Source organism: Niveispirillum sp. SYP-B3756 (assembly GCF_009495745.1).
GTDB lineage: Bacteria > Pseudomonadota > Alphaproteobacteria > Azospirillales > Azospirillaceae > Niveispirillum.
In genome coordinates, this window is sequence record NZ_WIDQ01000002.1 from 630,509 (window position 1) to 688,179 (window position 57,671).

The 57,671-nt window shown below is 64.4% G+C and carries 44 protein-coding genes (2 of these 44 running past the window's edge); 15 read left to right on the forward strand and 29 right to left on the reverse strand.

The features are described 5' to 3' along the window. Nucleotides 1–542, reverse strand: the 5' portion of a protein-coding gene (locus GE253_RS06680; protein ID WP_153203333.1) for a hypothetical protein. 259 nt of this gene lie to the left of the window's left edge; the window shows 542 of its 801 coding nt (coding positions 1–542); the start codon lies at nucleotides 540–542; its stop codon lies beyond the left edge, outside the window. 141 nt (nucleotides 543–683) lie between these two features. Between GE253_RS06680 and GE253_RS06685 the strand changes: the two genes are divergently transcribed. The 3 genes from GE253_RS06685 to GE253_RS06695 all read left to right on the forward strand — a co-directional run bounded on the left by GE253_RS06685 (nucleotide 684) and on the right by GE253_RS06695 (nucleotide 3,752). Then, nucleotides 684–2,189, forward strand: coding sequence for an aldehyde dehydrogenase family protein (locus GE253_RS06685; protein WP_153203334.1), 1,506 nt, complete (start codon nucleotides 684–686; stop codon nucleotides 2,187–2,189). A gap of 74 nt (nucleotides 2,190–2,263) precedes the next feature. Then, on the forward strand, nucleotides 2,264–3,298 hold the full coding sequence (locus GE253_RS06690; protein ID WP_153203335.1) for a YCF48-related protein: 1,035 nt from the start codon (nucleotides 2,264–2,266) through the stop codon (nucleotides 3,296–3,298). Then, the gene (locus GE253_RS06695) at nucleotides 3,288–3,752 is read left to right on the forward strand and encodes a VOC family protein (RefSeq protein ID WP_153203336.1); all 465 of its coding nucleotides are present in this window, start codon (nucleotides 3,288–3,290) and stop codon (nucleotides 3,750–3,752) included. Before GE253_RS06690 ends, GE253_RS06695 begins: the two co-directional genes overlap by 11 nt. 204 nt (nucleotides 3,753–3,956) lie before the next feature. Here GE253_RS06695 and GE253_RS06700 read toward each other — a convergent pair whose 3' ends face one another. After that, nucleotides 3,957–5,252, reverse strand: coding sequence for a PQQ-dependent sugar dehydrogenase (locus tag GE253_RS06700; protein WP_153203337.1), 1,296 nt, complete (start codon nucleotides 5,250–5,252; stop codon nucleotides 3,957–3,959). Between the two features lie 60 nt (nucleotides 5,253–5,312). Beyond that, complete coding sequence (locus tag GE253_RS06705; protein ID WP_173012532.1) at nucleotides 5,313–7,505, reverse strand: TonB-dependent receptor; 2,193 nt, start codon at nucleotides 7,503–7,505, stop codon at nucleotides 5,313–5,315. 828 nt (nucleotides 7,506–8,333) lie between these two features. On the opposite strand from GE253_RS06705, the gene GE253_RS06710 reads away from it, so the two are divergent. After that, complete coding sequence (locus GE253_RS06710) at nucleotides 8,334–10,895, forward strand: cation:proton antiporter (protein ID WP_153203339.1); 2,562 nt, start codon at nucleotides 8,334–8,336, stop codon at nucleotides 10,893–10,895. Nucleotides 10,896–11,037: 142 nt separating this feature from the next. On the opposite strand, the gene GE253_RS06715 is transcribed toward GE253_RS06710, so the two are convergent. The 6 genes from GE253_RS06715 to GE253_RS06740 form a co-directional block, all read right to left on the reverse strand. Then, a complete protein-coding gene (locus GE253_RS06715; RefSeq protein ID WP_153203340.1) occupies nucleotides 11,038–11,925 on the reverse strand; it encodes an SMP-30/gluconolactonase/LRE family protein in 888 nt (295 codons plus the stop codon). Continuing rightward, nucleotides 11,922–12,704: an SDR family oxidoreductase gene (locus GE253_RS06720; protein ID WP_153203341.1), complete on the reverse strand. Its 783-nt coding sequence runs from the start codon at nucleotides 12,702–12,704 to the stop codon at nucleotides 11,922–11,924. The genes GE253_RS06715 and GE253_RS06720 overlap by 4 nt, the downstream gene beginning before the upstream one ends. A gap of 58 nt (nucleotides 12,705–12,762) precedes the next feature. Next, the gene (locus tag GE253_RS06725) at nucleotides 12,763–13,917 is read right to left on the reverse strand and encodes a fumarylacetoacetate hydrolase family protein (protein WP_153203342.1); all 1,155 of its coding nucleotides are present in this window, start codon (nucleotides 13,915–13,917) and stop codon (nucleotides 12,763–12,765) included. Nucleotides 13,918–14,143: 226 nt separating this feature from the next. Beyond that, the gene (locus GE253_RS06730) at nucleotides 14,144–17,038 is read right to left on the reverse strand and encodes a response regulator (protein WP_153203343.1); all 2,895 of its coding nucleotides are present in this window, start codon (nucleotides 17,036–17,038) and stop codon (nucleotides 14,144–14,146) included. 159 nt (nucleotides 17,039–17,197) lie between these two features. Beyond that, entirely contained in the window at nucleotides 17,198–19,201 is a 2,004-nt protein-coding gene (locus tag GE253_RS06735) for a TonB-dependent copper receptor (RefSeq protein WP_153203344.1), read from the reverse strand. 242 nt (nucleotides 19,202–19,443) lie between these two features. Then, the gene (locus tag GE253_RS06740) at nucleotides 19,444–19,839 is read right to left on the reverse strand and encodes a DUF2946 family protein (RefSeq protein ID WP_153203345.1); all 396 of its coding nucleotides are present in this window, start codon (nucleotides 19,837–19,839) and stop codon (nucleotides 19,444–19,446) included. Between the two features lie 211 nt (nucleotides 19,840–20,050). Between GE253_RS06740 and GE253_RS06745 the strand changes: the two genes are divergently transcribed. Both GE253_RS06745 and GE253_RS06750 read left to right on the forward strand, forming a co-directional pair. After that, nucleotides 20,051–21,133 carry a LacI family DNA-binding transcriptional regulator gene (locus GE253_RS06745; RefSeq protein ID WP_153203346.1) on the forward strand — a complete coding sequence of 361 codons (1,083 nt, stop codon included), beginning with the start codon at nucleotides 20,051–20,053 and terminating at the stop codon, nucleotides 21,131–21,133. A gap of 161 nt (nucleotides 21,134–21,294) precedes the next feature. Next, complete coding sequence (locus GE253_RS06750) at nucleotides 21,295–22,737, forward strand: sugar porter family MFS transporter (RefSeq protein WP_153203347.1); 1,443 nt, start codon at nucleotides 21,295–21,297, stop codon at nucleotides 22,735–22,737. A gap of 93 nt (nucleotides 22,738–22,830) precedes the next feature. On the opposite strand, the gene GE253_RS06755 is transcribed toward GE253_RS06750, so the two are convergent. Both GE253_RS06755 and GE253_RS06760 read right to left on the reverse strand, forming a co-directional pair. Then, a complete protein-coding gene (locus GE253_RS06755) occupies nucleotides 22,831–23,928 on the reverse strand; it encodes an alpha-hydroxy acid oxidase (RefSeq protein ID WP_153203348.1) in 1,098 nt (365 codons plus the stop codon). A gap of 161 nt (nucleotides 23,929–24,089) precedes the next feature. Beyond that, a complete protein-coding gene (locus GE253_RS06760; RefSeq protein WP_211101367.1) occupies nucleotides 24,090–25,697 on the reverse strand; it encodes an FAD-binding oxidoreductase in 1,608 nt (535 codons plus the stop codon). A gap of 129 nt (nucleotides 25,698–25,826) precedes the next feature. Here GE253_RS06760 and GE253_RS06765 point away from each other — a divergent pair, with 129 nt between their 5' ends. The 4 genes from GE253_RS06765 to GE253_RS06780 are packed head-to-tail and all read left to right on the forward strand — an operon-like array spanning nucleotide 25,827 to nucleotide 29,997. Beyond that, nucleotides 25,827–27,509, forward strand: a complete 1,683-nt coding sequence (locus tag GE253_RS06765) for an alpha/beta hydrolase (protein ID WP_153203349.1) — start codon at nucleotides 25,827–25,829, stop codon at nucleotides 27,507–27,509. 6 nt (nucleotides 27,510–27,515) lie between these two features. Continuing rightward, on the forward strand, nucleotides 27,516–28,430 hold the full coding sequence (locus GE253_RS06770) for a VOC family protein (protein WP_153203350.1): 915 nt from the start codon (nucleotides 27,516–27,518) through the stop codon (nucleotides 28,428–28,430). After that, the gene (locus tag GE253_RS06775; protein ID WP_153203351.1) at nucleotides 28,430–29,665 is read left to right on the forward strand and encodes an MFS transporter; all 1,236 of its coding nucleotides are present in this window, start codon (nucleotides 28,430–28,432) and stop codon (nucleotides 29,663–29,665) included. Before GE253_RS06770 ends, GE253_RS06775 begins: the two co-directional genes overlap by 1 nt. A 23-nt stretch (nucleotides 29,666–29,688) precedes the next feature. Then, on the forward strand, nucleotides 29,689–29,997 hold the full coding sequence (locus tag GE253_RS06780) for an REDY-like protein HapK (protein WP_153203352.1): 309 nt from the start codon (nucleotides 29,689–29,691) through the stop codon (nucleotides 29,995–29,997). A 53-nt stretch (nucleotides 29,998–30,050) separates the two neighbouring features. On the opposite strand, the gene GE253_RS06785 is transcribed toward GE253_RS06780, so the two are convergent. Beyond that, on the reverse strand, nucleotides 30,051–31,418 hold the full coding sequence (locus GE253_RS06785; protein WP_211101368.1) for an MmgE/PrpD family protein: 1,368 nt from the start codon (nucleotides 31,416–31,418) through the stop codon (nucleotides 30,051–30,053). A gap of 103 nt (nucleotides 31,419–31,521) precedes the next feature. Between GE253_RS06785 and GE253_RS06790 the strand changes: the two genes are divergently transcribed. Continuing rightward, entirely contained in the window at nucleotides 31,522–32,916 is a 1,395-nt protein-coding gene (locus GE253_RS06790; RefSeq protein ID WP_153203354.1) for an FAD-dependent oxidoreductase, read from the forward strand. Between the two features lie 276 nt (nucleotides 32,917–33,192). Next, the gene (locus tag GE253_RS06795) at nucleotides 33,193–34,041 is read left to right on the forward strand and encodes an SDR family NAD(P)-dependent oxidoreductase (protein ID WP_153203355.1); all 849 of its coding nucleotides are present in this window, start codon (nucleotides 33,193–33,195) and stop codon (nucleotides 34,039–34,041) included. Nucleotides 34,042–34,077: 36 nt separating this feature from the next. On the opposite strand, the gene GE253_RS06800 is transcribed toward GE253_RS06795, so the two are convergent. The 9 genes from GE253_RS06800 to GE253_RS06840 form a co-directional block, all read right to left on the reverse strand. Further along, nucleotides 34,078–34,875: a GntR family transcriptional regulator gene (locus GE253_RS06800; protein ID WP_089289979.1), complete on the reverse strand. Its 798-nt coding sequence runs from the start codon at nucleotides 34,873–34,875 to the stop codon at nucleotides 34,078–34,080. Nucleotides 34,876–34,966: 91 nt separating this feature from the next. Beyond that, nucleotides 34,967–35,881 carry a polysaccharide deacetylase family protein gene (locus GE253_RS06805; RefSeq protein WP_153203356.1) on the reverse strand — a complete coding sequence of 305 codons (915 nt, stop codon included), beginning with the start codon at nucleotides 35,879–35,881 and terminating at the stop codon, nucleotides 34,967–34,969. After that, nucleotides 35,878–36,834 carry a polysaccharide deacetylase family protein gene (locus GE253_RS06810; RefSeq protein ID WP_153203357.1) on the reverse strand — a complete coding sequence of 319 codons (957 nt, stop codon included), beginning with the start codon at nucleotides 36,832–36,834 and terminating at the stop codon, nucleotides 35,878–35,880. The genes GE253_RS06805 and GE253_RS06810 overlap by 4 nt, the downstream gene beginning before the upstream one ends. 58 nt (nucleotides 36,835–36,892) lie before the next feature. Further along, entirely contained in the window at nucleotides 36,893–37,585 is a 693-nt protein-coding gene (locus GE253_RS06815; RefSeq protein WP_247878504.1) for an isochorismatase family protein, read from the reverse strand. Nucleotides 37,586–37,715: 130 nt separating this feature from the next. Continuing rightward, nucleotides 37,716–39,080, reverse strand: a complete 1,365-nt coding sequence (locus tag GE253_RS06820; RefSeq protein WP_153203358.1) for a PepSY domain-containing protein — start codon at nucleotides 39,078–39,080, stop codon at nucleotides 37,716–37,718. A 4-nt stretch (nucleotides 39,081–39,084) separates the two neighbouring features. After that, nucleotides 39,085–41,391: a TonB-dependent receptor gene (locus GE253_RS06825; RefSeq protein WP_211101369.1), complete on the reverse strand. Its 2,307-nt coding sequence runs from the start codon at nucleotides 41,389–41,391 to the stop codon at nucleotides 39,085–39,087. A gap of 95 nt (nucleotides 41,392–41,486) precedes the next feature. Next, complete coding sequence (locus GE253_RS06830) at nucleotides 41,487–41,858, reverse strand: DUF2946 family protein (protein ID WP_173012533.1); 372 nt, start codon at nucleotides 41,856–41,858, stop codon at nucleotides 41,487–41,489. Between the two features lie 182 nt (nucleotides 41,859–42,040). Further along, nucleotides 42,041–44,338 carry a TonB-dependent receptor gene (locus tag GE253_RS06835; RefSeq protein WP_173012534.1) on the reverse strand — a complete coding sequence of 766 codons (2,298 nt, stop codon included), beginning with the start codon at nucleotides 44,336–44,338 and terminating at the stop codon, nucleotides 42,041–42,043. Nucleotides 44,339–44,517: 179 nt separating this feature from the next. Beyond that, nucleotides 44,518–45,015, reverse strand: coding sequence for a VOC family protein (locus tag GE253_RS06840; protein ID WP_153203361.1), 498 nt, complete (start codon nucleotides 45,013–45,015; stop codon nucleotides 44,518–44,520). 175 nt (nucleotides 45,016–45,190) lie between these two features. Between GE253_RS06840 and GE253_RS06845 the strand changes: the two genes are divergently transcribed. The 3 genes from GE253_RS06845 (at nucleotide 45,191) to GE253_RS06855 (ending at nucleotide 48,249) form a co-directional block, all read left to right on the forward strand. Further along, entirely contained in the window at nucleotides 45,191–46,771 is a 1,581-nt protein-coding gene (locus tag GE253_RS06845) for an alpha/beta hydrolase (protein WP_153203362.1), read from the forward strand. A 63-nt stretch (nucleotides 46,772–46,834) separates the two neighbouring features. Further along, the gene (locus GE253_RS06850; RefSeq protein ID WP_153203363.1) at nucleotides 46,835–47,494 is read left to right on the forward strand and encodes a hypothetical protein; all 660 of its coding nucleotides are present in this window, start codon (nucleotides 46,835–46,837) and stop codon (nucleotides 47,492–47,494) included. A gap of 32 nt (nucleotides 47,495–47,526) precedes the next feature. Continuing rightward, nucleotides 47,527–48,249: a hypothetical protein gene (locus GE253_RS06855; RefSeq protein WP_153203364.1), complete on the forward strand. Its 723-nt coding sequence runs from the start codon at nucleotides 47,527–47,529 to the stop codon at nucleotides 48,247–48,249. A gap of 405 nt (nucleotides 48,250–48,654) precedes the next feature. Here the strand turns inward: GE253_RS06855 and GE253_RS06860 are convergent, their stop codons facing one another. From GE253_RS06860 to GE253_RS06895, 8 genes are all read right to left on the reverse strand, one after another. Next, nucleotides 48,655–49,590: an AraC family transcriptional regulator gene (locus GE253_RS06860; protein WP_247878505.1), complete on the reverse strand. Its 936-nt coding sequence runs from the start codon at nucleotides 49,588–49,590 to the stop codon at nucleotides 48,655–48,657. A gap of 73 nt (nucleotides 49,591–49,663) precedes the next feature. Next, entirely contained in the window at nucleotides 49,664–50,392 is a 729-nt protein-coding gene (locus GE253_RS06865; protein WP_153203365.1) for a VOC family protein, read from the reverse strand. Continuing rightward, a complete protein-coding gene (locus tag GE253_RS06870; RefSeq protein WP_153203366.1) occupies nucleotides 50,389–51,510 on the reverse strand; it encodes a Gfo/Idh/MocA family oxidoreductase in 1,122 nt (373 codons plus the stop codon). The genes GE253_RS06865 and GE253_RS06870 overlap by 4 nt, the downstream gene beginning before the upstream one ends. Beyond that, nucleotides 51,510–53,012, reverse strand: a complete 1,503-nt coding sequence (locus GE253_RS06875) for a class I SAM-dependent methyltransferase (protein WP_173012535.1) — start codon at nucleotides 53,010–53,012, stop codon at nucleotides 51,510–51,512. The genes GE253_RS06870 and GE253_RS06875 overlap by 1 nt, the downstream gene beginning before the upstream one ends. Then, nucleotides 53,009–54,133, reverse strand: a complete 1,125-nt coding sequence (locus GE253_RS26190; protein WP_153203368.1) for a class I SAM-dependent methyltransferase — start codon at nucleotides 54,131–54,133, stop codon at nucleotides 53,009–53,011. Before GE253_RS26190 ends, GE253_RS06875 begins: the two co-directional genes overlap by 4 nt. Then, entirely contained in the window at nucleotides 54,130–55,221 is a 1,092-nt protein-coding gene (locus GE253_RS06885) for a saccharopine dehydrogenase NADP-binding domain-containing protein (protein WP_153203369.1), read from the reverse strand. The genes GE253_RS26190 and GE253_RS06885 overlap by 4 nt, the downstream gene beginning before the upstream one ends. Further along, on the reverse strand, nucleotides 55,218–56,990 hold the full coding sequence (locus tag GE253_RS06890; RefSeq protein ID WP_211101370.1) for an ABC transporter ATP-binding protein: 1,773 nt from the start codon (nucleotides 56,988–56,990) through the stop codon (nucleotides 55,218–55,220). The genes GE253_RS06885 and GE253_RS06890 overlap by 4 nt, the downstream gene beginning before the upstream one ends. After that, nucleotides 56,984–57,671 carry the final stretch of an ABC transporter ATP-binding protein gene (locus GE253_RS06895; protein ID WP_153203370.1) on the reverse strand. 1,049 nt of this gene lie beyond the right edge of the window, so the window shows 688 of its 1,737 coding nt (coding positions 1,050–1,737); the start codon falls outside the window, past its right edge — the gene reads right to left on this strand; its stop codon occupies nucleotides 56,984–56,986. Before GE253_RS06895 ends, GE253_RS06890 begins: the two co-directional genes overlap by 7 nt.

Below are 57,671 nucleotides of genomic sequence, written 5' to 3' on the forward strand. Positions count from 1 at the left end.
ACGGGGACAGAGTCCAGTTGGTCAAGCGACAGGTCCAGCCTGTCCCCGATGACCAGCCGGTCGGCAAAGCTGTTATCGGCGATCAGGGCTGGCAGGGCGACATCGTCGCTGGCGAAGCGGCAATCGCAAATCTCGATCCCGGCATAAAGCGCTGCTACCGCACCGGCGACATCCGCCGCCGTCACCGGCCCGTCACCGGGCAGCAGATCGCGCCCCAGTTCCACCACCAGTTCCGCCTCTGCCACCCGCATATGCCGGGCTGAGACCCGTGCCGACGCGGGGGAGGGCAGCAGGGCGGCGGGGGGCAGAAAGCCGGCGATCGGCGCGCTGGCCCCCATCGCCTGACGCGGCCCCGGTGCCGTCAGGCCGATCTTGTAGCCGGCCACCAGCCCGCCCAGCCGTTGGGCGGTGATTTCCTGCACCTGATATGCATCGTCAACCGTTGCCGGTGCGCATTCCAGCGCCACCGCGGCTGCGGCGTTGTCCTGCTGCCGCGCCTCTATCAGCCGGTCCGCAATCGCGCTTGCTGCCCCCTGATCCACAGCCCTGCTCCTTGTTTTGATTGTCTCGTTCTTACAACAAACAATGTCGTTTTAGCAAGATTGTCTTTTTTATGGAACTGTGATAATCCAAAAATCAGGTAACTGAGAAGGCCGGGAACGTTGCCCGGCAAGGGGACGGGAATGAAGGAAATCAGCACGCAGGAACGCGCCGCCCGCCTGACGGCGGCACTGGCCGCCACGCCGGGCAAGCTTCTGATCGGTGGCCAATGGGTAGCGGCACAGTCCGGCCGCACGTTTGAAACCATCAATCCGGCGACCGGTGCGGTGCTTGGCCATGTCGCGCATGGTGAGGCGGCGGATGTCGATCTGGCGGTGAAGGCAGCGCGTCAGGCGCTGGAACAGCCGGCTTGGCGGCTGATGTCGGCGCAGGACCGGGGCAATCTGCTGCTGCGTCTGGCTGACCTGATCGAACGTGATGCCGATGAACTGGCTGTGCTGGAATGCCTGGATAATGGCAAGCCGGCCAAGCTGACCCGCGCGGTGGAAGTGGATGGTTCAATCAAGACCTTCCGCTATTTCGCCGGCTGGCCGACGAAGTTCGGCGGGGAGACGCTGCCGGTATCGCCGCGCAGCGGCGCGCGTATCCTGAACTATACGACGCGGGAACCGGTGGGTGTCTGCGGGTTGATCATTCCGTGGAACTATCCGCTGTCGATGGCGGCCTGGAAGGTGGCGCCGGCCTTGGCGGCCGGCTGTACCGTGGTGCTGAAGCCGGCGGAACAGACGCCGCTGACCGCCCTGCGGCTGGCCGCCTTGGCGCAGGAAGCCGGCTTCCCCGATGGCGTGTTCAACATCATTACCGGTTTTGGTGACGCCGGGGCCGCGCTGGTGGCCCATCCGGGTGTCGACAAGGTGGCCTTCACCGGCTCCACCGAGGTGGGCAAGCGCATCGTCGCGTCGGCTGCCGGCAATCTGAAGAAGGTGTCGCTGGAACTGGGCGGCAAGTCGCCGCAGATCGTTTTCCCCGATGCCGATCTGGGGCCGGCCGCCCAGTCCATCGCCCAGGGCATCTTCTTCAACCAGGGCCAGACCTGCACGGCCGGTTCCCGCGTCTATGTGCATCGCAGCCGCTATGATGAGCTGCTGGGGCTGGTCAGCGACCATGCCAAGCGGCTGCGCATCGGCGACGGGCTGGACCCGGCCACCGATTTCGGCCCGCTGGTCAGCGATGAACAATGGCAGCGCGTCAATTCCTATATCGGCATCGGCCGGGAGGAGGGCGCGCGTCTGGTCACCGGTGGTGGCCGGCCGGCCGGCCATGACCAGGGCTATTTCTTCGAACCCACCATCTTTGCCGATGCCGACGGCTCCATGCGTATCGTGCGGGAGGAGATTTTCGGCCCCGTGCTCAGCGTGCTGCCCTGGAGCGAGGAAGAGGATCTGGTCCGTCAGGCCAATGATTCCGAATTCGGCCTGTCCGCCGGCATCTGGACCAACGATATCCGCCGCGCCCACCGCACGGCGGCCGCGATCAAGGCCGGTACCGTCTGGATCAACTGCTTCAACATGATCGACCCCTCCACCCCGTTCGGCGGCTTCAAGCAATCCGGCTGGGGCCGGGAGCATGGCCGGCAGGCGATGGAGCTGTACAGCGAAGTCAAAAGCATCTGGGTCAATCTCAGCTGAGGCTGTTTCGGCATGGCCCCCGGGCGGGTGGGCCCATGATTTCACTCACTTTATAACGACGGGAGTTGTTTTCGATGACGACGGGCAAGACATTCCTTGTGGCCACCGATGGGCAGGCAGTGCTGCGTACCCATGATGATGGCAAGACCTGGCGCCGCATCACCCCGGACCAGGATCTGGAATTCGACGATTGCGTGCGCTGCCTGCTGGCCGATCCGCGTCAACCCAATGCGGTCTTCGCCGGGGCGGAGTCCGGGCTGTTCCACAGCACCGACTGCGGCACCACCTGGAACCGCATTGACTGCGCGCTGAACGGCTATTCGATCTGGAAAATGGCGGTGGCCGCCAAGAACCCAGACATCATGTATGCGGGCACCGGCTCGCCCACCCGTTCGGCCTTTTTCCGCTCCACCGATGGCGGTCGGACCTGGGAAAAGACCTCGCTGGAAATGCCGCCGAAATGCGCTGGCGTCAGCCGCCCGCGCATGTTGGCCATGTGCATTGATCCCGACGATCCGGCCGATGTCTGGGTTGGGGTGGAAGAAGGCGGCCTGTTCCGCTCCCGCGATGGCGGCAGCAACTGGACCCGCATTGATCCGGTCTGGCCGGAACTGCGCGGCAATTCCGATGTGCATTCCATCGTGGTCTGCCCTGGCAGCCCGAAGATTGTCGTCGTTGTTGTCGTGGGTGGCATCTATCGCTCCACCGATGGCGGGGAAACCTGGCAGCAGACGGTGACCAAGGAAGCCTGGGGCATTCCCTATTCCCGCGTCGCCCTGCTGCGGCCGGGCAGCGACCGGGAAATCCTGCTTAGCATTGCCGATGGCACGCCCGGCACCACCTCGCGCTGCCTGCGTTCCACCGATGCCGGTGCCACTTGGGAAACCATGCCGCTGCCGGTGGTGCCGAATTCCTGCATCTGGGCCTTTGGTGCCAACCCGACCGACACATCACTCATCCTGGCCGGCACCAAATATGGTGAGCTGTATCGCAGTGATGATGCCGGGCGGAGCTGGGCGAAAGAATGGCGCGAGTTCAGCGAAATCACCGATACTACCTGGATTCCCGCCGTACCGGCGGATGGAGGGAGCAGCGATCATGGACACTAAGATCAAACGGATTGGCCATGTGGTCCTGTATGTCCAGGATCCCACGGCATCGGCCCAATGGTACAGCCGCATCCTGGGCATGAAGATCGTGACGCAGGTGAAGGATGGCCCCTATGCCGGGGGTTATTTCCTCAGCTTCGGCACCCATGACCATGATATCGCCCTGTTTCCGGCCCAGCCGGGTACGACCAAGGGGCAGGAGTTTGAGCATATCGGCCTGGAGCTGGATTGCGGTGGCGATCTGGACACCCTGCGCCGCATCCACGCTTTCTTCCTGGAAAATGATGTGAAGATCGCCGAGGTGTTGGACCATGGCGTTTCCACCGGCATCTATTTCTATGATCCCGATGGTCACATGCTGGAAGTCTTCGCCCAGGTGGTCGGCCCCGAGGACGGGGCCGCGATGGCCGAGCTGGAGCGCAATGGCGGGCAGGCCCTGCCAACGGGGCTTTAACACCCCGTAAAATGTGGAAGCCCCGTCGAACCTGTTTGGTCGGCGGGGCTTCTTTATCAAACCAACCCAATAGCGTCGTAAAATTTTCTTGTCCGGTTTTGTTCCGCCAGCCCGTCTGCCTCCCCCGAGCCGAACGCGCCGCCAAGGGCGGGCATCATCTTGGGGGAAGAGAGCGGGAAAAATATCCGTATCGGCCTGCTGGTGTCAGCGGGAGCCCGTAGGTGCAGGGCTGATCCGCAGCAACAGGCTGTCGCTTTCATCGGTCAGGGCGTAGAGCAGGCCGTCCGGTCCCTCACGCACATCCTTGAAGCGCTGGCGCAGCCCATCCAGCAGAATCTCCTGCCGCATCTCCTGCAACTTCTCATTCAGGACCACCCGGATCAAGGCGCCCGTCCCGTTGATCTGACCCCGCCGGGCGCTGGCGATGAACAGATTGTTCCGCCAAGCGGGTACCTTGTCGGCATTGTAAAAGGCGATGCCGCTGGGGGCGATGCCCGGCGTCCAGATGGTCAGGGGCGGTTCCGTATCCGGCCCCACAGGCTTTGTCGGCAGCGGAGAGCCGCCATATTCGGTGCCGTAGGTGAAGCGCGGCCAGCCGTAATTGCGGCCAGGCAGGATATGGTTGATCTCATCGCCACCCTGCGGTCCATGTTCCGAGGCGATGATCGCACCGGAGCGGGGATCAACAGCCAGGCCCAGCACATCACGATGGCCCAGGGTGTAAATTTCCCGCCGGGCGCCGGCTACCTTGACGAAGGGATTGTCTTGAGGAATTTTGCCGTCAGCATCGACCCGCAGAACTTTGCCATAGATGTTATCCGTGCGCTGGGACGCGTCGATATCACCCCGGCTGAGCCCGCCCACGCCGACATAGACCATCCCGTCTTTGGTGACCAGGATGCGCGATCCGCCAGCACCTTGAACCGCCTCGCCAACCCAGACGTCTTTTGCATCGACCAGCCGCATATCCAGCAGCCGGGCGCGCGCCAGAACAGTCGTGACGAACAAGCGGCCGGATCCGGCATCAAAGCCGGCCGGCCGGTTATAAGTGAAGTAAACAACCTGATTCTTCAAGAAATCGGGATGAAGCGCCACATCCTGAAGACCCAGCATATCATCAGGCACGGCATGTTCGACATTGCTGAAGTCCGGTACCCCGGCTATCGGGGCGCTGACCAGTTCCGGACGGGGGCCGGTGGCGTTGCGCAAAAGTCGTAGCCGGACACCCCGTTCAACAATCAGGGCATCCCGATTGGGCAGGAAGGCGACGGTGAACCCGTGTGCCAGACCACGGGCCAGGATATCCACACGGATGTCATGCTGTTCAGCGGTATCATACTGGAACGGGCCCGCCCCCACAGCTGGCGGTGTGATGCCGACCTCTATTTCCTCCGCAGCCTGGACGGGCAGGGCGGCGGAAACAGAGAGAAACGCCACGGACGATAACAGAAAGATTTGTTGAACAAAGGACCGTCGGGCGGTCGCGGGACGACATTTCATGTCAATTCTCCAGAAACCAGAGAGAAATTTCTGTCGGCGTGTGAAGGAAATTCGGAGGCGTCAGAACGACTTTTCAAACGAAATCCCCACTGTACGCGGCCGGATATAGTTGAACCAGTAACGGTTGAAGGTCGTCTGGTTGTTATACCCGCCACCCGTCACGCCCCGCCGGTTGGTAACGTTCTGCATGGACAGGTTGATTTTCCAATCCTCCGACTTCACCCCCACATGCAGGTCGAGCTGGGCATAGCCGGGATAGGTCTGGCGCAGGGGTGCTTCCTGCCGTGTCGGAACAAACTCTCCCTTGCGGTTGCCGACATAGCTGACCGACCCGCCCATGAGGAGCAGCAGATCTTGGGTGAGTGAGGATTCGTGATCCACGGAGAAGCGGGCGGAGAAGCGATTGGAATAAGGCAGCCGATCCCCGGCTGCGGCATAAACAGCACTTGCCTCGGAGAAGCCGGCCCGCAAGGTGGCATCCGTCCATGCTCCCCAGAGTGCCAGTGTCAACTCATCGGTTGGCCGCGCTTCCAGAGAAAGCTCGATACCATTGCTGCGGGCACGGCTGGCATTGGTGTTGTAGTTATAGGTCGCATCAGGGGCAACCTGGGTCAGTTGAATGTCCCGCCAGTCGATATGGTAGAAGGAGAGATCGTACGACAGCAGACGACCGTAGAAATCGCCCTTAGCACCGATCTCGTAATTTTTGGTCTTGTCGGAACGGTATTGGCATGGAACCCGGGCATCGTTACAGACGGCATTGGGGCCACCCGGCCGATAGCCGGTGGCCAACCGCGCATAAAACATATGGTTGGGGGATAGCTTGAAGCGAGGCGTCAGCAGATAGGTCAGCGCATGATCCTTTGACGTTGGATCGGTGAACAGGCCGGCCGGCTGGTCGAAATTCCATTGGCGATGCCGCAAATCCTGCTTGTTGGAACTCCACCGGGCACCGGCCTGTACATCAAACTGGTCGGTGAAACGCACCGTCACATCGGTAAAGCCCGCATATTCGGTGAATTCAAGCTTGTCCCGCCACAGGATCGGCACGCCATGAACAGTCCCGTTGGCAGGATCGGTCGCCAGTGCCTGGATCATGTAATGGCTGTTTTCGTTCGTATAAAACGCCCCCACCAGCCAATCCACATTGTCACCGATCGGCGTCATCAGGCGCACTTCCTGCGTCAGCTTCTTGGTATTGTATTCTTGATGCAAAAGGGCAGCCATTGGGTTGATGCCCACCGGGTAGATCAGCGGCAGGGCGGCATTAAGACCCGATGCCGAGAAATCAACATTATCGACGCTGGGATTGTAAATATAGGACGTCACCGACGTGAGTTGAGATTTGCCCAGATCGGCATTCACCACAGCGCTGTATATCTGGTTCTTCCACCGGCTGTAGCCGGCACCAATATGATCGCTTTGTCGGTTGTATCGCGGCAGCGACGTATCGACATTGGAGGAACCGTTGACTTCGGTATCCTGGTAAAGGGCGGACATTTCGACCGACAGCGCGTTCGATGGCTGCCAGAGGGCAGACAGGCGGGCACCGCTGACATCCGATTGGTTCACCCCGCGTTTGCCGGTGACGACATTGTCGATATATCCCGCATCCCGGCGGGTAAAAGCGCTGGCACGGACGGCAAAGACATCACTCACCGGGATGTTCAGGTTGCCGCGCAGGTTGTAACCCGGTCGATGACCGCCGGAAACAGCTTGCAACCCGCCCCCAACAGTGCCGGCAAAATCACTCATCGACGGTTTGACCGTCACATATTTCACCAGACCGCCGATGCTGCTGGCGCCATACAAGGTACCCTGCGGGCCGCGCAGCACCTCAATCCGCGCCAGATCACCCGGGTCCAGATCGGGGGCGGCACCGAACAGGCCGGCAATGCCGACGGAAGATCCGTAGGGAACATCGTCGATCGTATAGCCAACGGTTGGATTGCCGGTGGCCGGACCTGTCGTCACCCCACGGATCGTCAGGTTGGAGCGGCCATTCATGAACTGAAGCCCCAACCCGGGAACACTGGAGAAGAAATCCTGCGCTCTCAGTTGGTTTTGATCCAGAAGCGCGTCACCCGAAACCGCTGTGACCGGCACCGGCACGTCCTGGAGGCGTTCGGCACGCTTCTGGGCTGTGACAATGATTTCTTCCAGAATATCCCCCCCAGCATTGCCAGCTTGGGGCCCCGCCACGGACTGTGCCAAGGCCGAAACCGGTGCCAAGGTCAGTGCGATCAGTGCCAAGCCCCGTGCGCCGGCCCTGTTACAGGCCGTGAACAGGGAACCCATTTTTAAGGTCATCATTACCCGTACCCTTCCCTGAATATATTTTGATTAAGATTCCCGCATTTCTTGCAGCGCACGGGTTGTCTTAATGGGCGTCCGGCCGGGCGGCGCATCTGTTGTCGGCGCCGCTTATCCTCCGCCACCGCCATACTATAAGTCTCACCCTGGCTCGGTAAAATTGCCGAACTGGAAGCGCCATTTGCAGAATCGGCCAGTTGCCCGTTCACAATAGCTTGTTCCAATCATCCGCCAGGCTGCTTCGCTCTGGCGGATGTTGATTAAGTATTTTGTATAATGCGCTCAAAGATTGAAAGAGTTCTAGATTTAACTATAATAAACTATTGATGTTTCTAAAGAGATAACGGAATTCATCCGATATTTGGAGATCCCAATCTCCCTTGACCGTTACCGATCCAGGGGGATTTTGCGTTCCCTTAGCTTACGCCGGCACGCGACCGCCGGCCAGCAACCCGTGCTGCTACACCCCCGCTGCCGTCAGAAAGCCCAGCAGGGCCAGGACCAGCAGGACCGCAACGGCGACCAGGGTGATTTTCGGGGTCGCCGGATCAGGTCTTATATGCATTGGTGCGGCGGCCCCTTGGATGGTGTGTCTAATCGATACATCCATGATAATCGCTCGCAAAATTGTCTGTCCAGCGGCAACAATGCCACGGGCCTGCCACATTTTGTCCCGGTCCCGGGCGTTGTTTGCCTTAAATCCACCTTTGCCCGTTATCATGCTGTTGGTCATGCAGCGGGACAGTGGCGCAGAGGGGAAACGGATACATGTCGGATTTACCGTCCATTCTGATCATCGTTGCCTTTCTGCTGGCGGTGATCAGCCTGGTGCAGCCGGTGGCCCGGCTGCTGCGCGTCTCGCAGACGGTGATCCTGGCCTTGGTCGGCATTGCCATTGCCGCCATCTCCTCCTTCCTGCTGCACAGCAGTTTCACCGACCTGTTCAACAAACCGGCGGAACTGATCCTGGATTTCCCTATCACCTCTCAGGTCTTCATCTTTCTGTTCCTGCCCATCCTGCTGTTTCAGGCGTCGCTGACGCTGGATGTGCGGCGGCTGGCCGATGATGCCGCCCCCATTCTGGTGATGGCGGTGGTGGCCGTGGTGGTCACCACAGCCGTGGTGGGGCTGGCGCTGGACCCGTTTGCCGGGGTGCCGCTGGCCGCCTGCCTGATGTTGGGTGCCATCGTTGCCACCACCGATCCGGCGGCCGTGGTCGCCATCTTCCGCGATCTGGGTGCCCCGCCGCGCCTGACGCGGCTGGTGGAGGGGGAAAGCCTGCTGAATGATGCCACCGCCATTGCCATTTTCAGTGTGCTGCTGGGCTATATCACCGCCGAACAGCCGCCGGCCCTGGGGGCTGTGCTGCTGGGTTTTGTGCGCAGCTTTGCTGGCGGGGTGCTGCTGGGCGCGCTGATCGCCCGGGCCTTCGTGGCGCTGCTGCCGCTGGTGCGTGACCTGCGCGCGGCGGAGGTCACGCTGACCCTGGCCTTGCCCTATCTGATCTTCATCATCTGCGAACGCTATCTGCATGTTTCCGGCGTGGTGGCGGTGGTGGCGGGCGGGCTGGTGCTGGGGGCCATGGGCCGGTCGCGCATCTCCCCGGAAAACTGGCGCTTCCTGGATGAGGTGTGGGAACAGTTGGGCTTCTGGGCCAGTTCGCTGATCTTCATCCTGGCGGCCATGCTGGTGCCCAAACTGGTACGCGGCATTGATCTGGCCGATATCGGGCTGGTGCTGGTGGTGGTGACGGCCTGTCTGGTGGCGCGCGCGGCCGTGCTGTTCGGCCTGCTGCCGTTCCTGTCGCTGCTGCGGCTGGGGCAGCGTGTCTCCACCCCCTATAAAACGGTGATCCTGTGGGGCGGCCTGCGTGGTGCCGTCACCCTGGCCCTGGCGCTCTCCATCACGGAAAACCGTGCCGTTTCCCACGATATTCAGCGGTTTATCGCCATTGTTGCCACCGGCTATGTGCTGTTCACCCTGCTGGTGAATGGCACCACCCTGCGCCCGGTGATCAAGCTGCTGCGGCTGGACCAGTTGAGCCCCGTCGATCTGGCCTTGCGCAACCGGGTGCTGGCCATTTCCCTGGTTTCCGTGCGGGATGAGGTGGCGGGCCGCGCCCAGGCCTATCACCTGTCCGATGAAACGCTGGCCGCCACCGTCCGCCCCTATGAGGATCGTATCGCCCTGGTGGCAGAGGCCCAGGCCGCCAGTGAAGGGATTTCCGAACGTGACCGGCTGTCCATCGGGCTGGTGGCCCTGGCGGGCCGGGAACGTGACGTGCTGCTGGAGCATTTCCACCGCAAGACCGCCTCACCCAAAGTGCTGGAGGCGATGCTGCAGCAGGCCGACCGCATTGTGGAGGCGGCGCGCCAGGGCCGGTCCGACTATAATAAGGCCGCGCGCGGCTGGCTGGAATTCGACCGGCCCCTGCGCGCCGCCGTGGCGCTGCACCGGCTGACACGGCTGGAATCCATGCTGGCGCAGCGGCTGGCCGACCGGTTTGAAACCCTGCTGGTCAGCCGGATTGTGCTGGAGGATCTGCGCCGCTTCGCCACGGCCAAGCTGTTGCCGGTGCTCGGGCCGCGCATGACCGCCATCCTGCGGGAAATGCTGGATAACCGGATCGAAGCGACATCCAAGGCGCTGGATGCCCAACATCTGCAATATCCCGGCTATGCCGCCGCGTTGGAACGCCGTTTCCTGCGCCAATACGCCCTGCGGCTGGAGGAGCGGGAATACCGCACGCTGCTGGAAGATGGGCTGATCGGTTCGGAACTGTTCCATAACCTGCGGGTGGAATTGCAGGAGGAACAGGATACGGTGCTGCGCCGTCCCCGGCTGGATTTGCGGCTGGAACCGCAGACCCTGCTGGCCCAGTTCCCCATGTTCGCCACCTTGAGCGAAGAGGAGTTGGGCAAGCTGGCCGGGCTGCTGCGTCCCCGCTTCGCGCAGCCGGGGGAAAAGCTGATCAGCCAGGGGGCCAAGGCCGACAGCATGTTCTTCATCGCCTCCGGTGCGGTGGAGATTTTGCTGGAGAAGCGGCGTATCCGTCTGGGCCGCAGCGATTTCTTCGGTGAAATGGGCCTGATCGCCCGCAAGCCGCGCAGCGCCGACGTGGTGGCGCTGACCCATTGCCATCTGCTGGAACTGGGCGGCAGCGCCTTCCATAAAACGCTGGAAAATAACATGGCCATGCAGGTGAAGATCGCCGCCATTGCCGAGGCGCGGGAGCAGATGAATGCCAATCCGGAACCAGAACCGGAGCCGGAACCGACCAGCAACGTCATCGCCCTGCCGCCACCCCCGCCCCGGCGGGTGGCGGATTAGGGGGGGTAAGAAGCCGCCCATAAATTTTTGCGACTTTACAATCTCTTAACCGTCATTCCCGCCTTCGCGGGAATGACGGTTTAATATTTCCGGATGATAGAAGGAGGTTGTCAGCTTCTCCTTGAAGATGCAGCCCCCCGCCTCACACCCCGACCGCAATCTCCGCGCCCCGCAGCCCCGGCACGCTGGCGCTGAACTGGAACAGGTCGCCCGCCTGCGGCTGCTGGGCGCGCTCGGCATCCGACAGGCCCTTGGCGGCCGTGGTGGCGAACAGGGTTGTGCCATCTGCCCCGCCAAAGGCCAGCTTGGTGATATTGGCCACGGGGAAGCGCACCATTTCCAGCAATTCCCCTTTGGGGGAATAGCGCCGGGCGCCCCAGCCGGCAAACAGGCCGATCCACAGGCAGCCCTCGGCATCTACCACCGGCCCGTCCGGGTAGCCCTCGGCCATATCCATGGCGATCAGCACGTCGCTGGAGCGAACCGACCCGTCCGGCCCCAGCGCGCAGGCATGGACCCGCCCGCCCAACGTATCGATATGGTAGAGGATCGACCCGTCCGGGCTGTGCGCCGGGCCATTGGTGATGCAGACCTTGGGCGTGCTGGCCACACAGGTGCCATCGGCGGCCAGCCGATAGATGCTGCCACTATCGGCAATCTCCGCATCATCCATGCTGCCGAACCACAGCCGGCCCTGGCTATCCACCGTACCATCATTCAGCCGGTTACCCGGCAAATGCGGTTCCGGGGCCACCAGCGGGGTGAAGGCCCCCGTCGCGGGCTCGAACCGGTGCAGCCCTTGCTGCAACCCGGCGATGAAGCTGCCCCCGACCACCGGCAGCACGAAACCGCATTGGCCCGGCGCGTCCCAGCTTTGCCGCGACCCGCTGGCCGGGTCATAGCGGTGGACATGCTGCTTCTTGATATCCACGAACCACAGCGCGGCATCGCGGGCAACCCAGGTGGGGCCTTCGCCCAGGGTGGCACCCAGCGACCAGACGCTGACCGGTTGGCTGGTTACGACGCTCATCGCCACCCCGCATCGATGAAATATTCATGGGCCGTGATCAGCCGCGCATCATCGGATGCCAGGAACAGGATCAGGGCCGCCACATCGCGCGGCACCAGCCGTCCCTTCAGGCACTGGGCGGCGACGATTTCCGCCTCACCCTCCGGCGTGTACCATTTTTCCTGTCGCGGGGTGCGCACATTGCCGGGCACCACGCAGGTGACGCGGATATTATCCGGCCCCAATTCGCGGGCCAGCGAACGGGTCATGCCCTCGATCGCTGCCTTGGCCGTCTGGTACAGCGACAGTTCCGGCAAGGCCAGATGCCAGGAGATGGAGCCCAGATTGATGATGGCCCCGCCGCCGGCCGCCCGCATCCCCGGCACCACGGCCTGGGCGCAGAACAGCTTATGCTTCAGGTTCACCGCCATGCGGTCATCCCAATAGGCTTCGGTGATCTGGTCCAGCCCATGCCGGTCATCATTGGCGGCATTGTTCACCAGCACATGGAACGGCCCGCCCTCGGCCACCAGCGCGGCGATGGCGGCCTGGGAGGCGGCGATATCCTTCAGGTCCATGCGCAGAAAGCGCGGGGCCGGGTTGGCACCGGACAGGCTTGCCACCAGCGCCAGGGAATCCTCTTCGGCAATGTCGAAGAACACCACGTCGGCCCCCTGGGCGACGAAGGCTTCGACAATACCCGCCCCAATGCCGGACCCGCCACCGGTGACCAGCACGCGCTTGCCCCGCAGGCTGGGATAGATGGCGGTGAGCGCACCGGCCGTTTCAGTTGCCGACATGGATTTCTTCCAATCACGTCAAAGAATAAGAAGGGGGAAAGGGAAGGGGCTGCGCGCGTCAGCGCAGCAGCCCGCGCCCCGCCAGATTGCGCATCAGCACCCGCAGGCCGTAATGCCAGGGGGCGGCATCGCGCGCCGTCGTTACCCGGTTGGACAAGGCACCCAGGCGTTCAGCGGAAATCCGCACCACATCGCCCACCTTATGGGTGAAGCCGCGGCCCGGATCGTCACGATCCTGCGTCGGGGCGAACAGGGTGCCCAGGAACAGCACGAACCCATCGGGGAAGTGATGTTCGCTCATCGCCTGACGCACCAGTTCCGCCGGATCGCGGCTGATCTCCCGCATGGTGCTGCGCCCGGTCAGCACATAGCCTTCCGGCCCGTCGATCCGCAGATCGACCACGGCGTTGCGCACATCATCCAGGGTGAATCCGGCATCGAACAGGCGGATGAATGGACCGATGGAGCAGGAGGCGTTATTGTCCTTTGCCTTGGACAGCAGCAGCGCGCTGCGGCCTTCAAAGTCACGCAGGTTCACATCATTGCCCAGCGTGGCCCCCAGGATGCGGCCCTTGGCGTCCACCGCCAGCACCACTTCCGGTTCCGGGTTGTTCCAGCTTGAATCCGAGCGCACGCCGATTTCCGCCCCCCAGCCGACTGAGGCCAGCACGGCGCATTTGGTGAAAATCTCCGCATCCGGGCCGATGGCGACTTCCAGATATTGCGACCACATGCCGTCATTGATCAGCACCTGCTTCAGCTTGGCCGCCTCTTCCGATCCCGGCACCACGGCGCGGATGCCGCCGCCGATGCGCGCTTCGATGGAGGCGCGGACGGCAGCCGCCGCATTGGCATCGCCGCGCACCCGCTCCTCAATCACCCGCTCGATGGCGGAAATGGCGAAGGTGACGCCGGCTGCCTTCACCACCTGCAGATCGATGGGCGCCAGGATGAAGGGGGACCGGGCATCCTGTGCCGCCGCCCGTGCCGCCAGTTCGGCCACATCGAACAGCGGCCGGCCGGTCACAGCGGCCGGGTTATCCAGCGCCAGCAGGTCGGCCACGGTGGCGGCGGTGTCGGATACGTCTTCCACCATGCCCTGGCGGATGATCACCGGGGTGGGGCCGGCCTCCAGTTGCAGGCGACCGACAAAGACCCCGGCCGCCGCATCGGCGGGCAGCAGATCAACGGAATTTGCGACGGCGTTTCCCATGGTGGTTTCTCGATATTGGTAGGGACTGATTTTGATAACGCTACCATTGTTGAGGGCGAGTGGGAAGAGAGGTGGTGTTGTGTTTTGCCTTTCAATCTCCCCCCGGTCATTGGCGCGTATTTTCCGCGCGTGCGCCTCTACAGCGCCTCTATCGACGGGTTTACCTGTCGGTGGCTTGGGCCCGGGCTCGGTGGGGGCAGGCAAGGCGACGTCGCTTCGCCCTTTGCTATACCGCCGGTTGGAAGCGCTCTTCCAGATAGGTGAGCGCATGGGTGGCGGCGGCGCAGAAATCTGTCAGCCGGGTCAGGGCCGGGTCGGGCTGACCGGTGCGGATGGCGGCCTCCACCTCCCGGCCCAGCACCACCAGATCGCGGCAGCCAAAGCTGCCGGTGGTGCTGATCAGATCATGCAGGTCATGGCCCAGCGCCCCCAGATCGCCGGACAGGCGCGCCGCCGCCACCCGCGCCAGCCGCTGGCGGGAATTGGCCAGGAAATTGCCCATCAGGATGGTGAATTGCGGCGGCGGCATCAGGGCCTGGATTTGCAGGATCGCCGCCTCGTCAATTCCCGGCGGCGGGGCGGGATCGGTAGCGGCCACTGCATCGGGCGCGCGACCGCGCCCGGACCAGGAGCGCACCTTGGCCAGAAAAGCCTGATATTCCACCGGCTTGGAGATGTAATCATCCATGCCGGCGGCACGATAGCTTTCCTCTACCCCCGTCATGGCATGGGCGGTCATGGCGATGATGGGGATATGGCGGCCCGGCCCCTCATCGGCGCGGATGCGGCGCGTCGCCTCCACCCCATCCATCACCGGCATCTGCACATCCATCAGGATCAGGTCATACCGGCCCCGGCCCAAGGCGGCCAGCGCGTCGGCCCCATTGCCCACGACGTCAACGGTGAAGCCAGCCCCCGTCAGCATATGCAGGGCCACCTGCTGGTTGATGTAATTATCCTCCGCCAGCAGGATATGCCCGCCGCTGCCCGGTTCTTCCCGGCAGGGCGAGGGATCGGCCGGGGCGGCCACCGGCAGCGGCCGGCCGGTCAGCAGCGCTGCCAGATTGCTGCGCAACAGGGCGTGCAGCACCGGCTTTTCCAGCACCGCATCGGCCAGCCCGGGATCAACCGGATCGGCCACCGCGCCGATGGGGCGCAGGGCCACCAGGGGCGTAGCGGGGAAGCGCTGGCGCAGGGCCGCCACACGGGCCGGCGTCAGGCTTGCGGCCTCCACCAGCAACAGGTCGGCTGCCTCCGCTGCTTCCCCCATCGGGTCCAAGGAGAGCGGCCCCACCTGCATCCCCAGGCTTTCCAGATCGGCGGTCAGGGCCGCCGTCACCAGCGGGCTGGGATCGGCCAGCAGGGCGCGGCGGCCCACCAGTTCGGCCGGCGGCGGCTCCAAGGGCAGCGGTTCCGCCAACGACCGCACGCCCACGCGGAACCAGAAGCTGGAGCCGGCGCCGACCTGGCTTTCCACCCCGATGCTGCCGCCCATCAATTCCATGGTCTGGCGGCAGATGGCCAGCCCCAGCCCGGTGCCGCCGAAACGACGGGTGACGGAACTGTCGGCCTGCACGAACTTGTCAAACAGCCGCGCCTGCGCCTCCTTCGGGATGCCGATGCCGGTATCGGTCACCCGCACCGAAAGGCTGGGCACCGTCGGGCTGCCTTCCAGCCGCACGGCCACCACCACCCCGCCCCGGTTGGTGAATTTGATGGCATTGCCCACCAGATTAAGCACCACCTGACGCAGCCGCATCGGGTCGCTGACGGCGCGGGTGCGGGCGGCGGGGGCGATATCCAGCACCAGCTCGATCCCCTGTTCCGCCGCCTTGGGGGCCATCAGCTGCACCACCTCTGCGAACAAAGCGGGGATATCGAAATCGAGATATTCCAGCTTCACCTGCCGCGCCTCCAGCTTGGAGACGTCCAGGATATCGTTCAGCAGGCCCAGCAGCAGCTTGGCGGATGATCCCACCAGTTCGGCGGAATGGCGCTGTTCCGGCGTCAGGCTGGTGGAGAGCAGCAGCGCATTCATGCCGATGATGCCATTCATCGGCGTGCGCAGCTCGTGGCTCATATTGGCCAGGAATTCGGATTTGGCCTGATTGGCGGCCTCCGCCGCTTCCTTGGCGCGGGTCAGTTCGACCTGCGCCTGGGTCAGCTTGGCATTGGTGGCGGCCAGCTCACGGTTGGAGCGTTCCAGCGCCTCCACCAGGGAGGCGCGGGCCTCGGCCAGCCGGACCTCATCGCGGGTGCGCTCCAGCTCCTGTTCCTTGCGGCGAAACTCCATGGAGATGCGCAGATTTTCCTCATGCAGCCTTTTGCGGCGCACCAGGGCACGGATACGGGCCTTGATGATCTCCACATCATTGCCCTTGGTGACATAATCATCGGCGCCGGCTTCCAGCCCGCGCATCAGGTCGGTCTTGCTGTCGCTGGCGGTCAGCATGACGATCTGGAACAGATCCTCCCGCCGGCGGCGGATGGCATCCAGCTTGGCGCAGAGCGCCACGCCATCAATCTCCGGCATATGCAGGTCAACGATGATGCAGTCGAAGCTTTCCTGCTGCACCAGGGCGGCGGCGGCCAGCCCGCTTTGCAGGGCCACCACCTCATAGCCTTCCTCATGCAGCAGCAGGCGCAGATATTCCAGGAAGGTCGGGCTGTCATCGACGATCAGCAGGCGCGACGCGCGTAGCGAAGGGGCCGCCAGCCCGTTGGGGCCAGCACCGCCGCCGGCACGGCGCAGCAGGCCGCCGATGCGCAGCACCAGTTCATCGGCATCGGCGGATTTGGGCAGATAGGAATCTGCCCCGCTTTCCAGCCCCTTGAACTCCGCCTCCGCCGTCGCCTCATCGGTCAGCATGATAACGGGCAGCGGGCGAGTGGCGGCATTCAGGCGCAGTTGGCGGATGAATTCATCCCCGCTCATCCGGGGCAGATGGTAATCCACCACCAGCAGGTCCGGGCGCAGATGGGTGAGTGCCGCCAGCGCCGCCTCCGCCGTGCCGCAGATGGTGGAGGTCCAGCCCTGCCCTTCCAGGATCAGCTCCAGCTGAAGCGCCTGGGTGGGTGAGTCCTCCACAATCAGAATATGCGGCACCGTGTTGCCGGACATGGCCCCCCGACCGATCCATCAGGTTTTTACTATGTTCTTATTATGGGAACGGACGGGTGATGCCCACCCCAAACTGTAGAGAAGGCAGCATTTCAGGCCAGCAGTGACTGCGGGGAGAGGGGGGCGGCGGGCGTTAAACCGCAGACCGCCCCCGCTTCATCAGAAGGTGATGCCGCCTTTCAGCCAGAAAGTGCGACCTGGTTCATTGACCCGGATGGTCTGGACATAGCCCTGGCCAACCAGACTGGGCGTGCCGGCCCGGCTGAGCGCTTCGGCATAGGTGCGGTCGAAGAGGTTATCCACGCCCAGCGTCAGTGTCACACCCGCCGCTGGCCGCCAGCCGGCAGAGGCGGAGAAAATGGCAAAACCATCATTCTTGCCAATATCGGTGCCGGCAATATTGCCCCAGCCAATATCCACCCGGTTCTGCGCCGCCACGAACCGGGCCAGACCGCCGGCCATCCAGGTGCCGTCATCATAATTCAGGCCCAGCTTGGCCTCCAGCGGCGGCATCTGGGCCAGCGGCCGGTCCTCGCTGCGGTTGCGGCCATGCACATAGGCCAGCGAGACATCCGCCCGCCAGGCGCTGGCGATGGCATAGGCCAGTTCCGCCTCCCCGCCCCATTGGCGGGCATCGACATTCTTGCCCGTGCTGCCGGACAGCAGCATGTAATCATCGATCCGGTTGGCGAAGAGAGAGACGGAGCCCGTCCAGCGATCAGACCGGTGCATCAGCCCGGCATCGATCTGCGTGGTCTTTTCCGGGTCCAGGGCGAAATTGCGGTTGCGCTCCCAATAATCCGGCGCGCGTTCGCTGTGACCGACACCGACATGCAGGGTCAGCGGCAGCGTCCCCGCAATCTCCTGTTCCAGCCGCAGGAAGCCATTATGCAGCACGTCGCTGTCGGTGGGGCCATTGGCGATGGTCAGTCTTTCCGCCTTGGTGCGGTTCAGGCGATAGCCACCCACCAGCATCCGGTCGGCAGACAGGGCGTAGCTGGTTTCGATGAAACCGCCGATGGTGTTGAATTCCAGATCGGGCAGGCGCGGTTTTTGTTCGTAATCCATCCCGGCGCGATATTCGGCCACCGACAGGTTGCGCACAGCGTGCCGGTCATGGCTGGCATCGGCCCCCAGCGTCACCGTCCAGTTGGGTTGCGGACGCAATTCCACGGCGGCGCGGCCGCCATAGCCCTTGCGATCGGGGTTGCTGAGCGGGCCCATCATGCCGCCGGTCCAGCGGCGCAGGCTGAAACTATCCATCACATGGTCGACATAATCGTAATAGGCGCTGGCCTCCACCCGGCCGATCAGGGGGGAGAGATCATCGCGGCCAAAGCGCAGCCGGTGGGATTCCCGGTCAAACTTGGAGCCATCCATCATGCGGTCGGCATAGGCGGCCCGCGCCTTGCTGAATTCGCTGCTGGCTTCCAGCAGCGTCTGGTCATCCGGCGTCCAGCCGGCCAGCAGAGTGGCGCTGCTGCGGTTATAGGCGGAATGGAGCTTGTTGCCGTCGCCATCCTCGTAATCATCGCTATGGGCGCGGGTGCCGATCATGCGGATATAGGCCTGCGACGTGCCGGCCGTCAGGTCGGCCAACTGATCGTTACGGCCGGTGCTGCCACCCAGCAGGTTGAGATTGCCCCGCACCCCCGGTGCCGTGAACCGTTCAGTATTGCGTTCGAACAGCACGGCGGCACCGGACATGCCACCGCCATAGCGCACGCTTTGCGGGCCCTTCAGCAGGGTGATTTTGTCGAACGCCTCTGGGAAGGCATAGGCGGTGGGCGGGTCCATGCGCATCCCGCAGCCGCCCAGCACCGGCGACCCATCAATCATCATGCCCAGGCGGGAACCGGACTGGCCCCGGAACACCGGGTCACCACCCGTCCCACCCTTGCGGATGACCGAAAAGCCGGGGATGGATTTCAGATAGCCCGCCCCGTCATTGGCCGGCACCGGCTGGCGCGGCTGGCGGGGATCGGTTTCCACCATCAGCGGCGTGGACATGGCCGGGGCGGTGACAACCAGCGTGGGCAGCAGCATGGAGGGTGCCGGCGTGGAAGTGGGCGGCTGGTCGGCAGCCTGGGCAGTGGTGGCGGGGAGCACGGTGCCGAGCAGCAGGCAGGCGGAGAGGCGTGCCGCGATTTTGGTGGCAGACATGATTTCCTGGTCTTTCCGCGAAAGGACAGCGCGCGACGGCGCCGCCGCCACAAGGGCGCGGACAAGGCCCGTGCCGCTGTGGCCATCAACTGAGATTGCTGTTGGAAGACGCCGGGTCGGAGGCTGGCGACCGCCGGCCCGCGGGCACGTGCCCGCGCAAGCCAAGGGCGCGGATACGCCCGCCCGGCATCTGAGGGAACGCAAAATCTCCCTGGATCGGTCACGATCGAGGGAGATTGGTATCAGGCCAGGGCCGGTGGCGCGCGGGCATCCCAGGCGGCAAAGCGCGGGGGCGCGCTGATCCGCTTTGTTTCCAGCCGCAGGCCCACCGCCTGCAGCAGCGTGGGGAGCGGGACCGGCAGGGCGGCCGGTGCGGCTGCAAGACCGGCCGCCAGCAGACCCAGCGGGCAATGGCGCGCGCCGAGATCAATATGGCCTTGGGTCTTACCATCCAGGGCTTTGGCGGCGGGGGCGGCACAGATCGGTGTGGTGATGCCGGCCGCCATGGCCGGGGCATATAGTGACCACACCAAAAGGTTCAGCAGCAAAGCAAAACAGGCCAGGAAGCTGCCCGCCAGCGCCAAACGGCGCGCCCATCCCGGAATGGCGGTGCGGTGCCTGCGGATTCCCCCTGTCATGGTGCCACCATAAAGGAGCGAACAAGAAAGCGGCAGTTCCATTTCGCCGCAGGGATCAGCAGGCCATTCCGCCCCCTATGACGATTGGCAAATAATGATAGCGTTATCATTGTTGTTTTACATCGCATAAGGCCGTATCGACCAAGGGGGCTGGCCGGAACCACCCTTTCCATCCATCTGCAAAGCCCGCCTTGCGCGGGGCCAGGACATCATGGGCAGCGCGTCTGACAAAAACAAAATCATCCGGACCAGACGTCGCAAAGGCAGCGCTGTCACCATTGAGGATGTGGCGCGGGAGGCCGGCGTTTCCGCCATGACCGTTTCCCGCGTCATCAATGGCGAAAGCGTGGTGCGGGATCAGACGCGGGCCCTGGTGCAGCAGGCCATCGAGAAGCTGAATTACAAGCCCAACAATGCCGCCCGCAGCCTGGCCGCCGGCGGGGCCACCCAGGTGGGGCTGCTTTATGCCAACCCCAGTGCGGCCTATCTGGGCCAGTTCCTGATCGGGGCGCTGGAAGGGGCGCGGCGTGGCGGCTCACACCTGACCGTTGAATCCTGTGATCAGGAGGGGGCGGAGGCGCAGGGGGAGGCCGCACGGCTGTTCGCCCGCTCCAATATTGAAGGCATTCTGCTGCCGCCGCCGCTGTGCGAAGCGCCGGCCGTGCTGGCCGCCATCGAGGCGGCCGATATCCAGATGGTGACGGTGGCCATGGGTCGGCCGCAGCCAGGTGGCATCAATGTGCGCATTGATGATTTTGCTGCGGCTCAGGCGATGACCCGCTATCTGCTGGAAAAGGGCCATCGCCGCATTGGCTTCGTGCGCGGCCATCCCAACCAGACCGCCAGCGAGGAGCGCTGGCGCGGCTTCAAGGCTGCGCTGGAGGAAGCCGGGCTGGACGCGGCCAATGCGCCGGTGGAACAGGGCTATTTCAGCTACCGTTCCGGCATCGTCGCCGCCGAGCGACTGTTGAACGGGGCTGATCGGCCCACTGCCATCTTCGCCAGCAATGATGAAATGGCGGCCGCCACGGTGAATGTGGCCCACCGCCATGGGCTGTCAGTGCCGGCCGACCTGTCGGTGGTGGGGTTCGACGATACGCCGCTGGCCACCATGGTCTGGCCGGAACTGACCACCATCCGCCAGCCGGTCGCGGCCATGGCCGAACGCGCCCTGGAACTGCTGATCGCCGCCGTGCGCACGGCCCGCGATGGCGGCACGCCGGTGCCGGTGGAAGAGGTGCTGGATTTCGAACTGGTGGAACGCAAATCGGTGGCGCCACCGCCAAAGGGGTGAGCCAAGGAGGCAGAAAGCGTCCGGCTTTTCCGAAAACCAGCCCGTTCCATTTAAAACAGCTTGATTGATAGCGCTAACTTCCGCATCTTTCGCCAATAAGAAGCGCCGCATGGCGCCAATTCGGAAACAAAGGTCCGGGCGATCCGGACAGGGGGAGGAACATGGCACATTTCGCGGCCAGCGGACCCGTCAGCGCCGATGCGGGGGATGAACAGGCCAATCATGGGCTGATCCTGCTGATCGTCGCCGTGGCGACCATCGGCGGTTTCATGTTCGGCTATGACAGCGGCGTCATCAACGGCACCGTTGATGGGCTGCAAAAGGCCTTCGGCTCCGACAGTGTCGGCACCGGCTTCAATGTCGCCTCCATCCTGCTGGGCTGCGCCGTGGGCGCCTTTGCCGCCGGCCGGCTGGCTGACCGCTGGGGTCGCCGGGCGGTGATGCTGGTATCCGCCCTGCTGTTCATGGTCACCGCCTGGGGCGCGGGGGCCGCCACCAGTTCCGGTACCTTCGTCTTTGCCCGCTTCATCGGCGGGCTGGCGGTGGGAGCCGCATCGGTGCTGGCACCGGCTTATATCAGTGAGGTGACGCCCGCCGCCATCCGGGGCCGGCTGGCCTCCATCCAGCAGATCATGATCATTTCCGGCCTGACCGGAGCCTTCCTGGGCAATTACGTCATCGCCCATGCCGCTGGTGGCTCGACAGAGCCGTTCTGGTGGGGCTTTGCCGCCTGGCGCTGGATGTTCTGGGTGCAGGTGATCCCGGCGGGCCTGTTCCTGTTGACCCTGCTGCTGATCCCGGAAAGCCCGCGCTATCTGGTGGCCAAGGGCCGCCTGGCGGAGGCCGAACAGGTGCTGACCCGTCTGTTCGGGGAACGTGCGGCCCGCCGTAAGGTGGGGGAAATCAGCGCCTCGCTGGCTGGTGATCATCAGCCGCGCCTGTCCGATCTGATTGAGCGCACCAGCAGCGGCAGCCGTATCCGCCCCATCGTCTGGGCCGGGTTGGTGCTGGCCATCTTCCAGCAGCTGGTCGGCATCAATGTGGTGTTCTATTACGGGGCCGTGTTGTGGCAGGCCGTGGGCTTCACCGAGGGTGATGCGCTGAAAATCAACGTGCTGTCGGGTACCCTGTCCATCCTGGCCTGTATCGCCGCCATGGTGATGATCGACAAGGTGGGGCGCAAGCCGCTGCTGCTGCTCGGTTCTGCCGGCATGGCGCTGACCCTGGGTGCCATGGCCGCCGCCTTTTCCACCGGCACGCTGGAAGGTGGTTCCCTGCACCTGTCGGACAATGCCGGCCTGATCGCCCTGATCAGCGCCAATGCCTATGCCGTGCTGTTCAACCTGTCCTGGGGCCCGGTGATGTGGGTGATGCTGGGCGAAATGTTCCCCAACCAGATCCGTGGATCGGGTTTGGCGGTCAGCGGCTTCGCCCAATGGATCGCCAATTTTGCTATCACCATGAGCTTCCCCGTGCTGCTGGTCAGTGTCGGGCTGACCGGGGCCTATGGTTTTTATGCAGCCTCGGCACTGGTCTCCTTCTTTTTCGTTCGTGCCCTGGTGAAGGAGACAAAGGGGCGCGAGCTGGAGGATATGCAGGGCTGAGCGGGCCAGCCGCTGGCTTGACATCAGATATCCCCGTGTACGGCGGCAGTCGCCGCCGTACCAACAGTCATGATGAATGGCCCCTGGTACGGATCACCCGGTGAGAATGGAAGCGTCGATGGCGTTGACATCCCGGCAGCCGGTCAGCGCCATCGCCAGTTCCAGTTCCGCCCGCAGGATACGGATGACATGGGCCACACCCGGCGCCCCGGCCGCCGCCAGGGCGAAGATATAGGGCCGGCCGATCAGCACCGCCTGCGCGCCCAGTGCTAGGCCGCGCAGCACATCGGTACCCCGGCGGATGCCGCCATCAAGCAGGATGGGGATTTGTCCGCCCACCGCCGCCGCGATGGGCGGCAGCAGGTCGATACTGGCCGGCATCCCGTCCAGCGTTCGTCCGCCATGGTTGGAGACGACCAGCCCATCCATCCCCGCCGCCACCGCCTGTCTGGCATCGTCCGGATGAGTGATGCCTTTCAGGATGATCGGTAGGCGGGTCAGCCCGCGCAGCCAGACCAGATCATCCCAGCGGGGGGCCATTTCCAGCAGCGGGTTGCCAAACAGCAGCCCCCCCGGCGGCCCGGCTGGCGGCAGGCGCATCCCCTGGAGATTGACCGGGCCGATACCGGGCGGCAGGGCGAAGCCGGCGCGTTGTTCCCGGTTGCGCATCCCGTTCACCGGGGCATCCACCGTCACCACCAGTGCGCGATAACCGGCCTGTTCCGCCCGGCGCACCAGATCAGCGGTGAATGCCCGGTCGGGCTGGATATAGAGTTGAAACCAGAGCGGCGCCTGGGCGCGGGCGGCGATATCCTCCAGCCGCACGCTGGCCTGCGTGCTGACCACCATGGCGGTTTCCATCGCACCGGCCGCCAGCACGGTGGCCAGCTCCCCCTCCGGATGCAGCAGACGGTGGAAGGCAATCGGGGCCAGCAGGATCGGGGCCGCCAGATCCAGCCCCAACAGCCGGGTCCGGGTGCTGCCGCCGCGCAGGTCGCGCAGCGCACGGGGGCAGAGGCGATGGCGGGCAAAGGCCGCCACATTCTCCCGCAGGGTCCATTCATCCCCGGCCCCGCCGGCGAAATAGGCCCAGGTGGCGGCACTCATCCGTGCTTGGGCCAGGGGCTCATAATCGCTGACGGCCGCCACGTCGGGCGGGATGCTGGCCAGCGGCGGCAACGGCGCGCTCATCGTCCGCTCCCCGCGATCAGGGGAAGGGCCGGGCGCTGACGGGCGGGGTACGAAGGACGTTTCTGCACGGGAACCACCACCAGATCGACAATCCCGCCAGCTATAGGGGCTGATACTGAAATTGTCGATGCGTGGCGGTTCGCCTCAGGCCGGGCGGCTTGTCACAGGCCCAGCACACCAGGGTTCAGCCGGCGATCGGGGTCCAGCGTGTGCTTGACCTGTGCCAGCAGGATACGGCTGGCGGCATCCCGACTGTCATAATAGGGATAGGTGCGGCCGATCTGGAAATGGCCCAGCCCGTTGCGGGCGAACAGGGCCAGCAGGCGCTGGCGGGCCTGTTCCACCACGGCGGCTGCCGCCGCATTGGGTGGGTTTACCGGCAGCTTGGTCATATGCCCCTGTTCAACATAGGCATGGTGCACCGGCAGCATGGCATCCGGCCAATAGAAGGTGGGTTCGATCAGGATGGCATTGGTGGACATGCCGCTGAACAGAAAGGCATTTTCCACCCCATGCGCATCCAGTTCCGGGCGCATGGCGTCGAATTCAGCTTCGATTGCCTGGAAAATCGCGTGGGCGCGGGACAGCGGCACCAGACAATGGATCGGCACCCAGCGTTCGCCATTGGGGCCGACCATGGAATTCAGCGCCATGAAGGGCTGGGCACGCATAACCTTGGGAATGGTGTTTTCCACCTCTGTTCCATGGCAGGCGGCGGCAATGCGCCGCGCTTCGGCCAGATCATCGGCCACGCCGGCGGCCGAGCGGCCTTCACACACCACATGCAGGGCGAAATCGCCATCATCAATGAAGCTGCGGCCGGCCAGCGCGATCTTCGCCGCCTCCTTCATGCCCTTCAGCAGCGATCCCTGCTTGCCGACCACATTCTTCAACGCCCCCAGATCGGCGGAAAGCGAGGCGCGCTTCAGCCGGATGCGGGTCAGCCGCGGATCGAAACCGCATAATTCGCTGGCGATGCCGGCCCTGGTCATGCCGGTCAGCGCCGCGAACATGTCGGTATCGGTCTTGAAGGAGAAGGAAGCATAGGCTTCGTGCTTGGGCAGCGGCATCAGCCGCAGGGTGATTTCCGCCTTGATGGCGAAGGCCCCGCAATCGCCATTGAACAGGCCGGCGACATCCGGGCCATAGAACCGATAGAAGGGGCTGTCGCCATCGGCCCCGCGCGCGCCGGTGCGCAAAATCTGCCCGTCGGCCAGCACCATCGTGTAGGCGACCACGCTTTCCCCGCCCGTGCCATGGTGCCCGGCGCCGAAGAAGGCATTGCCCTGAGAGAGGCCACCGCCGATGGTGGAGATCAGGCCCGACAAGGGCCCCCAGAAAGGTGTGCGCAACCCCAGCGGGGCCAGCGTTTCATACAATGTCTTCCAGGTGCAGCCGGCCTGCACCGTCACCACCATATCGTCGGCCCGCACGGCCAGCACCTTGTCCATCCGGCCAAGGTCCAGCGAGACGCTGTTGGGCGATTGCGGTAGATAGCCCTTGGTGTAGCTCATCCCGCCGCCGCGCGGCACGCAATCGAACCCGGCTTCCCGTGCCGCCACGATGATGGCAGCAAGCTGGCTGGTATCGGCGGGTGCCACCACCAGGGCCGCACTTTCGCTGCCGCGTGTATAGACATCCTGGGAAAAAAGCTCGCGTGCTGGATCGTCCCGGCGCACATTGCCGGCGCCGACAATACCGGCCAGCCGTACCGCCAGCGCGTCACTGCCCGTGGGCGGGGTGGGAAGGGTGGGGGAAAGCATGTTCATGGACCCGGACCTTTTATCTGGCTGCTTTTTATATTGATCTATTTATATACCTATATACCATATTGCCAATAGAAAGCCGTGCGGCATAAGCACCGGCAGCAAAAATCGGACGGAACAGGAGTGCAGGGTGTGGCGGAACCACAAATCTGTAAAGCCTATGTCGCAGTTGCCGGCGGGCAGGTGCATTACCGCCGCGCGGGTTCCGGCCCGCCGTTGGTGCTGTTGCATGACAGCCCGCGTTCGTCCCTGCTGCATCTGGATCTGATCCGCCATCTGGCCGACCGCTTTACGGTTTACGCCCTGGATACGCCGGGTTACGGGGAATCATCCCCGCTCACCCGCCAGGGGCGGGCCCTGGAAGTGGCGGATTTCGCCGAGGCGCTGGCGGCCACCGTGGCCGCCTTGGGGCTGGAGAAGGCGGGTTTCTACGGTTTCCACACCAGTTCCAAAATTCTGCTGGATTTCGCCGTCCGCCACCCGGAAAAGGTGGCGGTGGCGCTGCTGGATGGCCTGTCCATCGCCAAGGGTGGCAAGCCCGATCCGGCCTTCATCGATGCCTATATGCGCCCTTTCACGGTGGATGCGGACGGGTCTTTCCTGGTGCGGGAATGGACGCGGGTGCGTGACACCTGGCGCTGGTTCCCCTGGTTTGCCGCCAGCCCCCCCAGCCGGATGCCCATCGCCCAGCCGCCGCTGGCGGAAATCCATGATTATTTCCTGGATTACGCCATGGCCGGGCCGAACTATGCCAGCGCTTACCGCGCCGCCATGGAACATCAGCCCCTGGACAATGTCGGCCGTATCACCGCCCCGACGCAGATTTTCGCCCGTGCGGATGATGTGCTGTTCGGTTGCCTGGACTTGCTGCCCAGCCCCGGCCCGGCGGGCCTGTCGGTGGCCCGCCTCTCGGCCGACCGCAGCCAGTGGATGGCCCATATCAAGGACATGTTCGAACGCTATCGCGCCGACATGCAGGCGGTGCCGGCCCCGGTGGTCGCCATCGGCGGCCCCTTCAGCCACTATATCGATCTGCCCCATGGCCAGATGCGGGTGCAGTCCAATGCCGGCATCGGCCGGCCCATCCTGCTGCTGCATGATCTGCCGGGCGGGGCCATGGCAGCGGCGGGGCTGCAGGCAGCCCTGGCCGCTGGTGGCCGACCGGTTCATGCCCCGGACCTGCCGGGCTGCGGCCAGTCCGACCCGCTGCCCCTGGCCACGGCGGATGCCTATGCCACGGCCCTGGCCCAGGCGGTAAAGGTGCTGGAACTGGGGCCGTTCGATCTGGTGGCAAATGGCCTTTCCGTGCCGCTGGCCCTGGCCCTGCTGCGCGCGGGCCTGCCGATCCAGCGCGCCGTGCTGGATGGGATGCCACTGTTGGGGACGGAGGCCCGTGCCGGGATGCTGGATTATCTGGCGGCCCCGCTGGCGCCGGATCGGGCGGGAACCCATGTGCTGCGCGGCTGGCACGCGCTGCGCGATGCGGCGGCCAGCTTCCCGGCGCAGGATGGCGGCATCGCCGCCGTGCGCTCTGACAGCGCGGCGTTGGAGGGGCAATCGCTGTTCCTGCGTCTACTGGACATGCTGAAACAGCCCACTCATCAGGGCGATGCCCTGCGGGCCGCCTTTGATCATGATGCCGCTGTCCGTCTGGCGGATGTGCCGATGCCCATCCTGTTGCCCGTGGTGGCGGGCGACCCGCTTTATGGGCAGGTGCCGGCGGTGGCGCGGATGCTGGCCCGGGCCAATATCCAACCGCGTCCGGCGGATGTGTCCGGGCGTGCCGCCCTTTTCCTTTCCTTCCTGGCCGGGTGAGACCTGATGACAGAATCCTTCGACCGTCACGGACGGATCAAGTGCGGCACCATCGCCACGCCGGTCTTCGATGCCTCGCTGGCCGATTACCGCGATGTGCTGGGGCTGGAACTGCTGGAACAGGGGCAGGTTGCCGCCGATCTGGCTGCAAGCTGGGGGGCCCCCGGCGTGGCCGGTGCCCGCACCGCCCTGCTGCGTCCGACCAGCGGCAATGGCTGCTATTACCGGCTGGTGGAGGTGTCCCCGACGCCGGATTATCGGCCGGCCCGCTCCTATGGCTGGGTTGCCTATGAAATCACCGTGGAAGATGTCTTCGCCCTGCATGAACGGCTGAAGGATAGCGGCTTCACCATCATCGGCCCGCCCAAGCTGGTGGAAGGCTTCAGCAATTTCATCCCCATGCAGGCCATCGGCCGGGGTGGGGAGATCGTCTATCTCAATCAGGTGCTGAAATCGATGAGCGACCTGGACCTGCCGATGGCCGGGTCCGGGGTGGACACGATCTTCATCGCCATCCTGGCGGCCTCTGACATCAAGGCATCGCTGGCCTTCCAGGTGGAAGAACTGGGCTTTGCCGAGGGCGGCACCTACAACATCCCCTATAGCGTCATCAACAATGCCTTTGGCCTGCCGGCCGACAACCGCACCACCATCACTATGACCAAGGTGGACCGGCTGCCGGTGGCGGAGATCGACCTTTACCCCGCCGGCACCATCACCCGGCCCCGGCCGGACGGTGGCCTGCCCCCCGGCAATGCGGTGCTGAGCTTCAATATCGATGATCTGGACAAGGTGACGGCCCCCTTTCTGTCGCCGCCGGCCCGGCGTGACGGGCCGCTTTATGCGGGCCGGCGGGTGGCCACGGTGCTGGGGCCGGATGGCGAGATTTTTGAACTGATCGAAACAGGGAAGGGCGTGTGATGCGTGATGCCGGAAAAGGGGAGTTTTCCCGCGGCTGGACGGTACTGCTGGCGGCCCTGGTGGCCACCATGTGCGGCGCCTCGCCCGTTCCCTTCAACACCATCGGTTCGTTTCTGAAACCGCTATCGGCGGAATTCGGCTGGAATCCCGGCCAGATCATGATCGGCATCATGTGCTATGGCCTGACCGGCTGTATCATGGCGCCGATCGTTGGCGCGCTGGCCGATAAATATGGTGCCCGGCGTGTCGGCCTGTTGTCGCTGATCGGCTTCGGGCTGGCCTTTGCCGGGGTCGGGCTGGTGAGCAGCCTGCCCATGTTCTATGTCATGTATGTGCTGATCGGGCTACTGGGGATCGGTTCCACGCCAATCACCTGGTCGCGGGCGGTCAATCTCTGGTTCGTGCAGAACCGGGGCCTGGCCCTGGGCATCATGCTGCTGGGGACGGGGGTGGCCGGTTTCATCCTGCCCAGCCTGACCGTCTATCTGATCAATAATGCCGGCTGGCGGTGGGCCTATGGCGTGATCGCCCTGCTGCCGCTGCTGGTGGCCTTGCCCGTCGTCATCGCCTTCATGCGTGAACCCAAGCTGGGGGAGGTGCCGAGCGCCGATGCGGGCACCAGCACGAAGACGGGCTTCACCCTGGCAGCGGCGCTGCGGGACAAGCGGTTCTGGATCATGATCGTCTCCTTCACGCTGGTCTCCATCGCCTATGGCGGTTTCCACACCAACCTGCAGAACATGATCCGCCTGAAGGGGATCAGTGACGGCACCGGCGCCCTGATTGCCGGCTGTGTCGGCCTGTCCATCATTGTCGGCCGGGTTGGCACCGGCCTGCTGGTGGACCGGTTCTGGGCCCCGCTGGTGGCGCTGCCGCTCTTGTCCATGCCGGCGCTGGCCTGCGGCATCTTCATCACCGATGCGCCGCCTTTGGCCCTGATCGTGCTGGCCGCCGTGATGCTGGGCTTTGCGGCGGGGGCGGAAACCGACCTGATCGCCTATCTGGCCGGGCGTTATTTCGGCATGGCCTATTATGGCCGCATCTACGGAATGCTCTATGCCGCCTTCGCCGGTGGCTCGGCCATCTCCCCGCCGCTCTACGGCTATGTGGTGTCCACCCATGGCAATTACACGCCGATCCTGATCGCATCGGCGGTGATGTTCGTGGCGGGTGCCATCCTGCTGATGTTGCTGGGCCGCTACCCCACCAGTTTCCCCGCCGTCAAACCGGCCTGAAAGAGAAAGAAAGGAATATTCCCATGTCCAGCCGCATCGTCGCCCTTTTCAACCTGAAGCCCGGCGTCAGCGTTGAACAATATGAAGCCTGGGCCAAGGAAAAGGATTTGCCGGTGGTCAATGGCCTGAAGTCCATCGACAGCTTCGAGGTGTTCCGCGTCACCGGTTCCCTGACGGGCGGGGCGGCACCCTATCAATATGTGGAGATCATCGATATCGCCGATATGGCCGCCTTCGGCCAGGATATCGCCACAGAGAAGATGCAGGCCATCGCCGCAGAGTTCCAGACCCTGGCCGACGTGGTGTTCCTGACCACGGACAAGCTGGGCTGATCCGCGAAAGACGAAAAAGGGGCGGTGCCACCGGGCGCCACCCCTTTTCCATATCAGCCCTCCAGGGCGGCCCAGATTGCGGCGGCGGCGTCCTTTTCTTCTGCCAGCCGGTCGAACAAGGCTGCTACCCCCTCATGCCGGCCGCCGGCGCCGCCAAATTCCAGGCAGCGCTGGGCCTTTTCCAGATGTTCCTGGCGCGACAGCGGCCAGGAGGGGGCGCCGAACTGGGCCGTCACCTCGACCGATATCTCACGCCCATCCACCAGCGTGGCAATGGCGCGGGCCGGGACGAAGGCGGCGGGGTCGGGATTGCCATCATCCTCCACCACAATCCGGCGGGCGATATCGGCAATGTCCGGATCGTTCAGCCGCTCCGCCCCGAAATCGGCCAGGCCCACCGTGCCGCGCGTCAGCACCACCCCGCCCAGATAGGCAAAGCACAGTCGCGCATAGGCCGGTGCCATCTCCGCCTTGGCCGGGCGGCCGACCAGCCGGGCGATCAATGGCGGGGCGCGGTAGGTCAGCTTTTTCAGGTTGATGGCAGTCACCCCCTGTTCGCGCATCAGCATCTGGGTGGCGACAATGGCGCCATGGGCGGCGCGGCCGGTGGGGAAGGGCTTCCAGCTCACCTCCTCAATCCGGTGGCGGCCTTTCAAACCATCCAGCAGCCGGTTGATATCGTACCCCGTCTCAAACAGGGTCAGATAGCCAAACGGCCCATCGATGGAACCCAGCGGGCCGGGCAGCCCGGCGAGCGCCAGATCGACCGCCTGCAGGGCCGAGCGGGCGGCACCGGCGATCTGCAAGGGCAGGGTGGGCTTGCCCTCCACATGCGCCTGCATGGTGCCGGATGCATAGGCAAGGGCATAGCCAAAAGCATTCAAGGTCACGTCGCGCGACAGGCCTCGCAGGTTGGCGATGGCGGCAACACAGCCGAAAATCCCCGCCGTGGCTGGGCGGAAGAATTTCAGTGGCGTTGTCACCGCCACCCCCAACCCGGCGGCGACATCCACCCCGGCCACCAGGGCCGTCAACAGCCGTTCACCATCATAGGGGCCGCTGCGATCCGCTTCGGCCAGCAGGGCAGAGGCGATGGTCGCCAGCGGATGCACCACCGCCGGTTCATGCACGCAGTCAAATTCCTGGGAATGGATTTGAAAGGCGTTGACGAAGGCCGCATGGGGGGCCGGCAGGCGTAGGCCCGGCCTGCCCATCACCCGCCCGCCGCCATCGGCCCCCGGCTCCCCCCACAGGCGGGCGGCCGTCAGCACATCATCAGCATGGGCGGCCTTGGCCCCGGCCACGCCGACACACAGGCTGTCATGCAGGAAGGTGGCCGCCATGCTGCGGGTCTGCGGGGGCAGATCGGCCCAGCGCTGCGACAGGACATGATCGACAAGGATTTCAGCGGCGTTGGGCAAGGCGGAAACTCCTGAGACGGATGCGGATTCCGGTTCAAACCTACATAATGGTATGTCATTATACCATTCAAAATCCAGATCCGGGTAATGATAGGGAAGCAGCATGTCGGTGATTTTGACCCGTGACACGCCTTTTGAGGCGACCGTCCCCCTGTTGGTCGTGGGCGGTGGTGCCTGTGGCCTGACGGCGGCGCTGGCCGCCCGTGACGAGGGGGTTGAGGTCGTGGTGCTGGAACGTGATCCCCTGCCGCAGGGCAGCACCTCCATGTCACTGGGCGCGCTCTGCGCCTCCGGCTCCGCTGAACAGAAACGCCATGGCGTCGACGATGGCGAAGAACGCTTCTTTCAGGATGTGATGGCCAAGACCCATGGCACGGCCGACCCGCTGCTGGCCCGTGTGGTGGGGGCGGAATCCGGCCCGGCGCTGGATTGGCTGGCCGAACGGCATGGGGTGGAACTGGTGCTGGAAACCGGCTGGACGCCCGCCTTCGGCCATAGCGTGATGCGGATGCATGTCACCCCCGGCCGCACCGGCGCCGACCTGATGGAACGGCTGGTGGCGGCGTGCGAGCGGGCGGGGGCCGATATCCTGACCGACGCGCATGTCACCGCACTTTATGCCGATGGGGAGCGGGTGACGGGCGTGCGCCTGCAGCGCCCCGATGGCAGCACGGAGGATATCGGCTGTGACGCGCTGGTGCTGGCCAGTTGCGGCTTTGGCGGCAATCACCAGATGGTGGCGGAAAACATCCCCTCCATGGCCCATGCCCGCTATTTCGGCTGGGAAGGCAACCAGGGCGACGCCATCCTGTGGGGCAAGGCGCTGGGGGCCGGTCTGGGCGACATGGATGCCTATCAGGGCCTGGGCCTGTTGGCCGATCCGCAGGGGATCGACGTCAATCCCCGCCTGTTGATCGAAGGCGGGGTGCAGGTGAACCAGCAGGGTGAGCGCTTCGGGCATGAGCTGGAGGATGTCTCCGGTGCTGGTGCCCGCGTCATCGCCCAGCCGGGCGGTGTGGCCTGGGTGATCTATGACGATCGCATCCACCAGAACTGCAAGGAGCTGCCGCAATATAAGGTGCTGTCGGGCCTGGGCGGCATCCGCTCTGCCCCCGATATTGAAGGGCTGGCGGCACAGGCCGGCATCGATCCGGCGGGGCTGGCCCGCACCATGGCGGAGGTGGCGGGGTTTGTCGCCAGCGGGGCGCAGGATGGTTTTGGCCGTGCCTTCCCCGGCCCGGCGCTGGCATCGCCCTTCTACGCCGCCCGCGTCACCGGCGCGCTGTTCCATACCCAGGGCGGGCTGCTGGTGGATGAGAATGCCCAGGTCCGCCGGGTGAATGGGGGCTTGCTGCCCAACCTTTACGCCGGCGGCGGCGCCGCCCGTTCCATCGGCGGCCCCGGCCCGTCCGGCTATCTGCCGGGGGCAGGGCTGTGCATGGCCGTGACGCTGGGCCGGCTGGCCGGGCGGGCGGCGGGGCGGGCGGTGAAGGGGTGAGCCACCCGACGGAGGGCTGGGTGGGCTTTTGCGGACGTATCGCTCAACCATTCCACCCTGCTCCACCGTCACCCATGCTGCGGCCGGGGTCCAGGGGCTACAAGCGTTTTCCTCTACGAAACTGGACCCCGGCCTTCGCCGGGGTGACGGTAGAGAGGGCTCATAATGAAGGGTGCATTGTACAAGGGGGAGAAAGCGGCTTCGTGTGAAAGCCCTACCCACCCACCCGACTAAAAACCATCATCCAGCCCCCCAAAAACAGGGAGACTTCACATCATGTCGCAGAACACAGGCCGCTTTGCCGGCAAGGTTGCCGTGGTCACCGGGTCCGGCCGCCGGGCCGGGTTGGGGGAGGCGATTGCCCGCCGGCTAGCCGCTGATGGGGCCAGCATCGTGCTGTCCGATATTGGCCGTTCCGCCGATGCCGCCACGCCCGACAGCATGATCGGTGGCATGTCGGAAATGCAGGCCCTGGCCGCCGACATTGCCGCCAGCACCGGATCGCGGGTGGAAACCTTCGTCTGCGATGTGCGCAAGATCGACTCTATGCGCGCCATGGCGGCCTTCGCGGTAGAGAAGCTGGGCGGGCTGGATTTCTGGATCAACAATGCCGGCATCGGCTACATCATGAAGCCGCTGCTGGAGCTGGAGGTCGAGGAATGGCAGGCGGTCATCGATGTGAACCTGACCGGCTGTTTCAACGGCATCAAGGCGGCGGCTGAAATCATGGTGCCGGCGGCCAAGGGCGGGCGCATCATCAATATCGCCAGCCAGGCCGCCAAGTCGGGCTTCCCGTTCGCCGCCGGCTATTGCGCCTCCAAGCATGGTCTGGTCGGGCTGGTGCGTTCCGCGGCGATTGAACTGGGCCGCCACAAGATCACCGTCAACAATGTCTGCCCCAACCATGTCACCACCGGGCTGGGCGCCTGGCAGAATGAATATTTCTCCAAGCAGCTTGGCATGACGATGGAGCAATATCTGGATGCCATGAAGGGCCGTATCCCCATGGGCCGCCCCGGTGTGCCGGCGGATACGGCCAATGCGGTGGCCTTCCTCTGCTCCGACGAGGCCATCTATATCACCGCCGAAAGCATGAATGTCTCCGGCGGTGAGGAACCGCACTGATCAGGACAGGACGGCGGCGGGGGGAACAACCCCCGCTTACCCTTCCGATTTCCAGGCGCTGCTGCCGCCCTTGCGGTTGGAGCGCATATGGTATTTGAACCGGTCGGGCCGGTAATGGGCATAGAGCAACTGCACCGCCCGGCCTGACTTGTCCCGCATCACCCGTTCAATGCGCAGCAGCGGCGCGCCGGGGTCCAGCCCCAGATGGGCGGCCAGCGGCGGCTCGGCCGCCACAGCGGTGATCCATTGTTCCGCCTCGTGCGCGGCGGCGCCGATCCGTTCCAGCAGCACCAGGGTGGGCGTTGTTTCCATATCCTGCCGGCTGATCCGGGCCGCGATATCGGCCGGCATGTACTGCACCAGATAGGAGAAGGGCTCGCCCGATAATTTGCGCAGGCGCACCGCGCGCTGCACCGGGCTGCCCGGCTCAATATCCAGCAGATCGGCGACGATGCTGGAGGCCGGGCCGTCGCTGGTCTCCAGTATCTCCACTTCCGTTTCCAGGCCCAGGGTCTTCAGGCTTTCGATCAGATTGTCGAAACTGCCATGGACCTGGGGCAGGGCGGCCGATGCCGTCACCACCGTGCCGCGCCCGCGATGCCGGCTGACCAGATCATGGGCCGCCAGCTCATTCAGCGCGCGCTTCACGGTGATGCGGGAGACATCGAACAGCTTCGCCAGTTCCTGCTCACCGGGAATGACCGAATTGGCCGGAAATTCCCCGGTCCTGATCTTTTCCCGCAGCACGAGGAAGATCTGGTGGTAAAGCGGGGTCGGGGCGGAATGATCCAACTGGTCCGGGCTCAGTCCTGTATGGGTGTTGGGCTGGTCCATCGATCTCCGCCGGCTCGCCTGTTCTAGGGTAGATATTTCAGCTATATCGGATCGCGCCGTCGCGCAAGCCTGCCTGATAGGTCATTGACAATCAAATGATTGTCAATTCAGACGGCTGCACACAGCCGCAACCTGCCCTGGCAAGCACGCCGGCCAGACTGTCGCCCAGCGGCTTGATGCGATAGGGCAGACCGCTGACATAGGGCCGGATGGTCAGCGTCAGCAGGCGCGGGCTCTGCATCCGCGCCGCCTCGTCCAGCAGCCAGTCGGCGGCATCGCCCACCTGCGCCACCCATTCATGCTCGGGCCGGGAATAGCCGATCAGGATTTGCCAGTCATCCAGCTCGTTGGACAGCGGCAGGGCCGTCAGATCGCCCGACTCCGTGGCAAAACGGGTGGGCAGATCATCATGCGCCCAATCGGCAAACCAGCGCAGGCCGGCAGCGGCCAGCCGGGCCGGGGTCTGGAAACCCTCTGCACGGGCCGGGCTGATCCAGCCGGTAGGGCGCCGGCCGCTGGCTGTTTCGATGGCGGAAAGCGTGTCGGCGATGTAGCGGTTTTCCACCGCCGCCGACAGGCCGGAATGGTGCAGCGCGTCAGTATCCCAGCCATGGGCGCAAATATCATGCCCCGCCGCTGCCACATCGCGCACCAGTTGCGGGTAACGCTCGGCCACCGCCCCCTGCACGGCGAAGGTGGCCTTCACGCCCAGCTTGGCGAACAGTTTCAACAGGCGATAGGCGCCGACCCGGTTGCCATAATCGCGCGTCGTGTAATGGCGCAGGTCGGGATAGGGCGTCTGCATCGCCCCCGGTGCCTTGAAAGGCTGGCCAGACGGGTTCAGCGGGAAAAATTCCAGCGGCACCACCACCCACAGGCCCAGCTTCAACCCGCCCGGCAGGGCGATGGGCCGGCGGTCGGGCAGGGGGGCGGCCGGATAATGGGCATGGTCCGGCCCGGCCTTGCGCTGCGGATAGACCAGATAGCTGTCGGGAAGGGTGCTCATGCCGCATCTCCTGCGGGATTGAAGCCGGTGCCGGGCCGGGCGCAGCCGCGCGCCTGAATGTCGGCCAGGGACTGGTCGTAATGGTTGGCCAGGTAGAATTCGGCGATTTCCTTCGCCGTCGTCACCCAGATATCATCGCGGTGGCTGGTGATATAGCGCAGCGCCTCGCGGAATGGTCCCATCCGGTGCGGATGGCCCACCAGATAGGCGTGCAGCGGGATGCACATCACCGTGCCCGTCTCCGCGCCCTCTTCCAGCAACTGGTCGAAATGGCGCATCAGCGCGTCGGCATAGGCGCGCGGGCTCTGATGATAAACGCCATAGGTGATGACGTCGTTGACTTCCAGGCTATAGGGCATGGAGATCAAGCGGTTATTGCCCTTCACCTTCATCGGCTGGGGCTGGTCATCCTGGAACAGGTCGCAACTGTACCAGAATTCATATTCCGCCAGCAGATCCATGGTGCGTTCGGTATGGGTCAGCGCCGGGGCCAGATAGCCGCGGATGCGCTGGCCCGTGGCATCCATCACCGACTTGATGCTGTCCTCGATGACCGCGCGTTCCTGCGCCTCGGTCATATTATAGGAATAGCGGGTGTTATAGATGCCGTGGCTGAAGAATTCCCAGTTCCGGTCCACGCAGGCCTGAATGATTTCCGGGTGGTGGTCCAGCATGGCGCAAGACAGGCTGATGGAGCCGCGCACGCCGCATTCGTCCATCGCCTCCATCAAGCGCCAATGGCCGACCCGGTTGCCCCAGTCGCGCGCGGAATAGGGCACCACATCCGGGTGCGGCCGGCCCCAGGGCTTGCGCGACGGGTTGATGGGCGGGTTCAGCTCGTAAAATTCAATATTGGGGGCGACCCAGAAGGCCAGCTTCTTTTCCCCCGGCCAGACAATCTTTGGCCGGTCCTGATAGGGCCAGAAATCATAGAGATTGGGATCGCGGTGCATGGGCTTGGTTTCCCGGAAGGATGCGATATCGATAGGGCGGTTGGCGCTGCAGACGCGGTTACGTCACCGCCAGGGCGGCCAGATGCGCCTCCACCTCCGCCACACCCACCACATCGGCATATTTCAGCAGCAGGTCGGTCAGGTTGGCGAAATGATAGCTTTCATGCTTATCGGCCACGCATTCTTCCGGCACGATGGTGCGATAGCCGCGCGACAGGCTGTCCACCGCCGTGGCGCGCACACAGCCGGACGTACTGCCGCCGGTCACCACCACCGTGTCGATCTTGTGCCAGACCAGATAGGATTGCAGCGGCGTTTCATGGAAGGCGGACGGCATCCGCTTGTCATAAACCAAGTCCACCGCCGCATCGATCTCCACCCGTGGATCGAAGGTATGGCGCTCACTATCCTTGGCGATGTTCTGCAGGCTGTCGGGCGTGTTGGTGCGCGTCCCCCAGATGCCGGCATCGCCGCCATCTGCCTTATAACACACACGCGTCCAGACCACCGGCATCCCCAGCGCGCGAGCAGCCGCACTGATGCGGTTGACATGGGCGATCTGGTCCGGGTCGGTGACATAGGCTGACACCGGGAACAGGTCGGGCCTGGTATAGGCCTGCTGGAAATCCACATTCACAATGGCCAGCCGTTGGCCAAAACCGAATTTGGCCCGCGTCGGGTTCGCCTTCACCCGTTGATAGATTTCGCGGGCCGTCTTTTCCTCACGCACCATGGTCGATTCAAAACGCATCGCCAGACCCTTTCAGCGCCCCCTGTTGGGCAGATAGATGGTATATCTTTATACCATGCTAATCCATCAACCGGGGGGCGCTCAACCCCTTATATACCAATTCCCGCTGATCGCTGGCGATCAGCGGGCCTCAAGCCGGCCGCAGCCCCAGCCAGCGGCGCGCGCCCGTCAGACGCCGCAACAGCAACAGGTCCAGCAAGCCGATGATGATCAGCGATGCCCCCAGCACGGGCAGCAACAGGGCGAAGACCAGCAACAAGCCCGTCATCAGGGCAGCACTGCCCCGGAAGCGCAGGGCCGGCGGGGCACCCAGGGCCCCCGTGGGCCGGCGCTTCCACCACATCACCGCCCCGCTGACCGACAGCAGCACCAAACCCAGTGCCGCCAGCACGCCCAGCGCTTGGTTAAAGGGTCCGAACAACTGGCCCTCGTGGGCGGCGACGCCGATGCCGACAGCACGATCGATGATGTGCCGGTCGGCGAAATCCTGGCGGTAAAGCACCGCCCCGGTCATGCCGTCCAGGTCCACGGAGACGCGTTCCGGCCGGTTCTGGCTCATCCCCCGCACCGCCCAGGGGCCATCGGCGGTCTTGGGCGGGTTGATCAGCACCGGGCCGGCAATATGCAGCTCGGCCGCCCGTGCCGCGATCTCCGTCAAACCAACGGCGCCCGCCAGCATCATGGCCGGGTCATGGTGATGGGCATGGGACGCGGCGGCATCTTCCGCCGCGTCGGCTGCCTTTTCCGCCGCCCGGCTGGTGGTCCAGTCCTGCCGGCCGGCGGTGGTGCCGGTCGCTTCCCGCGCCATCTTGAACCCCGCCCCCCAGACGGTGGCCCAGGGCAACCCGGTCAGCAGCAAGAACAGGGCCAGCAGGGAAATCCAGAAGCCGACCACGGCATGGATATCCCGCCAGAAGGTCCGCCCACCCGCCCGCAGGCGCGGATAGGCAGTGCCGGCCCAGCCCTGGCCGTTGCGCGGCCACCAGAGGTAAAGCCCGCTGACCAGCATGACAATGCCCCAGCAGGCCGCCAGTTCCACCAGCAGCGACCCGCGATCCCCCATCAGCAATTCACCATGGATGCGCTTGATCTGCTGCATCAGCCGGTCTTCGTCGGCCACCTTGTGCAGGATGGCCAGGCTTTCCGGGTGGACATAGACACGCCAGAGGGTGCCGCCCTTGTCCCGCACCAGCACCCGCACCGCCTGGCCTGGTTCCGGCAGGATATAGCTTTGCAGCCGTCCCCCCGGCACGGCGGCCACCGCCGCCACCGCCTGGGCATCGGCATCAGCGGCGGGGCCGGCAAGGGCGAGCCTGTTATAGGGCCGATCGATCCAGGCCTCCACCTGCGGTTTGAACAGGTAGAGCATCCCGGTGATCGACAGGATGATGATGAAGGGCACACAAAACAGCCCGGCATAAAAATGCCAGCGCCAGATGGTACGGTAATCCAGCCAGCCCTGCCGGGCCGGCCTTTCCAGGCTCGCCACGCTCATCGGATCAGCCCTTCCATTTCAGTTCGACGGTGAAGGTGCGCTGCGGATAGGGATGGAAGACCCAGGCCTTGTCATTGCCGATATTATCGACGCCAAAGCTGAACTCTGTCTGGTCGGTGACCTGCCAGGAGAGCTTGGCGTCGAAAATCATCAGTTCCGACGTATAGCCATAGGTGTCACCGCGCTGGGTGCCTTCCAGATTGGTATTGGGGCGCGAGGCATAGCGCCAGCCGGTGGAGAATTTCCAATCCTCCGCCAGCCGATAGCGCAGATTGCCGTTCAGCCGCCATTTCGGGATACGCGGGAACTGCACCCCTTCGGAGGCGGGAACGGAGCGGTTGCGCACGGTCTGGGCATCGATCCAGGCGGCGTTGAAATCCAGGTCCAGCCCATCCAGGCCGACATCCACCGCCTCGATGATCGCTTCCATGCCCCATTGGCGCACCAGATCGATATTCTTGAAGGAGGTGGTGATGACGCCGAACTGGTTGAAACCTTGCTGGCTGAAGATGGCATCTTCCACCCGCTGATAGAACAGGCTGCCGGTCAGGCGGACATCCCCCATCTTGTGATGCAGCATCAGGTTGGCATCACGCGATTCTTCTGCCTTCAGGTTGGGATCAAAGCTGCCAAAGTCGAAATTATTGTTGCTGTCAAACTTGCCCTGGAACAGCTCCCCCACGGTGGGGAAGCGGGTGGTGGTGGCCAGGGAGAGCTGGGCCATCCAGTCTTCCGCCAGTTCGGCGCGGATGCCCAGCGTGGGGTTCACGGCAGTTTTCTGGCGGCCGGCATAATCCTGGAAGCGTGGCCCGGTCTTGCTCTGCGTGCCGATCGAACCGTCAAAGGCACGCCATTGGTCCAGCCGGGCCCCGCCGGTCAGCCAGACCGCATCCGCCACCTGCCATTCATCATCAATGAAGAGGCCAAGCTGGCGCGTCTTGCCCTGGGTGCGGCTGGCGAAGCTGGGCGCGCTGGCCGCGCGCCAGTTCTGCACATTGTTGGTTGTCTGATCGGTGTAATAGAGGTTGCTGTTGATGCCGACCGCCAGATCATGGCGGCCCCACTGGCGTTCCAGCAGCAAATCACCCGTCCACCAGCCGGTATCGCCCTGGTTTGTATCGGTGCCGGTCCCGTTCCTGATGCCATTATCATAGCCGGTGGAGGCGCGGCTGCGCTGCTTGTCGACCAGATAATGTGACAGGTTCAGCGTCACGTTCCAGTCGGCCAACGGGCCGGCCAGCCGCAACCCGCCCAGAAACTCCCGCTTCTCCGACAAGGACAGGTTCAGGGCGGGCAGTGTGTAGGTCTTGCCGGCCACCTGCACCCGGTTATTGGCCGTGGTGAAGACGGGGTTGTCATTGGCATCGCGCAGATAGGTTTGCGGATTGGTGCCGTCACCATCCGACAGCCAGGCCACCAGCATGGCCGTGGCGTTCCAGCCATTGCTGAAATCATAGCCGATGCGGGCGCGCAGCTGATCCTGGGCCGTATCATCGGTGGCATAGGCCCCGGAGACCGGGGTTTTGGTGATCAGCTCCGGATCGGTGATCGCACCGGTGACGGGCGTGCCGGCGGCTCCGCCCTTGACCTCGCTTAACTGATAGAATTGCTGGGGATGGCCCTCATTCTCCAGCCGGCGATAGGAGAGCCGGGCGCTCCACGGCCCATCCTGCTGCTTCCAACTGAAACCGGCCTCCCCGGTATAGCCCTGGAATTTCTTGTCGGTGCCGTACTGCTTATAGGGCTGCACGAAATATTGCGCGGTGGCAAAGCTCTCTGTCCCGTCGGCGGGCGGCTTGGTGGCGATGGAGATGATGCCGCCCATGGAATTGCCGGCATAGCGCGACGAATAGGGGCCATAGACGATATCGAACTGTTTCACCTCCCCGGGCCCCACCACGCCCCATTTGGGCGGGAAACCGAAGCTGTTACCCAGGAAATTGGAGATGACAAACCCATCCACCAGCACCAGCGTGCGGGCCGATTGGGTGGAATGGGTGCCCCGGAAGCCGGGCACCCCGTTGGCGTCGCCGATATAGCGTTTGCGCACGAAGAAATTCGGCGCGTATTTCATCAAATCTTCGACATTGACCGCATTGATGGCGGCAAACTGTTCCTCGCCCAGGGAGACCGACAGGCCACGCGGTTCGATGCTGATCGGCGCGTCACGCTGGCCGACCACGATCACTTCCGCCATCTGGCCGGCGGCATCCGCCACCTCCATTGTTTCGGCAAGGGCGGGGGGCGCAAGGGCGAACAACGCCACGGAAGCCAGGCTCCGGGCGCGCAGGGAGAGAGGGGACAATTTCACGTCCTCCGGCAGGCGGGGCCTTCCCCGCTGCCTCAATATCAGGGCAAACCGTAGCCACCGGCACCAACGGCCGGCGGGACATCTGAAACGGGGGATCAGATGGCCAGTGGCGGCGCCCTGGCGCCCGGTGGGGCGCAGGCCAGAAGACGGGAGAGGGGGACGCAAACCGCCAGCGGCCGGATCAGCCGACATGGCAGCAAAGGCAGCAACAGGGCCGCCAGGAAAAGGATGGGGGTGAAGCCCACCAGGGCCGCAAAGGGGCAAAGCCCCTGCTGGTGCTGATCCACCGGGCCATGCTGGCCGGTGCCATCATCCAGCTTGATGCTGCGTTCGCCCGCGCCGGTACAGATGACCAGCCAGCCCTGGCCGTTACCGGTATCAAGGTTAGGCATGAAGCCAGCCGGGATCAACCCGCGCAGCACCAGGGCAGCCAGCAGCAGCCACGCCGCAAAGCGACGTGTCACCATTCCGCTGAATGCTGATCCACCCCTGTTCATACCTTCCCTTTTGGCGGTTCCCTCGCGCGCGGTCAACGGGATGTTATTGCGACGCTTTAGCAAGGGTGACCATCAAAACGGAAAAGCCCGGCCACGCGTGGGTAAACGCGCGGCCGGGCTTCTTTCAGCGGGGGTTCAGTCCCGCCACCGCATCAGAACTTGCGGGTCAGCGACACGCGGTAACGGCGCGGTTCGCCATAATAATAACCATTGAACACCGAGGTCAGATACAGCTTGTTGGAGCAGTTCTTGCATTCAAAGCCCATCCGCCAGTCCCCGTTATCAGACAGGTAGCTGGCCCCGACATTATAGAGCGTGTAGGAGCGGGCGAAGGTTTCCAGCGCCGTCGGCGTGCGCGGGTTGGACGGGGTGGTGTTGGACGCGGTGGTCCAGAACCCACCCGTATAATTGGCCTCGCCCGTGAAGATGAAGGAGCCGTTCAGCGTTTCCACCGGCACGGTATAGGTGGCCCCGATCGCCAAAGACCGCTTGGGGAAGCGTGACAGCTCGTCCGACGGGTCGATGGCGTTGACGAAGGCACCGGCCGCATTGGTGAAGGACTGGGCCGCCGGGTTGACGCGGGTATATTTGCCTTCCTGCAGGCCCAGGGTGGCGAAGACATCCAGACCAACAGCCGGACGCACGGTGAATTCGAACTCCAGACCCTTCACCTGGATATCGCCGGCGTTGTTCTGCGTGGACAGCGTGGTGCCGGGCAGCGGGCCGGGGGTGGTGTAGGAGAGCTGCAGGTTATCGGTATTGGTAACAAAACCGGTGACATTGAAGCGGACCCGGCGGTCGAACAGGTCACTCTTCACGCCCGCCTCATAAGACCAGGCGATTTCCGGCCGCATGTCCTGGAAGCTCTGCGGCAGATAGGCGGTGCGGCTGTTCCAGCCGCCGGACTTGTAGCCGTTGGTGGCGCTGGCAAACAGCATGATGTCCTGATCGATCTTGTAGTTCAGACCAAATTTCGGGGTCACCTTGTTGGTTTCCAGCCGCGTCTTGATGCCGGCAGCCACAATATCCTTGGTGGTGATACCACCATAGGCGGTCGGCTTCAGGTCCAGCTTCTTCACCTCATTGGTGAAGCGGGCACCGACCACCGCCGTCAGCTCATCCGTCAGCTTGTAGTCGAACTGCGCATAGGCAGCGTAGGAGCTGGTCGTGTTGCGGATGTCACGCACGCTGGAATAGCCGCGACGGCCATTACAGCTCATGTTGCCATCACCGAACAGACCGTTGGAACAGGAAACGGTGCCACCCAGCACCTGCCCGGCCAGGGTCTTGTTATCTTCGTAGAAGTAATAAAGACCCGCCACATAGCTCAGCCGGTCATCAAACAGGTTGCCGACCGCCTTGAATTCCTGGCTGACCATGTCATAGCCGCCATCATTCGTCAGATAGAACGGCACCGGGTTGCTGGTGCGCGAGGCCGGGTTGGAGAAATCGACAACGAATTGCTGATCGATGGTGCGATAGCCGGTGATGCTTTCCAGCGACACGCCATCCAGACGCCATTCGATATCAGCGGTGGCGGCGGTGGTGTTATATTCGGTGCGCAGGCCACGATTATTCAGGGCATCGGCCACCAGATCGCTGGTGCCGCCATGCTTGGTCGCTGCCGCACGCGTTTCGCCCGTTTCATTGGCGAAGGTACGCAGGTACAGGCCGGCACCATCCATATGTTCCACCGACAGATCGATGGTCACATCATCATTGGGCAGCAGGCGGACAGCGCCACGGCCGCCCCAGTTGGTCAGGTCATTCAGCTTTTCGCCATTGGCGACATTGCGCGTCCAGCCACTGTCATCGGCATAAAAGCCGGTGAACTTGGTCAGTACCTTTTCGCTGACCGGAACATTCACGTCCCCGCGCACCACCACCTGATTATAGTTGCCGTAGCTGGTCTGCAGGAAGCCGCCCAGCTCATCGCTCGGCTTCTTCAACTTGACTGAAATGGCGCCACCGGTGGAGTTGCGGCCGAAGGTCGTGCCCTGCGGACCGCGCAGCACTTCCATCTGTTCCACGTCGAAATAGCCGTAATTATTGGCATTCTGACGCGGCACCACCACATCATCCACATAGGTGGAGACGGCGGGGTCGATGGTGGCAATCTGCTCTGTCGAGCCGAGGCCGCGAATATAATAGGTGTTGGCGCTGGGCACGCCGGTATTGTTGGAACCGAACAGGTTCGGCACCGAGCGCACCAGATCCAGCGTGGAGGTGATCTGGCGGTTTTCCAGATCGGCCGCCGTGAAGGCGGAAACCGCCACCGGCACATCCTGCAGGCTGGCGGTGCGGCGGGTCGCCGTCACCACAATCTCTTCAAGCTGCAGGCCGCTATTATCCTGCGCTAGGGCCGGCAGCGCGGCCGCCAACAGGGCCAGCGAAGCGCCCAGCTTCAGGGCCAACGGCATACGGACAGATTTCAGATGCGAATTGTTCATGGTCTCCAGCCTCCTGTTTTCCTTCAATGCGGCCCGGTTCATGCCGGTCCGCGTTTTGCGTTATATTGATATAACATTATATCATGTGAAAGACTTATTTTCGCCGGCACCACTGTTTTTTGGCGATACAAGTATTCTTCGATATTTTTCAGTAACTTACCTGTATTCTGCCGTTTCGCTCACAGCACCACGGGTTCCGTGTTGTGCTGTTCCGCCGGGTCGCGTTCCACCAGATTGATCAGAACCCCGTCCGGATCACGCAGGCAGACTTCCATCTGCTGGCGATGCGGCATGTTGAAGGAAATCGCATCCGGGGCCCAAACCGCCCCGGCGGCGCGGGCAGCGGCAATGGCGTCCGCCACCGGCTTGGCATAGATGACCAGCGCCACTTCCCCGATCCGGGGCGGACCCTCGCTGGGGGGCAGGGCAGGTGGCACCGGGTCGGTCACCTCAAACAGGCCGACCATGCCGAAATTGGGGCCAGCCTGTTTCTTCAATATCCGGCAGCGCACCTTGCTGCTGTCGGGAATGAACAGCACGCTGGCGGCGGACGGGCCGTCCAACATGCCATCGAAATAGACGCCATCGAACCCCAGCGCCTGATAAAAGGCGGTGGAGCGGTCGAGATCGCGCACGAAGACAGCAGCGCGGATCAAGGCGGAAATCGCGTGGGCCATGATCATGTTCCTTTCGCGGAACCGGTGAGGGGGCGACACCGTCGCGGAATCGCTACCACTCTTATTGATATGTGTTTATACCATTTCATGGGTTTTCTCCCTTGGCAAGCCGTATCTGGTTACAGGGGAATGCTTACCAACCGATGATCTTCACGCCTGCAGGAGCATCCCGCCCGTGACCCAAAGCCCCCTGAACCAGCGCCCTGTCGCCACCCGCCACTTCATCCATATTGACGGCCGCACGGTGCATTACCGGCGCTGGGGGCAGGGGCCGGTGGTGCTGGCGCTGCACGGTTCCCCGCAATCCTCCCGCACCATGACGGCGCTGGGGGAGGGGATGGCGGCCCGGGGTTTCTGCGTCATCGCCCCTGACACGCCGGGCAACGGGCTTTCCAGTCCGCTGGCGGATGATTGCCCGGAAACGGATGCCTATGCGCTGGCCCTGAAACAGTTTGTCGACGTGCTGGGGCTGGAACGGTTCGGGCTCTATGGTTTCCATACCGGTGCCACCACGGCCTGTGCCTTCGCCGCCCTGTATCCGGAACGGGTGACGGGGGTGCTGTTCGATGGGCTGCCGTGCTGGACTGCCGATGAACGCGCGCATTTCCTGGCTGATTACCTGCCGCCGCTGCGCCCCCACTGGGACGGATCACACATGGCCTGGGTCTGGGCCCGGATGGAAGAACAATTGATCTTCTTCCCCTGGCACCTGCCCAGCCCGGCGGCACGCATGGATTACGATCTGCCCCAGCCCCCGCATCTGCATGAAAATGCGCTGGAGATGCTGGAAGCAGGCGATGCCTATCGCAAGCCCTATCGCGCCGCCTTCGTCTTTGATCCCGCCCGCTGGCTGCCCCGGCTGCGCTGTGAGCATCTGATCCTGGTGACCGCGAAAGACCCGCTCTGCCCGCATCTGGGCCGGCCGGGCCTGAAGGGGGCGAACAGCAACATCCTGCCCGACAGCCCGGCCCTGCAGCAGGCCGCCATGGGCTGGCTGGCCGCCCGGCCCGGCAGCATCGCACCCAGCCTGGTGGAGAATACCGATGCGTTCGGCATCGGCCGGGGGCAGGTGCAAGGTGTCACGGGCCCCATCGGCTGGCTGGGTCGCCGCCGCGGCACCGGCCGTCCGCTGGTGCTGTTGCATGATGCCGGCGGCAATGCGCTGGACATGCGGCCGGCCCTGCGCCTGATCGATGGGCCGGTGCTGGCGCTGGATCTGCCCGGCCACGGGCTTTCCAGCCGCGCCCAGCCGCTGACTGCGGTGACGAACATCGCCGCAGAACTGACGGCGGCCCTGTGCGGGTTGGGCCTGGAACGCCCACGGGTGGCCGGGCACGGCTTCGGTGCCGTGCTGGCCGCGCAATTGGCCGCCAGCGGTGTGGCGTCGGACAGCATCGCCCTGGGAATGCCCGCCCCGGCGATGGACCCGGTACTGGGGGCCCCATCCCTGGCGCCGGAATGGGACGGCGCGCATCTGCTACGGGCGTTCCGCATCGCCCGCCGGGAACGGCTGTTCGCCCCCTGGTACGATGGAAGGCAGTCACAGGCGATTCTGCCCCAGCCCAGCCTGGACCTGCCCGGTATTCAAGCCCGTGCCCTTTCCCTGCTGCGTGCCGGGACGCACTGGCCGGCCGCCCTGCAGGCCCATGCGGCCATGGATGTGGCGGGCCTGTTAGAAGGGCTGGGCAGCCAGCACCGGCTGTTGGCAGAGGGGCGGGGGCCGGCAGCGGACTGGGCGCATCTGCTCCACGCGTAAAGGGTTTCCCTGATCCATTAAATGCTCTATGAATAGATCATTATACCAAATCAGGGAAACCCGATGCTGATCGAGCCGCTCGTCACCCTGCTGCATCTGTTGATCTTCGTCTATTGGCTGGGCGGCGATCTGGGGGCCTTTTATTCCTCCACCATTCTGACCGACAGCAAATGCAGCGCGCCGCAGCGCGCCACGGCGCTGCGCATCCTGATGGCGGTGGATATGGCACCGCGCACGGCGCTGATTCTGTCCCTGCCCACCGGTCTGACCCTGGCCTTCGTCAAGGGCTGGCTGGGGGCCATGCCGGGGGCGGCGGTGGCCGGCATCTGGGCCGTCTGTCTGGTCTGGCTGGCGCTGGCCTGGGCCGTCCATGCCAGCCATGGCAAGGTCGCCTTCTATAAGCAGGCGGACATGGTGATCCGCTGGTCGGCGCTGCTGGTCTGTGCCGGCATGGGTCTGGCGGGGTTGGCCGGCCTGCTGGCCCTGCCCTTGTTCATTGCCGGCAAGCTGTTGATCCTGGCCGGGGCCATTTCCTTAGGATTGCTGATCCGGGTGCTGTTGCGCCCGCTGATGGCCCCGTTCGCGCAGATGATGGCCAGCGGTGCCACGCCCGAAACCGATGCCGCCATCAAGGGCGTGCTCGCCCGCTCCCGCCCGGTGGTGATGCTGCTCTGGCTGCTGCTGCTGGGGGCGGCTTTCCTGGGGCTCGCCACCCCCACCTGATAAAAATCACTGGAACAGGAGTGCTTGAGACGATGCAACACCGTACCATTCGCGGCACCATCCGCTATACCTCCCGCAAGCCGGAACGTCATGGGCAGGAGCGGGGGCGTGAATTCTTCACCATGACCCGCCATAGCGACGGCAAGCTGACCATTCGCGCCCAGTGCGAGATTGAAGAGCCGGCGCCGACCGTGCTGCGCGACGTGATCTATTCGCTGGACGAACATGACCGGCCGATGGATTGCCATGTCCGCCTGACAGTGGGCGACAAGTTCATGGGGTCCGGCTGGTTCCGCATGACGCCCAACAGCATCGAATGCGAAAGCTATGGCCCGTCCATCGGCCGCGTCTCGCAGGTGATGCCGGTGGAAGGCCATTATGACGGGTTCGGCACCCATCCGATCATCGGCGACGCCTATATGACCCGCTGCATGGACCTGTCACGCGGGCCGCACAAGCGCGAAATCCGCGCTTTCCTGCCCTCTGTCGACCATCGCGGCGCCACCCCGCCGCTGGCGGCGGAAAGCCGGCTCTATATGGAATATGTCGGGGAAGAGACGGTGACGGTGGCCGCTGGCACCTTTGATTGCCGACATTTCCGTTTCTCTGATGAAGATGGCGGCATGGTCTCCAAGGATGGTGCCCACCCGGTCTATGATGTCTGGGTCACCAAGGATGAAGACAGCCTGTTCGTCCAGGGTGGCGTCGGCGGCTATATGATGACCTGGTACGAGCTGGTCAGCCTGGAACGGTAATCACCGGTCATCGCCCCAAGAAGAAAGGCCGGCTCCTGTCAGGGTGCCGGCCAGCTTTTTTATGGCTTAGCGCCGATCTGGCGGAACTGCGCCTGCGTCTGGGTCGGGTTGGGGTGGAGGACGTCATCGTCGTCGATCTGTCCCGGCCAGAGATCGGCATTTACTCAGTTACCTTGATCAAGACCTATAGTTCCTGATCAAGACCCTCAAGTGCCGTCGCCAACATCATTTTGACCTGCTCCCTGGAAATGTGTCCGGCTTGAAGTAGATGCCTCCAGGCCGAGGAGAGCTGGTCCCCCGTGAGCGGACAGTTTGCTAAGCTTGGTTCGGCCTTATTGGTTCATGTATCATGATCGGAAACATGATACAGATAAGAAAATATCCAATTATGTCGTGTAATTTGGATTATCCCCTGTCGTATTTCGGCAATATGCCGAACTGTTTGCGATATGCGGCGCTAAAATGACTGATATTGCTATACCCCATTGTCATAGCGACTTCAGTTACATTTTTATTCTTCAATAAAAATCTTGCATGATCCATCCTGTGTTTTTGGAACATAGCATAAATACTTGTTCCAAACAGAATTTTGAAGCCTTGTTTCAGCTTCAGCTGATTCAGTCCCACCTCACGAGATAGTTGTTCAATCGTCGGGGGCGCGCTGAGGTCATGGAGAAGCCGATCGCGCGCTGTCATGATGCGCTGCTGTTCACGCATTGGCAGGGTAACAGGGAACTTGTCATCCTTCAGTGAACTGAAATGGGCACCGAGAAATTCCAGGGCGGCCGATTGCAGCAGCAATTGCTGGCATTTCGGATGGTCCAGCCGGCTGGCCAGAATATGTGCGGTATGCATGATCTGGCGGCTCTGGGTGCTGGTTCGAACCAGGAAACCCTGGCGGATATCCGCCTCGATCTGCCCATAATCATCGGCAGCCACATCAGCCAGAGCGTCGGGTTCCACCATCAGATCCAGGCTGATGTAATCCTTGCCATAACGGGCGCTGAAAAACTCTCCCGGCGCGAAGATGATATGGCCGGAACCGACATCAGGCTGGCATTGATGCTTGCGCACCTCTGCCTCGGCCATATCCTGCATCAGACAGGAAAAATGCACATAGCGGCTGTTATTCAGCATACGCGCCTGTGTCTGTGTCTGGCCGTTGCCACCATATAGGGCGGCCACCATGCCAGGCCGCAGTTCCACCAGACGGCAGTTGATGCCCTCCAGCGTCTCCTCTTTGCTGTGATGCTGTTGGTTGAACAGGGCATTTTTGTTCGCCTGGGACAGCAGGGGGGTGCCGCAGCTGACGCATTGATGCAGCGGTGATTTTTCCGTCATGGTGTAAGATCGCCCCCCCAACGGTTTCCGTTTGGAATGTAAAAGGCAATCTACTTGATAATGGTTCGCAACTCTATGCCATTCCTGCCCCCGGCAGGGGTGGATTTTGCAACCCAGGCATCCCGGCACCTGTCAGTACGGCACCGTGCAGCAGATGGGCGGGCAATTCTCCCCGCAAACCGGAAAGCATAATGGACTGAACGCCATAGCGGGGGGCGGTTTTCAGCAGCAGGGCGGAATCGTCCCCCCCCATCTGCCTGATCAGCCCATGATCCGCCGCCGGCGCACCCAGGATGATCTGGCTGATACCCGAAGCACCATTGTGGTGATCGGCGCGGGCCGGGTTCTGTGGCGGGTCATAGCTGCCGACGATGAAGGGCAGGTCGGGCCGGCGCGGATAGGCAAACTGGAAACGGATGCGGCGGCCATCAGGCTTGGTGCGCACCCAGCGCACCGCGCGACCGCAGGAAATGCCGGCCTCGGCCAGCCATTGGCGCGTCGGCCGGATATCGGCCGTGCCGGTGGTCAGCGCCAGATCACAAAAACCTTCACCCTGTTCGGCCCAGCCGATCATGCGGCGGCCGGCACCGAAGCCGGCGATCAGGTCGATCATCCATTTGAACCGTCGAGCATGGCGCGGCGTGGTCAGCAATTCGATGATCGGGCCGTGGGCGAACCAGATATGGGCGTGCTGCGCCTTGGCGGGGTTGGTGGCGTAATCCACCGTGAAACCGGCCTCCCGGTAATCGCGCACGGCCTGATGCAGGTCCGCAACACGGATCAGCACATGGCTGCATTTCATCGGCTTTCCTCCCCGGCGGTCAGGGGCCGGAACGGGGTGACGGACAGGGCCAGCGCTTCCAGGCTGGCCACGGGTATGGGTTCCGGCACCGGTGGGCGGATCAGGGCCGGCATCCCGATGGCCCCGGTCAGTGCCCGCCAGGCCTGCGATACGGTCAGCGCCCATTGCCCGGCGGTGCGGCGACGGGCGGGCTCGGCAATGTCCCCCCGCAGATCATGCAGGGCCGCCAGCACCGCCTCCGGCCATAGAAGGTCGAACATGCGGTGGTGGCTGTGACCGGGCACGCCACCCAGGGCGATGCTGGTGGGGATGGACAGCCGTTCGGTGCCAGGGCCGGCCAGTTTCAGCCGCCCCGTCTCATCGCGCGGCGAATGCAGGCGCGGGGTCCACAGCACCGGCCCATGGCTGTCGGCCAGGGTCAGCACGCCGCCATCAAAGCCGATGGCGATCCGGTGCAGCAGGTGGGAATGGTTATCCGGGTCTTCCGGGTGAACCTGATTTTGCACCTGCAGGCTGACAGGGATGCCGCCCAGGGAAGCGGTGATCTGGGTGAAAGGATGCGCCGGCTCCCCCGCCGGCTGCGGCTGGAAGGACCAGGGGCGTAAGTCACCAATGGCCCGCCCCAAAATATCCAGCAGCGGATAGGCCACCTGGCTGTTGCAGGCCGCATCGATGAAGCGGATCGGCCCTTGCCCGCGCAGATGGGCGGCCACGGCCAGAAACTGCCGGACAGGTTGGATATTGGGATAGAGCGTGTTGACGGCATAGGCGGCATTGCCCTGCCGGGCGGCCTGCAGGCCGGCAGTTATCTCCGTCACATGCACCGGATGTTCCTGGAGCACATGCACGCCCCGGCGCAGGAAATGCTGGGCCACCGCTGCGCCATCGCCGCCCGTCGCCCCTGATCGCAGCACGATACAGGCAATATCCACCTCATCCGGCACCTGTGCCGGGTCGTTATAGAACGGCACGCCCAGCCGGGCGGCATAATCGCGGGAATAGGCGCTGCCCTTGGCCAGGATGCCGGCCAGTTCATACCGGTCGGGTGCGGCGCGCAGCGCTTCCAGATATATCCGGCCAAAGGCGGTGCCGGCGACCAGCACGCGGGTTCTGCCCATCAGATCGCCCCCTTGCGTGCGGCGAAGACCCGGTGGCCCAGGCGGGAGAGGGGGTGTTGATGGTCCGGCAGGCCCAGCACCCGCACCAGCCCCGCCGCTTCCAGCACCCGGTTCCATTGCGCCAGCGACAGGAAGGTGGCCTGCGTTTCTTGCCGTTCATCATCGGTCTGGCCCATCATGAAGGCCTGCGACGCCATCACCCATACCTCTTCCCGCGTCGGTTCGGTCAGGATCAGCCAGCCACCGGGGCGCAGCAGGTCACGCAGCCAGCCGATGCTGGCATCGGTATTACGCGCGGCATTCAGGGCGCCGCCGCTGATGATGATATCCAGGCTCTGCCGTTTTATTCCCTGCGCTTCCGGCGGCTTGTCGAGATCATAAAGACCGCGCCGCACGAACGGATAGGGCTGCTGCCACGTCGCCACCTGATCCAGGAAGAAGCGCGACAGGTCGGTAAACAGGTAATCCACCGGCAACCCGGCGAGCGAGGGCAGTACCAACCGCGTCGTCGCCCCCGTGCCGCCACCCACTTCCAGCAGGCGCAGCGGGGCGGCCCCCGTCCAGGCGGCGGCCAGCCGGCTGACCAGGGCGCGCACGCTGTGATGCTGGTAACGGGCGGCGACCGGCTCGCTGTAAATGGCAGCGGCCAGATCGATCCGCCCTTCCGGGAATAGCAGATGCACGGCCTGGCGTTCCCCGCGCAGCAGTTCCGGCAGGTGGGCGGCATTGGCGCGGGCATAATCGATGGTGCGGGCACTGCCGCTGACCGCCCGCCAGTCCCGTTCCAGCCCATCCCAGGCCGCTTTCAGGGCGGCATCGCCATAGGCCGTGGCGGGCGGTACGGCGCAGAGCCGCCCGCCGGACCAGCGCAGCCGCCCCCGTTCCACCAGCACCCGCAGCCAGCGGCGGATCAAGCCCCGGTGTGACGGTGCCACGCGGGCGGTTTCCAGCACATCCTCCACGCTATGGGCACTGTCCGCCCCGGTGAACAGGCCGCAGCGGGAAAGCCCGTTCAGCATGGATAACAGGGCATTGTCGGCCAGCCGGTCCGCCACCGCCACGGCCTGGGCCAGATCAATGCCGGTCAGCGATGCCTCGGCATCGGCGGTGACGGCAGCCGCCAGTTCTGCCAATGTCTGCCAGTCCCGCGCCGGTGCTGCCAGCAGGGGCCGGGGCGGGGTGCCGAACAGGGCGGTGACGGCGGCCTGTTCCACCGGCGACAGGCTGCCCGCCACCAGCAGATCGCGGAAATGCGACAGATCGGCCAGATCAAGGGCGGGCAGGGGCAGCAGGGCGCGCAACGTATCGGCATCCAGCGCCACCCCGTCCGCCATCGCCCCTTCCAGCAGGGCCAGGGTGCGGGCGGGGCTGGGGGGCAGGTCATGGTGACTGACCTGTATGCCCTGACGCCGGGCGTTGACGGCCAGATCGCCGCCATCGGGCTGCCCCAGGATCAACAGATGCTGCAGGTCGGGCAGGGGAAGGGAAAGATCATTCATCATGCATCTCCCGCGATGCCAAGGAACAGACATTGCCCGGCCGCGGCCATAGGGGATACGGCCTCGGGTAGGCATAGGCCCGGTGACAAGCCGGCAGCACCCAGTTCCGCCCGCCATCCATCCGCATCCAGAAAGGGCAGCCCGGCCCGGCGGTCGGCCCGATAAAGCGGCGGTGCCCCGGCGGCGGGGGAGAGCAGGAAGCCCATGCAGGTCAGCAGGGCTTCATTTTCCCACACTGATTCCGTGAAGATCAGCCAACCACCGGGGCGCAGAACCTGCCGGATATGGCGCAGGCTGGCCGTGATATCTGCAGCGTTGTGCAGCACATTGCCGGCCAGCACCAGATCAACCGACCCGTCCGCCCCCCCCTGCGCGGCAAAGGGCGCGTTGATATCCAGCACGCCGGTTTCGATACCGGGGAAGCGCTGGCCGGCGGCCAGGGTGAACATGCGCGACAGGTCGGTGAAACGATAATCGGCTCGCCCCGGCCCCAACCGGGACAGCACGGCATCCGTCGTCAAACCCGCCCCGCCGCCCAGTTCCAGCACCGCCATCCCCGGCCCCTGGCGATCATGCCGCCATGCCGCCAACCCGGCGCAGACACGGTTCAGGTAACGGGTAAAGTGATTATCCTGATAGGCGGCCAGCGCCTCCAGCACCCGGCCGTCGGCGAACAGGATCTGCTGGATGCTGGCCTGATCGCGGATCAGCCAGGGCAGGGCACCCAAGGCCAGCCGGTGCGATGCCGCCATGCGGGGCGGAAAGCCCAGCGCGGCATAGGCTGGTGCCAGATCGTCCATACCCGCATCCGGCAGCGGCCCATCCCCCCGCCACCAGCCCGCCGGCCCGCCCTGAACCACTCCGCGCGTGGCCAAGGCCGCCAGCCAACGGCCCAATAGCGCCCCATGCCGGGGGGCGGCCCCCAGGGCGGCGGCGATAGCGGTCGTGCTTTGTGGGGTCTGGTCTAACGGCGCGGCGTCCAGCACCAGATTGGCAAGGGCGCGGATGCTGATATCGCTCAACCGATCCATGGCGGCGGGCAGGGGGGAGAGGTCGGTTCCATCGGCCATGCCCATCGCATGGGCCGCTGTCGGCGACGGTGGCGGAATGATGGGGTGGGTCACAGGGTGCCCTCCTCTTCTTCGGTAAGGGTTGCCAGCGGCCCATCCGTCACGCGGAACTGGCTGCCGCTGGCGGACAGCAGGGCGGGCAGGCTGTCAGCAGGATTCAGGATATCGGCAGCCATATGCCGGCCCGGTGGCAGCTTGCCGGCCAGCACGGCCTGTATCGCCACCAGGGCCATGGCGGCGGTCAGCACGGCATTGCCCGGCCCCTGCAGCAGGGCGCTGGCGGTTTCGTGCTGGCCGTCCCGCGTCCCCGCCATTTCCAGGGCCAGGGTGACGCTTGGCCGTTTTCCCGCCAGATCCAGCTGGCTGGCCCGGCACAGGTTGTCCACCGCCGCAGCCGGTGGCAGGGCCAGGGCGCGGTCGAAGGCGGCCAGCATGTGCCGTCCAGAGAGAATGTTGAACCAGTCCCCCCGGTCCAGCCGCAGCCTTGCCCCCAGCCGGGCGGATTCCGCCGATAGGAAGGGAAGGGCGGTTACCAACCCGTCAAATCCCGGCAGGGCAATGCCTTCCCGCCGGGTCAGGCAGCCGGCCCGCATCCGCCCGTCGCGCCAGCCGGCATTGGCCTGTCCCGTGCCATCGGTGGCGGCGGCCAGATAATCGGCGGCGGCAATGGGGGTGAACAGGTCCAGCACGCCGAAATGGCTGGACAGCCGTTCCACCCGGTCGAACCTTTGTGCCGCCAGCCAGCGGGGCAGCAGCCCCGTCAGGCCCGGTTGCAGCCCCGCTGCCAGCACGGATACCCGCCCCGCCGCCGGTTGGATCGCCGGCCCCGCATCCCCTGCCACATCCACCAGATCGATGCCGGCGCGGGAAGCGGCTTCGGCCACAATCGGGGCCAGATGGTGGGAAGGGCCGGCGCAATTCACCAGCAATCGGCAATCGGCCAGAAAATCGGCAAGGGAAGCAGCATCCCCCGCATCCACGGCGCGGCAGCCGATGGCGGCGGGGAACAACCCGTCCGCCAGCGCCCAGGCCGCTGCCACCTTGCGCGCACCCAGCCGCAGCGGCCCGATGCCGGTTTTGGCCAACTGTCGCACCAGGGCGCTGCCAATATCGCCGGTCGCCCCCAGAATGGCGATGGTCATGCCGATATCTCCGTTTCCAGGACTTGAACGACGGGCAGCAGGCGCCAGCCCTCCGCCCGCTGGCGTTCGTGCCAGAAGGCGGCATAGGCCCCGCCGGCCTGTATCAGGTCCGCATGGCTGCCGACCTCCGCCACCTTCCCATCGGCCAGCACCAGGATACGGTCGGCCATGGCGACGGTGCGCAGCCGGTGGGCGATGACCAGCACCGTGGCCCGCCCGCGCAATGCTGCGATGGAGCGTTGCACATAGCGTTCATTTTCCGGGTCCAGCGCCGCCGTCGCTTCGTCCAGCAACAGGATGGGCGCGCCTTTCAGCAGGGCGCGGGCGATGGAAACCCGCTGACGCTCCCCGCCCGACAGCAGGGCCCCGCCTTCGCCCACCCGCGTCTGCCAGCCCTGCGGCAGGCGGGCGACAATCTCTGTCACGCCGGCCAGATCGGCGGCATGGTGCAGTTCCGCTTCCGTTGCGTCGGCCCGGCCCAAGCGCACCGCCTGTTCCAGCGTGCCGTCGAACAGATAGACATCCTGGGTCACGGTGGCGACGGCCTGCATCAGGTCGGTGGTGGCAACCTCGCGCACATCGGCGCCACCCACACGCACGGCCCCCGCCTGCACATCGAAAAACCGCACGATCAGGCGGACAATCGTGCTTTTGCCAGCCCCCGAGGCCCCGACAATGGCCACCATGGACCCCGCCGGCACCTGGAAGGACAGGCCGCGCAGCACCGGCTGTGCCGGATCATAGCCGAAATGGACATCATCAAAGGCGATCCGGCCCGGCTGATCCATCCGGGCCGGTTCCGCCGGTTCCGGCAGGGGTTTTTCATCGAAAATGGCGGCCAGCCGGCGCAGATCATTGCCCGCCATGCGCAGCAGCCCGCTGCGGGCTGCCGTCTCCGTCAAAGGGCCGGCAAAGCGGGCGGCCAGCACCAACAGCGCCACCAGCCCCAGCGGATCGGCCGCCCCGCTGGCCGCCAGCCCCAGCCCGGTCAGGATCAGCACCAGAAAGGCCAGTTGCACGGCCAGTCCGCTGGCAAACAGCCGGGGAAAGGTCTGGTCCAGCATCGACCCGCCGGCCTGTTTTTGCGCATTGATGGCGGCCTCTAATGGCGGATAGCTCCCCAATGCCTGACCAAAGGCGCGCAGAACCGGCTGCTGGCGGGCGAATTCCACCACCCGGTTGCCGGCTTGGGCTGCGGCATGGTCCACCGCCTCTTCCGTCCGACCGATGGCGGCGGATGCCCGGCGATGGGCCAGCAGGATCAGCGGCGCCGACAACAGGGCGCACAGCCCCAACCGCCAGTCAAAAGCCAGCATGGCCAGGGCGATGATGCAGGGCGTCACCAACCCGGTGACCACCGGGGTCAGCAGATGGGCGAAGATGTTGGTCACCATCAGGGTGCCGTTGGTGGCGCTCTGCGACAGCCGCCCGATCCGTTCCCCGGAAAACCAGCCCAGCGGCAAGGTGGCCACATGGTCGCCCAGCCGCCGGTGCAGGCTGGTCAGCACCACCAGGGCCAGATTGAAACCCTGCATGGATTGCTGATAGCGGGCGATGCAGCAGCACAGCACCACCCCGCCCAGCGCCGCCAGCCAGCCGGTCAGCGCGCCCATCTCCAGCGGTTGGGCCAGCAGGGCGCGCAACACCGGCACCAGCAGGGTAACGGCCAGCCCCTCCAACACGCCATAGGCCAGCAGCCAAGCGAAATAGCGGTAAAGCGCCCCCCGCCGCTGCGGCCCCAGGATTTTCAGCAGATCGGCGATCAACATGCGGGTTCCCCCTGTTCGGCCTGCCACAGGGCGGCATAGAGACCGCCGCGCGCCAGCAGCGCACCATGCTGACCACATTCCGCGATGGTGCCGTCGCGCATCACCACGATCTGGTCAGCCCCGGCAATGCTGGACAGGCGATGGGCGATCACCAGCACGGTGCGGCCACGCGCGGCGGCGGACAGCGCGTCCTGAATGCGCGCCTCTGAAGCCGGGTCGGCATGGGCGGTGGCTTCATCCAGGATCAGGATCGGCGTATCGGCCAGCAGGGCGCGGGCGATGGAAAGCCGCTGCGCCTCCCCGCCGGAAAGCTGCGCCCCGGCCCCGATGATACTGTCATAGCCCTGGGGCAGTTGCTGGATACGGTCATGGATCTGCGCCGCCCTGGCTGCCGCCATCACCGCTGCCATGCTCGCATCCGGGCGGCCCAGGCGGATATTGTCGGCGATGCTGCCATGCAGCAGCCCCACCTCCTGCAGCACAAAGCCGACTTGGCGGTACAGCACCTCCCCGGCAATGTCGCGGACATCGACACCGCCGATCCGCACCACCCCGCCGGTGGCATCGTGGAAGCGGGCAGCCAACTTGGCCAGCGTGGATTTCCCCGCACCGGACGGGCCGACCAGGGCCGTGACCGTGCCGGGGCGGCAGTAAAGATTGATGCCGGAAAGGGCGGCTGCG

What these genes read in the sequence shown, in the direction of transcription:
- GE253_RS06685 (WP_153203334.1), top strand. Translation starts at nt 684, where the DNA reads ATGAAGGAAATCAGCACGCAGGAACGCGCCGCCCGCCTGACGGCGGCA.
- GE253_RS06690 (WP_153203335.1), top strand. Translation starts at nt 2,264, where the DNA reads ATGACGACGGGCAAGACATTCCTTGTGGCCACCGATGGGCAGGCAGTG.
- GE253_RS06695 (WP_153203336.1), top strand. Translation starts at nt 3,288, where the DNA reads ATGGACACTAAGATCAAACGGATTGGCCATGTGGTCCTGTATGTCCAG.
- GE253_RS06700 (WP_153203337.1), bottom strand. Translation starts at nt 5,252, where the DNA reads ATGAAATGTCGTCCCGCGACCGCCCGACGGTCCTTTGTTCAACAAATC.
- GE253_RS06710 (WP_153203339.1), top strand. Translation starts at nt 8,334, where the DNA reads ATGTCGGATTTACCGTCCATTCTGATCATCGTTGCCTTTCTGCTGGCG.
- GE253_RS06715 (WP_153203340.1), bottom strand. Translation starts at nt 11,925, where the DNA reads ATGAGCGTCGTAACCAGCCAACCGGTCAGCGTCTGGTCGCTGGGTGCC.
- GE253_RS06720 (WP_153203341.1), bottom strand. Translation starts at nt 12,704, where the DNA reads ATGTCGGCAACTGAAACGGCCGGTGCGCTCACCGCCATCTATCCCAGC.
- GE253_RS06725 (WP_153203342.1), bottom strand. Translation starts at nt 13,917, where the DNA reads ATGGGAAACGCCGTCGCAAATTCCGTTGATCTGCTGCCCGCCGATGCG.
- GE253_RS06730 (WP_153203343.1), bottom strand. Translation starts at nt 17,038, where the DNA reads ATGTCCGGCAACACGGTGCCGCATATTCTGATTGTGGAGGACTCACCC.
- GE253_RS06735 (WP_153203344.1), bottom strand. Translation starts at nt 19,201, where the DNA reads ATGTCTGCCACCAAAATCGCGGCACGCCTCTCCGCCTGCCTGCTGCTC.
- GE253_RS06740 (WP_153203345.1), bottom strand. Translation starts at nt 19,839, where the DNA reads ATGACAGGGGGAATCCGCAGGCACCGCACCGCCATTCCGGGATGGGCG.
- GE253_RS06745 (WP_153203346.1), top strand. Translation starts at nt 20,051, where the DNA reads ATGGGCAGCGCGTCTGACAAAAACAAAATCATCCGGACCAGACGTCGC.
- GE253_RS06750 (WP_153203347.1), top strand. Translation starts at nt 21,295, where the DNA reads ATGGCACATTTCGCGGCCAGCGGACCCGTCAGCGCCGATGCGGGGGAT.
- GE253_RS06755 (WP_153203348.1), bottom strand. Translation starts at nt 23,928, where the DNA reads ATGAGCGCGCCGTTGCCGCCGCTGGCCAGCATCCCGCCCGACGTGGCG.
- GE253_RS06760 (WP_211101367.1), bottom strand. Translation starts at nt 25,697, where the DNA reads ATGAACATGCTTTCCCCCACCCTTCCCACCCCGCCCACGGGCAGTGAC.
- GE253_RS06770 (WP_153203350.1), top strand. Translation starts at nt 27,516, where the DNA reads ATGACAGAATCCTTCGACCGTCACGGACGGATCAAGTGCGGCACCATC.
- GE253_RS06775 (WP_153203351.1), top strand. Translation starts at nt 28,430, where the DNA reads ATGCGTGATGCCGGAAAAGGGGAGTTTTCCCGCGGCTGGACGGTACTG.
- GE253_RS06780 (WP_153203352.1), top strand. Translation starts at nt 29,689, where the DNA reads ATGTCCAGCCGCATCGTCGCCCTTTTCAACCTGAAGCCCGGCGTCAGC.
- GE253_RS06790 (WP_153203354.1), top strand. Translation starts at nt 31,522, where the DNA reads ATGTCGGTGATTTTGACCCGTGACACGCCTTTTGAGGCGACCGTCCCC.
- GE253_RS06795 (WP_153203355.1), top strand. Translation starts at nt 33,193, where the DNA reads ATGTCGCAGAACACAGGCCGCTTTGCCGGCAAGGTTGCCGTGGTCACC.
- GE253_RS06800 (WP_089289979.1), bottom strand. Translation starts at nt 34,875, where the DNA reads ATGGACCAGCCCAACACCCATACAGGACTGAGCCCGGACCAGTTGGAT.
- GE253_RS06805 (WP_153203356.1), bottom strand. Translation starts at nt 35,881, where the DNA reads ATGAGCACCCTTCCCGACAGCTATCTGGTCTATCCGCAGCGCAAGGCC.
- GE253_RS06810 (WP_153203357.1), bottom strand. Translation starts at nt 36,834, where the DNA reads ATGCACCGCGATCCCAATCTCTATGATTTCTGGCCCTATCAGGACCGG.
- GE253_RS06815 (WP_247878504.1), bottom strand. Translation starts at nt 37,585, where the DNA reads ATGCGTTTTGAATCGACCATGGTGCGTGAGGAAAAGACGGCCCGCGAA.
- GE253_RS06820 (WP_153203358.1), bottom strand. Translation starts at nt 39,080, where the DNA reads ATGAGCGTGGCGAGCCTGGAAAGGCCGGCCCGGCAGGGCTGGCTGGAT.
- GE253_RS06830 (WP_173012533.1), bottom strand. Translation starts at nt 41,858, where the DNA reads ATGGTGACACGTCGCTTTGCGGCGTGGCTGCTGCTGGCTGCCCTGGTG.
- GE253_RS06835 (WP_173012534.1), bottom strand. Translation starts at nt 44,338, where the DNA reads ATGAACAATTCGCATCTGAAATCTGTCCGTATGCCGTTGGCCCTGAAG.
- GE253_RS06840 (WP_153203361.1), bottom strand. Translation starts at nt 45,015, where the DNA reads ATGGCCCACGCGATTTCCGCCTTGATCCGCGCTGCTGTCTTCGTGCGC.
- GE253_RS06850 (WP_153203363.1), top strand. Translation starts at nt 46,835, where the DNA reads ATGCTGATCGAGCCGCTCGTCACCCTGCTGCATCTGTTGATCTTCGTC.
- GE253_RS06855 (WP_153203364.1), top strand. Translation starts at nt 47,527, where the DNA reads ATGCAACACCGTACCATTCGCGGCACCATCCGCTATACCTCCCGCAAG.
- GE253_RS06860 (WP_247878505.1), bottom strand. Translation starts at nt 49,590, where the DNA reads ATGACGGAAAAATCACCGCTGCATCAATGCGTCAGCTGCGGCACCCCC.
- GE253_RS06865 (WP_153203365.1), bottom strand. Translation starts at nt 50,392, where the DNA reads ATGAAATGCAGCCATGTGCTGATCCGTGTTGCGGACCTGCATCAGGCC.
- GE253_RS06870 (WP_153203366.1), bottom strand. Translation starts at nt 51,510, where the DNA reads ATGGGCAGAACCCGCGTGCTGGTCGCCGGCACCGCCTTTGGCCGGATA.
- GE253_RS06875 (WP_173012535.1), bottom strand. Translation starts at nt 53,012, where the DNA reads ATGATGAATGATCTTTCCCTTCCCCTGCCCGACCTGCAGCATCTGTTG.
- GE253_RS06885 (WP_153203369.1), bottom strand. Translation starts at nt 55,221, where the DNA reads ATGACCATCGCCATTCTGGGGGCGACCGGCGATATTGGCAGCGCCCTG.
- GE253_RS06890 (WP_211101370.1), bottom strand. Translation starts at nt 56,990, where the DNA reads ATGTTGATCGCCGATCTGCTGAAAATCCTGGGGCCGCAGCGGCGGGGG.